Origin of the sequence: Georgenia yuyongxinii (assembly GCF_006352065.1) — a bacterium.
GTDB classification, from domain to species: Bacteria; Actinomycetota; Actinomycetes; order Actinomycetales; family Actinomycetaceae; genus Georgenia; species Georgenia yuyongxinii.
Map to the genome: position 1 here is coordinate 968,716 of NZ_CP040915.1, position 57,671 is coordinate 1,026,386.

The following is a 57,671-nucleotide window of genomic DNA, read 5'->3' on the forward strand; positions in this document are numbered from 1 at the left end:
TGGCGGCCGGGAACCGGGCGGCGACGGCGCGGGCATCCTCGCCGTCGGCGAGGGCCGTGCGGGCGGGTGCGTCAAGGTGGTCCGGCAGCAGGGTGGGCGCGGGGTCGCCGAGCAGGTTCGTGGGCATGGGGCCATCGTGCCACCGGTGTGCAGTGCGCCACGGAAGATGGCCGCCGCTGCAGGCCCCACGTAACCTGGCCAGGTGACCGCTGCTTTCGCCCCCGCCCCCCGTCCCGCCGTAGGCCCGACGGCCGGTTCCTCGCTCGCGGGGGCCTCGGCCTTCCCCGCCCCCGTCGAGTCGACCCCTGCGCTCGACGGCAAGCGGATCCTGCTGGCCGCCCCGCGCGGGTACTGCGCGGGGGTGGACCGTGCCGTCGACGCGGTGGAGAAGGCACTCGAGCTCTACGGCGCACCGGTGTACGTGCGCAAGGAGATCGTCCACAACAAGTTCGTGGTCGAGTCCCTCAGCGCTCGCGGGGCGGTATTCGTCGACGAGACGGACGAGGTGCCCGAAGGGGCCCGCGTGGTCTTCTCCGCGCACGGGGTCTCACCGGCCGTGCACGCCCAGGCCGCTGCCCGGAACCTGGCCACCATCGACGCCACCTGCCCGCTGGTGACCAAGGTGCACAAGGAGGCCGTCCGCTTCGCCAACGACGACTACGACATCCTCCTCATCGGGCACACGGGCCACGAGGAGGTCGAGGGCACCCAGGGGGAGGCCCCCGAGCACATCCAAGTGGTCAACGGCGCCGAGGACGTCGACGCCGTACAGGTGCGCGACCCGGAGAAGGTCATCTGGCTGTCGCAGACCACCCTGTCCGTGGACGAGACGATGCAGACGGTCCGGCTTCTCCGCGAGCGGTTCCCGCACCTGCAGGACCCGCCCAGCGACGACATCTGCTACGCCACGCAGAACCGACAGGTGGCGGTGAAAAAGCTAGCCCCTCATGCCGACGTCGTCATCGTGGTGGGCTCCGCGAACTCCTCGAACTCCGTGCGCCTGGTCGAGGTGGCCCTGGAGGCCGGCGCCGGGGCCGCGTACCGGGTGGACACGGCCGACGAGGTGGACCCCGCCTGGCTCGCCGGCGCGACCTCTGTGGGCCTGACCTCCGGCGCATCGGTGCCCGAGATCCTGGTGCGTGACGTCGTCGACCGGCTCAAGGCCCTGGGTTACACCGGGGTTGAGGAGATCCGCACCACGACCGAGGACATCATGTTCTCGCTGCCGAAGAACCTGCGCGCCGACCTGAAGGCGGCCGGCGAGCAGCCGGACCGCCCGCACCGGGCGCGCCGCGACCGTGCTGCCACGGCGCGACGTACCGCAGTCGCGTCGGGGAGCACCGCAGTCGCGCCGAAGGGCTAAGGCCGCCCGCATGCTGAGGCCGCGGGTGGGCTGAGGGCCGCCGACCCGTGCCGCCGCCGGTGGCTAGGCCGACCGCCCGTCCAGTTCCGCCACCGCGAGCTCGGGTGCGGTGAACGTGCGGACCTGGGCGTCGTCGGTGTCGATCGGGTCCACCGCGAGGTCCTTCGTGGCCAAGGACTCGAAGTCCCGGGCTGTGACGAGGAGTCGTTGCTCCATCGAGGCGACCGTCTTGTTGTAGTGCTGCACGCTCGAGCGCAGCGACCGGCCGAGGGCAGTGACGTGCCCGGCGACCACTCCGAGCCGCTCGTAGAGGGTGCGGCCCAGCTCCAGCAGCTCGCGAGCCTCGGTGCTGACTTGCTCGGCCGACCAGATAGAGGCCGTCGTGCGCAGCAGCGCCAGGAGTGACGCCGGCGCCGTGGGGGCCACGCCCTGCCGCAGGGCGTGCTCCAAAAGCGTGGGATCGGCCTCCAGGGCGCTGGCGAGCAGACCCTCGGACGGCACGAACATGATCACCAGCTCCGGTGAGCCCGGCAGCTGCTCGTGGTAGCGCCGCTTGGCGAGGGCGTCCACATGCGCGCGCAGCGCCCGGGCATGCGCGGCAAGCAGACGCTCACGGCGTTCGGCCTCCTCGCCGGTGGTCCGGTCGCCGATCGCACTGGCCTCCAGATACGCGTCCATCGGCACCTTGGCATCCACGGCCAGGTACTTCTTGCCCGGCAGGCGCACCACCACATCCGGACGTCCGGCGGCGGCGTCACGGCGTGAGCCGGGGCCCCCTACCGCGCCGAGCGAGCGCTGCTCGGTGAAGTCGACATGGCGCAGCATCCCCGAGGCCTCCAGGATGCGACGCAGCTCGACCTCGCCCCACTGGCCCCGCGCGGATGTCGAACGCAGCGCGGACTCGAGCTGCGACGTCGTCCGCTGCAGCTCGACGCCGGAGCGGCGGGCGTGGTGGAGCTGCTCGGTGAGCACGGTGTACTGCTCGGTGCGCTCGCGCTCGAGGAGGGCGACGTGCTCGCCGACCTGGGTAAGCATCGTCTGCACGGGAGCCAGCGCACGCAGGACGTCGTGATCGTGGCGGGCGCGCTCCTGCAGGGCGTCCACCTCCTCCGCCAGCCGCTCCGCCCGCGCCTGGGCAGCGGCGGCCCTCGCCCGCAGCTCGGCCACCTCCGCCGCGGAGCCGGCGCCGACACCGCCGCGCGTGGCCGCCCGGGCAGTGGCCACCGCGAAGCCCAGCGCCACACCGACCACCAGCCCGAGGACCACCAGCACCACCGTCGTCATCTCCATGTCCAGCACCATGCCAGCGACCACTGACATCGACCGGTACCCGACACGGAGTTCCGCGGCGCGCCGACGTGCCGGCACGGGAGAGGGCGTCCGTGGCGGGCGTGCGCGGCCACGTTCGGCGGCGGGCGCCGTGCCGCGGGCGGTGAACGTCACAACGAGCTGCGGTCTTCCGGCACGTAGACTCGGCCCACGTGGCCCTCACCATCGGAATCGCCGGACTGCCCAACGTCGGTAAGTCGACCCTGTTCAACGCCCTGACCCGGGCGACCGTGCTCGCGGCGAACTACCCGTTCGCGACGATCGAGCCCAACATTGGCGTCGTCCCGCTGCCGGACCCCCGGCTGGGGAAGCTCGCCGAGGTCTTCGGCTCCGAGCGTCTCGTGCCCGCGACCGTCTCCTTCGTGGACATCGCGGGCATCGTCAAGGGCGCGTCGGAGGGAGAGGGCCTGGGCAACCAGTTCCTCGCGAACATCCGTGAGGCCGACGCGATCTGCCAGGTCACACGAGTGTTCAACGATCCCGATGTGGTCCACGTCGAGGGCAAGGTGGACCCCAAGGACGACATCGAGACGATCTCGACCGAGCTGATCCTCGCCGACATGCAGACCCTGGAGAAGGCCCTGCCGCGGCTGGAGAAGGAGGTGCGCGGCAAGAAGGTCGACCCGGAGGTGCTCGAGACCGCCAAGGGCGCGATGAAGCTGCTCGAGGAGGGCACGCTGCTCTCCGCCGGCGCCGCGCAGGCCGGGCTCGATCCGGAGGCGCTCGCCGGCTTTCAACTCATGACGACCAAGCCGTTCATCTACGTCTTCAACACCGACGACGCCGGCCTCGCCGACGAGGCCATGCAGGCGGAGCTGCGCGAGATGGTCGCCCCCGCAGACGCGATCTTCCTCGACGCCAAGTTCGAGTCCGAGCTCGTCGAGCTCGAGCCCGACGAGGCCGCCGAGATGTTGACCGAGAGCGGGCAGGACGAGGCCGGCCTCGACAAGCTCGCTCGCGTCGGGTTCCACACCCTGGGCCTGCAGACCTACCTCACCGCCGGCCCCAAGGAGGCCCGGGCGTGGACGATCCACAAGGGCTGGACCGCCCCGCAGGCCGCCGGCGTCATCCACACCGACTTCGAGCGTGGCTTCATCAAGGCCGAGGTCATCTCCTTCGAGCACCTCGTCGAGCTCGGCTCCGTGGCGGAGGCCCGGGCGCACGGCAAGATGCGCATGGAAGGCAAGGACTACATCATGCAGGACGGCGACGTGGTGGAGTTCCGCTTCAACGTGTGAATTGGCGTGTTTGTGCAGGTCAGGGCGGTGTTGGACTCTTCCAGTCCGCACACAGTCCGCAGGAGTCTTAGCCCGACGGCTCGAGCGGGCTACTACGTAGGCAAGATCTCTGGAGCCGGTGCCTACGACTGGCACGGCTAGGCATGACCTCGGCGGCCGTGTGACGGATCCCCTCGACGTGCTGATCGCGGCAGATCCGGACGCTGTATCGCGGTCAGGCCCAACTGTGCATTGAATAGACCTCGTCACCAAGAGACGCTTCACGCATCCGCTCATCAGCACGGCCGCGAGATGGCGAGGCGCGAGCCGGCGGCCAGTGCGCGGCAGATCCACGCCTCGTTGCCGCCCTCAGTGCGGCAGGATCGTGCGACGGCACGCCGCCTGCTAGCCCACGACGGCACCGGCGCTTGCTACGCCCGGGTCGTGTCCGGGGGTTTGTCCTCCTGCGAGGGGCTGCTCACTTGGTTCGCCACGCCCGACGCGTCATCCTTCCGCCACTGGAGGCGCGGCAGCCGGTCTTCGGCGTCGTAGCGAGTGATCACCGTGTCTAGGGCCTCCCTGGCATGGGGCTGCCACGCGCGCATCTCCTCCGAGCCGCGACCGAACACGTCGACAAGTGCGCTGAGCATCTGAAGCGTGCCGCCGACCACGGCGACCGCGTTATCGGCGCTGAACGCCACGTAGTGCCAGTCGACCCCGCGGTTGAGGTCGGGCCGCTCAACCGCGGGGCGGAAGTTGGCGTCCGCGTGGACGGCCCAGCCTCGGAAGCGGAACAGGTCGCTGATCCGTCGGCGATACTCGGGCACCGCGGCCGGGCGGACCTTCAGGTGATACCGCAGTGTCTCAAAGACGATGGTGTGGCGGGAAGTGCGGCGGCCGTTCGCCCGGGGCGTGCGCCACGTTTCGCGGTGTGGATGGTCCGGCGAGCGCGCCTGCACGGAGGCGTAGAAGGCGTCGACCGCGAAGGCCGCGGCGGAGATCGTTCGCATCGACGCGCGAAGCTCTGCATCTAGGAGATCTTGGAGGCCCTGCTCGTCGGTCGGCGGAGTCGGCCCAGCCAGTGCGCCCAACTCGGCCGCGATCGCCGCCCGCACGTCGAGCACGGCGATGGCGCCATCCACGGACTCGTGCAGCCAGTGCGGCCACATCTCGACGCGCAACTCCGGCGACACGGGGTCGACCTCGACCTGCCCGTCGTCGGTCATCCGGAACCCGAGCGACCCAGGAGCAAGACGCAACTGGGCGCCGCGCGGCAACATGATGCCTGGCATGACGCCGAGACTAGGGCCACGCCGCCACGTGCACCGCGTTGCAGCAATCTTCCCGCACGGCGGTGAGCCGCACCGACGAGTGCCCTCAGCCGACGGTTGAAGCGGGCAGCGACAGCCCTCGCCTACGGCTCGGTGTGGCGGCAGGATGAGTACTGATACTCGTACCGGCCCAAGGTGACGATCACCAACGGCAAGATGCTGGCGACGGGCATGGCGAAGGCGATCCGGGTCCGGCGCCCGCCCTAGCTGGGAGTTGCGCCGCAAGGTTTAAGGGCGAGCCTGTTCCTGTGTGTGCCACGACTCCATTCGTATCCGTGTGCCCGTCCGGCGGACGTTCCAAGAGCCGATAGAGTCAGGCTAGAGGCTGATCCGGAGTCGAGAGGGGGCGCACCGTGGCGACCAACGACCAGCTAAAAGCACTGGTCAAGAGCCATGCAGACGGTGATGATCCCCAGTTCTACTCCGTCGCGATGCAGGTTGCTGCGAAGGCTGCCCGGGCGGGGCAGTCAAAGTTCGCGCAGGAGCTGCGGGACCTCGTTGACGAACTGCGCCGGCGCGGGGCTGACAAGTCCCGCATTGCGTCTGTCGTCCCGGTCGCACAGCCGCGCGGTGAGCTTGCTTCCCTGCTGTCGGTTTCCTACCCCGACGCCCATCTGGGTGACCTGGTGCTGGCCGGCGACGTTGACGACCGGCTCCGTCACGTCCTGCTTGAGCAGCGCCAGCGAGACAAGTTGGCGCGGCACGGACTCAGGCCCGCCCGGAGACTCCTCCTGATCGGGCCGCCGGGGACTGGGAAGACCTCCACGGCCCGCGTCGTCGCGGGAGAGCTCGGGCTACCGCTATTTGCGATCCGGCTCGACACGATCATCACGAAGTACATGGGTGAGACGGCAGCGAAACTGCGGCTCATCTTCGATGCGCTCGCCGAGACGCGGGGCGTGTACCTCTTCGATGAGGTCGACGCGCTCGCGGGGGACAGGGCGGCATCGAACGACGTGGGCGAGATCCGCCGTGTCCTCAACTCGTTTCTTCAGTTCCTCGAAGAGGATACGTCGCAGAGCATCATCATCGCTGCGACTAACCACCCTGCCCTCCTGGACAACGCGCTGTTCCGGCGGTTCGACACCGTCATGGAGTTCGCGCTGCCGGACGCTGACAGTGCACGGGCCGTAATCGCCAACAGTCTTGCCGGGTTCCAGATCAGCAACCTGACGTGGAAGCGTGTCTTGGCGGCCGCCGAGGGCCTGAGCCATGCGGAGATCGTCACTGCGTCGGAGAACGCCGCCAAGCGCACCGTCCTTTCGGGCCGCTCTCGGATCCTGACCGATGACCTCGTTGGAGCGCTCCGAGAGCGCCCGCGGCGGCGTAGCAAGCAAGAGTCGTTGGGTGCATAGGCGGTATGGCCGAACGCGACCGCCCACACATCGTCATCTCCGCACCGCCAGACACCGAGGGCTTCACGTTCCCCAACAGGGGAGGCGCGCAGCGGCCGGAGTTCCCCGGTAGCCGGATCCGGCATGGCCGGCGGCTGAAGCGCGAGTTCGAGGACTCTTGGAAGGAAGCGGACGAGGATGAGGGCACCTACATCACCTTCGAGTCGTTCCCGGGAATCGAGCTCGCGCTGGAGAGCCTCGACCCCCAGGCCTCCGGTGAGCAACCGGAACTGGTCGCAGTCCGCACGCGCACCGTGGACGACCAGGTCGTGCAGGAGGCCACGGTCTACATCCCGTTTGGCAAGAAGGAGTATTTCCTCAAGCGGCTCACCAAGTACTTAGAGACTGCGCAGAACGATTCGGTCAAGAACGCCAAGCTCGTGGAAGCGATCAGCTCCATCCGGCGGGCGACCATCCGAGAGCTGTGGACCGACCCGGACGAGCAGTTCCCCAGCGACCCCACCCAGCCGCACTGGTGGGAGGTATGGCTGCGCAAGCGTGACGGCCGGGAGCAGGAGCGGTTCACTGTCTTCGCCGGGAGCCACCAACTTCGGACGAGCGCGCACTTCCTCGGGTTCAACGACCGGACGGTCATCCTCCTGAACGCGACAGTTAAGCAGCTGGCACAGACGTTTGAGGCACTCGACGATATCGCCGAGCTGCGCCGCCCGCACGACGTCTCGAGCTTCGTCACTGAGCTACCCGCGGCCGAGCAGAGAGAGTGGGTCGACGACCTGCTCTCACGGCTTCAGACCGCGGGCCCGGGCTCACCGGTGGTGTGCGTCCTGGATACGGGAGTCCAGGACGGTCACCCGCTGCTTGCCGGCTCGCTGGATCCCGCTGACATTCACGTCGCGGACCCCAACTGGTCGCTGCGGCCCACGAACCCGCACGGGACGGAGATGTCCGCGCTCGCCCTGTACGGCGACCTGGCCGCCGCGGTCACGAGCCAACACCCGGTCCGGCTGGAACACCGTCTCGAGTCGGTCAAGATCTTGCCCGACCGCGGCGACAACGAGAGGGATCTGCTGGGAGCCATCACGGCTCGCGCTGTGGACCGGCCGGAGATCGAGGCGGCCGGTCGGCCGCGTGTCTTCATGCTCGCGGTGACCGCCACGCAGGGCCCGGTGACCAGCGACGTCAACGGCCGGGACGGAGCGCGCGGTGAAGCAGGCAAGCCGACCTCGTGGTCTGCCGCTCTGGACGCGCTGGCGTTTGGCCGTGCCATCGACGACAGCGACGCTCAGCTGACCTACCTGGATCGCGACGAGCCGCGCCGACCTCGCCTCTTCGTCGTGTCGGCTGGGAACATCCGCGACCTGCAGCCAGGTGATGATCACCTGGCCCGCAGCGACCTCGAGCTGGTCGAGGATCCAGCGCAGGCGTGGAATGCCCTCAGCGTCGGTGCGTATTCGCCCAGAGACGACATGGCGGGTGCGCCGTCCGAGTTTGCCGGTTGGGTGCCGGTCGCACCTCGGGGCGAGCTGGCGCCCAGCAGCCGGACTTCGGTGTCCTTCGACCGGAAGAGCTGGCCGTTCAAGCCCGAGGTCGTCGCCGACGGCGGGAACACCGCGGTCTCACCGGATCGCACGGAAGTCGACACACCACCGAACCTCGCGCTGCTGACCACCAGGATGCAGCGCATCGGGGAGGGCTACTTCACCACAACGCGCGATACGTCTGCTGCGACCGCCCAGGTCGCCGCGATAGCTGCGGACATCGCCGCGGCGTATCCGGACCTGCGTCCGGAGACCGTCCGCGCCTTGGTCGTTCACTCCGCGGAGTGGACCGAGGCGATGAGAGGGCACTTTTCCGGCGCGGCAACGAGGGCTGCCGTCGTGACGCTGTTGAGGCGATACGGCATGGGCGTCGCGGACCGGGAGCGCGCACTCCGTTCCGCTGTCGACGCGCTGACGCTGGTGGCTGAGTCCCAGTTGCGCCCCTTCGAGCACGAAGGCAGCGGCGACGGCAGGACACGGGAGATGAACCTGCACCGGCTACCGTGGCCGTCGGAGGTTCTCGAGCAACTCGGCGCCGAGGACGTGCGCCTGCGCGTCACGTTGTCCTACTTCATCGAGCCGAACCCGTCGAGCCGCGGCTGGAACGGCCGGTACGCCTACCCCTCCTTCGGGCTCCGGTTCGCAACCAAGCGTGCGGAGGAGAGCGTCGACGCATTCCGGCGCCGGATCAACGCTAGGGCGCGCGACGAGGGACACAACACCACATCGCGCGGGACAGAGAGCGGGTGGCTCCTCGGTGCGGAGCAACAGCAGGCGGCTGGGTCCATCCACACCGATATCTGGACCGGCAGCGCTGCCGACCTGGCAAGCAAGGGTGTGATCGCGGTGTACCCGGTCGCGGGATGGTGGAGGCGGCGGCCCCGGCTCGACCAGAGCGACCGTGGTGTCGACTACTCCCTCGTGCTCAGTATCGAGTCGCCCAACGTCGAGGTCGACCTGTGGACGCCGGTGATGCAACAGATCGCGACGCCGATCGAGATCGAGACCAGGTAGCACGAGCCGACGTGCCCGACCCAGCGCGCTGCACGTGCTTCGGCGCGTGGGTGGCCTCCTGATGGACAGCGCAAAGCGGAGCGCCCAGTAACTGGGCCTAGAACCGTTGGACAACGGTTGAAACCTGTTCGAGGGATGCGCCGAAAACCGTCCGGCTAAGTCGAGAATCGTTGAGATTCTGCTAATCCTGCTGGTCGGGGATGCTCGCCGACGAACCAGAAACCACTGCGCTATGGGACGGCAGACAACTCGGATCTTGGAGAGAAGGTGAGAGCTTCAAGTCCCTCAGCCTGCAGTGACTCCCGGTGAACCGGTCAACCGGTTCCGGCGCTGGGCCGCCGGCCGCCGGTCATCGGCAGATCCGCGCGTCCAGCACCCCGCGCTGGACGCGCACAGGCGGCGAACGAGGCGACGCCCGGGGCGGTACATCTGCGATCGAAGCCACTGCTCACCCGCCCGTGCTCGCCGCCAACTCGGCTGGGGGCGTGGCAGGCTCGCCGAGCGACACGGACATGATCGACTCCGCTGCCTTCCTCGTGCGGTCCTCGGCCGTGGGCCAGAGGTGGGCGTAGGTGTTGAGGGTCGTTGTCGCCTTCGAATGGCCGAGCGAGCGCTGGACGGTCACGACGTCGCATCCGGCCGCGATGAGCCCAGAGGCGTAGAAGTGCCGGAGGTCGTGGAGCTTGATCCCGAACAATCCGGCGTCGCGCAGCGTCTTGCGCCACCAGTAGGCGACAGTGTTCTGGTGTGGCGGGCCCTTCTCCTCGCCGGCGAAGAGCCAGCGATTTTTGCCTGTGGTGCCGTACTTGGCGACGTGCTTGGCGAGCACGTTGACCAGGCCGTCGGCGACGTAGACCACGCGCTCGGAGCCGTACTTCGGTGCTCGGACGTCGATCTCTCCGCCGTTGAGGCGCTGGACCTGGCGGGACACCTTGAGTGTCTTGCGTAGGACGTCCACGTCGCCGAGTTGGACTCCAGCGGCTTCGCCGAGCCGCAGGCCGGCGAACGCGCAGAGGGCGATGAATGGCTGGAACCGTTCGTCGGCCGCGGTCATGAGTCGGCCCACCTCCTCCGGGGTGGGGATCGACATGGCGACGTCCGCGCGACGTCGACGGGGGAGGCGTACGCCGTCGGTCGGGTCGGAGCCGATCACCCTGTCCTTGACGGCGGCGCGGAACACCGACCTGACGTTCACGTACCGCGTCTTGATCGTGCCGGGGGCGAGGCCGCCGGCGTTCATCTGCTTGATCCAGGCCTCGACGTCGGATCGGCGGACCTGCCTAATCGGCTTCCCCGCGAAGGGCGTCGACCCGGCCTCCAGCGACATCGCGAGCACGGTGTTGTGTGCCCAGACCTGGCGGGCCGACCACTCGCCGAAGTAGGCGGCGAACGTGATCCGTCCGGCCTGGGGATCGGCGTACGTGCCGGTGACCACGGCGGAGGTGACCTGATCCAGCCACTGCTGGGCATCGATCTTGCGATCGAAGTGCCGTGAGTGTTCCTTGCCGGCCTCGTCGCGGTACCGCGCCCGCCACTTGCCGTTCGCCCGTTTGGCGATGTTCCCCGCCATGACGATGCTCCTTCCGGGATGACTCCATGGTTCTCCGAGATCGGAGGACGAGGGGTGTCAGCGGTGGTTCTGTGGACGGCTGGCTTGCTCGGTGAGCCAGCGGATGAGGTCGGCGCGCCAGTAGCGGACGTGGCGGCCGATCTTGAAGCTGTGCGGTCCGGCGCCGAGGTGGCGCCAGTAGCGCAGGGTGCCTTCGGGGATGCGGAGGAAGGCGCAGGCCTCCTGGAGCGTGAGCATCTCGTCGCCGGGGTTCTTCATGGGGCGGTTCTCGATGGGGTTGGTCGGTGATGCGGTCATGGTCGTTGCTCCTCGGGGCTCGACCCGCCTGGGCCGCTGGCCGGTGCCTCCGGCTTCACTAGGAGGTGTGTATGGCGCACCGATCGATGATCGGGGATCATTGAGCCGTGCTGCAGGTGACGGTGATCGTGTCCGCCCGGAAGGCGGCGGGCTTGTCGCAGCGTCGTTTCGCGGAGCTGGCGAGGACCCAGCAGTCGTCGGTGTCGGAGTACGAGAAGCGCCGGAAGTCACCGACGCTCGAGGTCGTCGAGAGGTTGCTCGACGCTGCGGACGCCGAGCTCGCCGTGAAGCGGCGGGTCGACTTCGTCTACCTCAAGGACCCGGTGCTCGGGTCGTTTGCGGTGCCGAACCGGCTGTGGCAGGTCCCGGTGCCCCGGTGCTTCTCCCGCGTCCAGGTCTTCCCGTTCATGGGATACGCGGACGGCAAGGAGATCTGGGACCTTTCGGATCCCGCCGAGCGGATCGAGTATTACGAGCTGGTGCTGTGCCGAGGCCTCGACGACATGATGCTCGAGACGGTCGACGCCGCGCTCTTGGTCGAAGCTTGGCGCCACATGCACCTTCCTGATGCGGTCCGCGCGGCGTGGCAGCCGTTGATCGACGAGGCCAAGGGTGGGGCCTCCCGTGAGGATCCGCCGCTCGACCCCGCCGGGATCAACGCGCGGATGGCGGCGGAGATCGGCATCACCTGGCAACCGGGGGTCTTGGTGGGGCGGGGCCGTCCGGTCAGAGGCTGAGGCTGCGGTCGCAGGCGGCCGTGGCTGGTCGACGGCGTTGGGGGCCGTAGCGGTCGATCGCCTCGCGTGCCTGGCGGCGCGCCATCGCTGGGCCGAGGTCGGCGCGGTCGCGGCTGAAGATCTCGATCCACTGACCGCGGGCGACGTCGACATTCTCGGCGACGAGGTGAGCGACGTTGGTCTGCCGACCGCGGGTCATGGCGACGTACGCCGATGCGGCGCCGGTGTGTTCGCCGATGGCGACGTGGGCGTTCGTGACGGTGCTGCCCTGGGCGCCGTGGACGGTGGTGGCGTAGGCGAGCTCGACGAACCGTGCCGCGTAGGCCGCCGGGATCTCCCGGTCCCGCCCCCGACCGTGGAGATGCAGGCTGCCATCCTTGCCGACCCGGGTGACGGTCCACGTCTGGCGGTTCGCGACCTGCAGGGCGGGATCGTTGCGTCGGGTCGCGACGCGGTCTCCGATCCCGATCCGGTCGCCGCCGGCGGTGGTGATCTCCGTGTGCGCGCGCTCGTGGCGCCGGTGGTGCCGGATGGCCGCGTTGAGGTCGGCGACCTGTTCGCGCGTGTCGGCGATGACGAGATCGCCGCTAGCGCCGGCGTCGGCGAGGACGGCGGTGCGTTCGACGTCGGAGGCGTGAATCGCGATGTGTCCGCCGCGGCGGAGGGCGTCGAACACCCGACCGGCGTCGTCGCCCATGCGCATGCGCAGACTCAACGCTGCGTACTCGGGATCGGCGAACCGGTGCACCTTCTCCAGGGTGACGGCGGCGGTCGGGTGCGCCCACGCCGCCGCGTGGTCCAGCACCCCGCCGCGCCCGACGGCGGGGAGCTGGTGCCGGTCTCCGACGAACGCAACGCGTGCCTCGGTCTCGTCGGCGATGGTGAGCAGCGCCCCGGCGGTGTCTTGGTCGAGCATCCCGGCCTCGTCGATGAGCAGCAGGTCACCGGCCTGGAGCTGGGCGCTCGGATCGAGCGCTGGGTTCGGCTGGCGGCCCCATTGGCCGTCGGCGTCCCAGCGCCATCCGTGCTGGTGGATCAGCCAGGCGGCGGAGTGACCGTCAGCGCCGGTCTCTGCGGCTGCGACCTCGGCGGCCTTCAACGTCGGCGTCACGACCATGAGCCGATGGCCCCTGAGGGACAGCAGCCCCCGAGTGAACCGAAGCGTGGTGGTCTTTCTAGCACCCGCAGCGCCTTCGACCACCACGAGTGGTCCGTCCCCTGCCAGGGCACCGGCCACGGCGGCTTGGGTGGGGTCGATCCGGACCAGGCCGCGTCCGCCCACGCGGACCCTGCGGGCCGGCTGAGCCGCCCGGCGTGCGATCCGGGCGACGATGTCGGCCTCGACCTCGAGCACGTGCGGTGAGCTGAATGATCGGATGTGCTCGGGCACATCGGCCCGGTTGAGCAACGTGACGCACCGGCTGGCGGCCCGGGCGGTGATGTCCTCGGCGAGCTCGGCTCGCGCGGCCGGGTCGGCGAAAAGACAGGTCTGTGCGAGGAGGACCTCGGTCTTCCCGCGGATGTCCGCGGTGTTCCAGGCCGACCTCCTCGCCCCGAGGATGGTGACGACGAGGTCTGCAGCGACATCGCGGTCGATCCAACCCGGGCGTGGACCTGCCAGCGGAACGGATCTCGTGGGGTCGCGGTAGCCCAGCTCGCGCAGCTCGCCGTTCCAGCGGGCCACGAGCTCCTCACCGTCCTTCGGGACGACCTTGTCGGGGCGGGCTTCTGCCCACGCCCTCCGGTCCCACACCTCCCGCAGCCCGGGACCCGGCTCATCGCCGGGGTGCTTGCTGCGCCAGTCGGCTTCGTAGCGGTCCACGTTCCGCCGGATCTGTGCGGTGCGCGCGCTGAACGCCCCGACGTACGAGACCAGCTGGCGAATCTCGCTCGTCTCCGGATCGAGCGTCATCCCGCGCGCCGCGAGCACCGACCGGAATCGCGGGTCGGTCGCGACCGCGGCATGGCCGATGCCGTTGAGCGCCTCGATACTGTCGCGGACTCCTACGGAGTGGATACCGCGCCAGGCGCCGGCCGCGTCGACGCGGGCGTTGATCTGGAGATGAAGATGCCGGTGCGGATCACCAGCACGCGAGGTGTAGTGCCGGATGACCGCGGCCTCGATCCGCTCGACCGGTACCTGCACCTGCCGCCCACGCGGCCCGACTCGCGTCGTTGCGTGCTGGGCGACCCAGCTGACAATCTCGGCGGCGGCTTTGTCCTGGGCGGCGTCCAGCGCGGCAGAAATTTCTGGATGAAGCGCGGCGGCCAGCGACCAGGTCTTGGGTCCGTTGACGGTAACCTCGACGAACCGCAGCGCGCTCGCGTCCTTGCGGACCCAGCCCTGCGGGCGGCCGGTGTCGACGTCGATGCCGGCGACCCACTGCTCGTAGGTTTCGCCGTCCATCGAACCCGCGTGTTCGACGCTCTCCGGCGTCGCGGTGAGTCGCTCGGCGACGCCGGTTCCTTCACCGAGGTAGTAGTCGTCAGCCCGGGATCGATCGCGCTCGACGTAGGCCCGGGCGGCTTTCGCCGCGCCGCGGTAGAACTTCACCCCACCGTGCACCCGGACCACCGCCTCCGCGAACGTCCGTCGACAACCAACGGACCCCCAGAAATGCCATGTGGGCCGCCCGATCACGGGCGACCCATCTACGTCCTTCGTAGCATGCGTGCCGCTCGATGGGGAGTGCCGCTCGATGGGGAGTGCCTGAACTTGGTTGCGAAGCAATCGGTGGGAGCAGCTTTTTGGGGCCGTGGAGAGCCAACGATTTCCAGTGAGAACTAGAGATCGGGCACTGCCGCCACGCGAGAGTGGTTCCTTCACGAGCGGATCAAGGAGCATTGGACGCAGACAGGCCCCATACGTGGCTCCAATGCGGGACGCGCCGCCGGTCGGGTCTTACGGGACGCTCGACGTGTGACGGCACCTCCTGGTGGGGCGAGCCTCCGCTGGTGATTCGGCCATCGGGACAGCGGAGATGGGCGAGCATTGCCAGCGCTAGGATCGCGGCATGACCGGACGCCGCATTCTGTTTGGCGGCACGCTCGCCGGCGCTAGGCAACTGCCCTGGTCGGGCGGGCCGATCGAGCGGACAAGCTGTTGACACTTGACGGGGCGTAGGAACCGGAGATGTACGCGTGGTCGATTCGGTTCGTGCATCCTGAGCCAGTGACGACTCCGCGTGCAGGTCGGTTGGTGACCTCGCTAGATGTTCTCGATGACTTCTTCGGCGGTCTACCGGGTGCGGGCGCAGCCAAGAGCCTGACCCTTTCTCAGATCGACGAGTTGGGCGAGATGGTGAACACGACGGCCGCAAGACTGTCGAGGATGCAGCCCAGCACGGAATTGATCGGCGACTTGGTCTACCCGGGAGGCTGGCTAGGCAACGGCTGGCAGGACGAAATATTCCGGAACGAACTCAACTGCGCCCTCCTTTACGAGCCACGCTTGCTCGTGCACGACCCACTTGCTGAGTACTTCTTCTCGGACTTCAACCTGCTACCAGAGGTGGCCTTGGAAGGGCGGGGAGGGACGCAGGTCGTGGCTGGCGCCCGAATGTGGGCGAACCACGGGCGGCGAGTGCATCGAGGTGACGACGTCGAAGGGATCCGCGCCGACCTCGACTCCATTCTTGGAGTCCTGAACCTGTTTGAACCACTCATCCGAAGCGGCGTGATCGTAATGCGCAGCCAGTTCCCGATCCTCGAGAGGGAGCGGCATGCGTTGGCCGCCTCCGTACGTGCCGACCTCCGTTCCGCACCCACGGTTGCCACCGTGGCCCGTACCGAAGGGCTGCCACTCCCTCGCTGGGACAACCTGCGTGGCCTGCAAGTTACGCCGCCCGGAGGGCTCCTGGACCCTAACGACCGTGCGCAGTGGGAACCCGAGTTCTACTACCTCGCAAAGACCTTGATGTTCAGCCGCTCCGCCGCAGCTCTCTACGCCCCGGCCAGCGACAATGAGTTGGCGCTCCTGCAGACGAAGAGCGCCGAGTATCTCAAGGGGAAACGCTCGTTCGCCCCGAGCCAGCCGCTAATCCAGGAGGCGCTTCGTACGATGGCGCCGGACATGCGACTGGATCCCGTTACAGCCGTCAAGGTGCGCAGTTCGGAAGAGGCGTTCAACGCATGGCGCCAAGAATTGCGCACGTTGCAGCGCGCCAGCGTGGGCGTCGCCGACGCCGACGTCCCGCAACTCGTCAAGGACATGATGCAGCCGAAGGTCGACGAGGTGTGGAAGGCGGTCTCGAAGTCCGCCGTGTTGAGCCGGCGTGCACCCAAGAACCTCGGTCTGGCGCTCATCACGGGCATCGGTGCCCTGCCCGGTGGACTGGCCGCGGCGGCGGCTGCCGCCGCAGCGACCGGTGTCGGCGGATACTTAATGGACACGTTCGTTCGCCGCCAACTCGACGGCAGTAAGCCCGTGATCGCAGCGCTCCTGCACCAAAACTAAGCGCCAAGGTACAGGCAGGCAATTGCTTCATTGGCCCCGCGCTGGGCTCACGCACACCGGCTCACCCCGGCTGCCGTACCAAGACCGCGCGACCGCGTCGAGGATGTGGGCCTTTCAAGTGGGAGGCTCGACGCCACCGAGTTATCCGAACGGTATGGTGCAGCTCACCCTCATTTGCTGCTCCTGGCCTTTGCTTGCCTTGTCAGGTAAGACCCGCGATCGGAAAGCAAGACGAGCCCAATCGAGACCCCGAAAGACGTAAGGATTCAGAAGTGACAGACGCAGTAATCAATGATGACTACGTTCAGTCGTCCGATGCGCTTCTTGATGGTGGCTATGCGCTCATCGGTGCAGTTTATAGCCTCGTCAAGTTGCAGGGAGCGGCAACAAAGCGCGACCTCATACTCGCGGCCGCATCCCACGCACTACGCGGTGGTGATAAGACCGCAACAGAGGTCGGATCCGTCGTCAGTCAGGTTTGGCCAGGAGCGCGCACCGACCAATCGTCCGTCGACGAAGCACTCGCTGTCGGGCGGGAACTAAACCTTATGGCCCCAGTGGAGGGTCTGGACGGCGCTGTGCTTTGGCGGCTGACCGCCCTAGGCTCCGACGATGTCGACCGTCAGAGCGACTGGGTACACTTGATCAAGGACGCAGCGATCAAAGAGCTTCAGAGTCGCGCACAATCCGACAGTGGTCGGAGTGTCGATTATGAGACGGCGGAGCTGTGGCTAGAGCGAATCGTGGGCGGTCTTATCGTCGGGATCACTGCCTCGCAAGATGCATATCTGGGCCGTGTTGAGCATCTCATCACGCAACGACTCTCGCCTCGTGGTATCGATCAGAGTGTTGTGCTCGCAAAGATCGCCGCGTCAACTTCTGATCCTGACGTCGTGGCATTTCTCCAGGCTTGCGCGATAGCAGCTCTTGATCCGCTGGATCCCTTTGGTGCCGAGTTGGTCAGCCACATCACGACTGGATGTGTCTTGCATTCGTACATTGCGGGGCGGGACTCCGCAGTGGTGCTTGACAATCTGGGAACCCCGCGCGGTCAACGCGCTCTTCTTGACACACCCGTCCTCGTCGAGCTCATCGGCCCGGTTCGCGTCAACGAACCTGCTAGAACCTCCATCCGTGCGGCTGTCGCGGCTGGGTGGGAAGTAGTGGCATGCGATCACACGCTTGAGGAATTGATAGCGCTGACTGAGCGCGAGGTGCCACGCATCAGGGAGAGCCTCAGGAGAGCTCATAATCAAGGCGTGCGCGCCGAATGGTATGCATCACTGGTAGCCGACCAACTGCCGAGCTACTGCATTGAGGCGCTTCAAGACGGCACGTACTCGTTGATCGAGCAAATGATCGAGGCCGCCAAGGCGATGGTGGATACTCTCGCAGAATTGGGAGTCACAGTTCGGCCGCACTTCAACGACCAAGACGCACACTACGTCAGCCGATGCAAGGACGCACTCGAGAAAGTCCTCGAAGGCGTTGGTGTTGGCCGATCGGCTGCGGTCATTCAGCGAGACGCGGATTCCATGGCGATGGTGTGGCGCCGGCGACGTAGAGAAACACCGAAGCGCGCATGGCCTGGTGGCTGGATCATCACTCCTGACAGGCACATGGCCACAGCATTTCGCTCATTGGATCGGGCGGATTCAGTGCCACTGACGCTATCGCTACCCCAGTGGATGATGATCCTGTCGGTCACGGTGCCACCCGCCGAGGTCGTTGATCTCGCATCGGCAGCTGCACTGCAACTTGTCGAAGAAGCGATGTGGTTGCTGCCATCTCGCTTTCCGAGCGACGTCGCGATGGACCTTGCCAAGCAGATCTCTCCCGATCATGGCGGGTCGGCAACAGATCTTCGCTACGCCCAACTGACACTAGACGCGGCACTGAACGGTGACGGTGGACCGCGCTCCGCTACCTCGATGGCCGCGGAAGTGCTCGAATCCCGTAACAGCCGGCGCGATCGGCAGAATGCGCTCGCGCTAGCGCGAGCCAAACGAGCGGAGACTGACGCGGGTCGTGAGGCGGACGCGGCTCGACGGATGGCCTCTGAGCAGAAGCGCATCGCGGATGAGGCGACGAAGGAGTCCCAAACATCTATCCAGAGGATGGAGGCGCTGAGGCAGCAATTAGCATGGGCGGGCATTCGGACCAAAAGAATTGTAATCACGCTCATCTGTGTCTTCGTGGGCGTAGTGCTAGGCGTCGGAGCGTGGCTGCTCGGAGTTGGGTACGTCGCCATCCTTGGGGCGCTCGGCGGGCTCGTCGTTGTAGGCGTCGGCGGGTACAGGTGGTGCAAGTCGGCTGAGGCAAAGCTGCTTCCGCTTCTGGTTGGCGCGGGTGTGGAGGTGATCTCGCTGGCGAGTGCTCTGGTCGGACTGTTTGTTGCGAACGGAGGTTAGAAATCGGGTCGTCGCTCGTCGGATGAGGGGAGGTGTCTATTCCGACCGGGGCCTCCAAGGGCGCAACTACAGACGGCCCCCTCGGCATTCGGCTATCCGGACCTTGAATGAGACCGTGTGGGCTATGAGGGAATTACTGTTCCAGATCCTTCCCCTCCGAGTTGTGCGCTGCTCCTGAGCGGGCGGTCCCGCAATACGCACCTGTTCTTTTGGGTCCGGTGGTGCCGCGACTCTGGTTTAGGTGGCTCTCCGCTCGTCGGGGCTGTAGCTGTTGCGTTAAGTGCATCCAGCGTGGAAAGCCGAAGCTTAGTCGGGCTAATAGTTGAATCTTGCGGACCCGGGTCGCCGGGGTTGAAAGTATCGAGCCAACGCCTGAGTGGAAGTGGAGCGTATTCCCTCTCTCCATTCGAGCCGTGGTATCTGTGCGGGGTGAGTATGAGTGGTCGCCGGGTTTGCCGGCCGCGTAGGCAAGGCCTCGCGGGTGCGGCGGCGCGTTCGCGCACAAGGTCGCACTCTTACGGTTCGTCGCCCTCGTACAGAAGTAGCACCTTGTGTTGGTCGCGCTCGTGGTAGGCGCGTCTCTCCTCCATGCTCGCCGCCGCCCCCGTGGAACTCTTGCGGGGTGAGCGACAGAGATGCGATGACGGTTTGGGAACTGCTCCGGGAGTACGCCGCGACACAGTCCGGGTCCTTCACCTCGCAAGAGGCGCTCTCATGGTTCCGTCGCCACGCGCCTGACAAGGCCAACGAACGGAACATCCGCACTCACATCCGCGGAGCCTCCTGGAACGTGGGTAACCGCCCGCAGTTCTCGACCAAGGAGCCGTTCCTTACCAAGCTCGACCGAGGTCTGTTTTGGCGAGCGCGTCTCGACGAGATCGAAGGCTGGCGGGCAGATGTACCCACTCCAACAGTTGAGCCGATGCCGGCTGCCCCGGCGGAGGGGCACTTAGTGTCAGAATGGCACACGGAGGACAATACCCAGCGCCTTCTCGTCGAATGGCTCGCTGGCGAGGGGTGGACTATCGCCCGAACGGCGAATACGGCCACACGAGAGCACGGCGTGGATGTGGTTGCCGAGCGAGAGGGGCAGCGCCTCGGGGTTGAGGTGAAGGGCTACCCGTCTCGCTTCTATGTCACCGGCCGGAAGAAGGGCCAGGTGAAGACCAGCACGCCCAAGGAGCAAGCGAAGAAGTGGTACGCGCATGCGCTCGTCCCGGCAATTCGCCTTCGGACCCACGAGCCTGACTCCGTGTCGGTGATGTGCTTCCCCGACTCCCGTGTGTACCGGCCGCTGTACGCGGACACCGCTTTGTCGTTGCGCGCAGCAGGCATCGACGTCTGGTTGGTCTCGCAGGATGGTGCCGTTGAGATTCTCGGCCAGTCCTCGCTGCCGGGGGAACGGCTCGACGCGAGGGTGCAGTTCGGACTCTGAGGTCGACGCGATCGCCGCCGAGTTCGACCAGATGCGAAGGGGCTCCCCGCCTCCCGCAGTCCGCAAACAGTCCGCAAGAAGTCCGGCGGAGCCCGATGAGCACCAACGAGACTCAACGGTCCGATAGTGACGTTCGTGCAGGTCAGAGCATGTTTTCGGTGTTTTCCGACGATGGCCGAAAACTACCAGATACCTCCGGAATCGTTCCGCTTCAACGTGTGAATCGGGAGCGTTTGCCGGTGTTGGTGATGGTCTCGGGGTACTCGCGGATGACGTTCGCGCTGATGATCCCTTCCCGCCAGGGACCGGACCTGATCGCCGGGCACTGGGCGCTGCTGTCCCGGATGGGCGCGGTCCCGCGTGAGCTGGTCTGGGACAACGAGGCCGCGGTCGGTTCCTGGCGCGCCGGGAAACCGAGGCTGACCGAGGAGTTCGAGGCCTCACGGCACGCTGGGCATCGGGGTCCACCAGTGCCGGCCCCGCGACCCGGAGGCCAAGGGGCTGGTCGAGTGGGCCAACGGGTATCTGGAGACCTCGTTCCTGCCGGGCCGTAGCTTCACCGGGCCCGCGGACTTCAACGCCCAGCTGACCGACTGGCTGGTCAGGGCCAACGCCCGCCACCACCGGCGGATCGGCTGCGCCCCGCAGGCGCGGTGGGAGCCGGACCGGGCCGCGATGCTGACCCTGCTGCCGGTCGCGCCCCTGATCGGTTGGCACACCCAGGTCCGCCTGCCGCGGGACCACTACGTCCGCCTGGATTCCAACGACTACTCCGTCGACCCGGTCGCGGTCGGGCGCACGGTCACCCGTGGCGGCCGACCTGGACACCGTCACCGTCCGCCTCGGCGACCGGGTCGTCGCCCGGCACGAGCGGTGCTGGGCACGCCACCAGAGCCTGACCGACCCCGCCAACCGGGCCGCCGCCCTCGCACTGGCCGCGGCCGCCCGACGCCTCGCGGTCCCGGCCGCCGACGGTGAGGTCGAGCAGCGCGACCTGACCACCTACGACCGCCACTTCGGCCTCACCGAGGTGGCCTGATGACTACCACGAGAGACATCACCGCCGAGCTGGCCTACCTGACCCGGGTGCTGAAGGCCCCGACCCTGCGCGAAGCCGTACCCCGGCTCGCCGAACGGGCCCGGACCGAGTCCTGGACCCACGAGGAGTTCCTCGCCGCCTGCCTGCAACGCGAGGTCGCCGCCCGCGAGACCCACGGCGGCGAGGGCCGCATCCGCGCCGCCCGGTTCCCCGCCCGCAAGTCCCTCGAGGACTTCGATTTCGACCACGCCCGCGGCCTCAAACGCGACCTCATCGCCCACCTGGGCACCCTGGACTTCGTCGCCAGCAAGGACAACGTCGTCTTCCTCGGCCCGCCTGGCACCGGCAAGACCCACCTAGCCACCGGCCTGGCGATCCGCGCCTGCCAGGCCGGCCACCGCGTCCTGTTCGCCACGACTCCCAGTGGGTCGACCGCCTCGCCACCGCCCACCACGATGGCCGGCTGCAAGACGAGCTGCGTCGTCTGGGCCGCTACCCCCTCCTCGTCATCGACGAGGTCGGCTACATCCCCTTCGAGCCCGAGGCCGCGAACCTGTTCTTCCAGCTCGTCTTCAACCGCTACGAACGCGCCTCCCTGATCGTCACCTCCAACAAGCCCTTCGGTCGCTGGGGCGAGGTCTTCGGCGACGACACCGTCGCCGCCGCCATGATCGACCGCCTCGTCCACCACGCCGAGGTCGTCGCCCTCAAGGGCGACTCCTACCGGCTCAAGAACATCGACCTCGGCCGCACCCACACCGGCGCGACCGACGACTAACCAACCAAGGAGAGGGGTCCATTTTCAGCCGTCGTTGACAGTCGTCATCGGTCATCATCCGACTTGCGAAGGTCGGGCGTGAGCGCACCATGGAGGCTTGCGTGCCGGCCAGCAAGAACCCGGACCGACCACGAGGTCGGGCTGAGTCAAGGGGTCGCTCCGATGAGTTCTGTCCAGGGCATGGGTATGCACCCGCGTTGGTCGAGAGTGAGCGATTCGAGCCGCGGGCGATCCGAGCGGAGGCGGTCCCACGGGAGCTGCTGACCGCACGGTGACGGGCGCAATATCCAACATGAGAGGAAGTCATGCGAGACGTTATTCTGTACATGTCGATGTCCCTGGACGGGTTCGTCGACAGCGACCGTGAGCACCCGGGGACGGCGATCCCCGAGGGCGCGGAGTTGAAGCGGTGGAAGCTGGACCAGATCAGCGATGCCGGAGCGCATCTGATGGGCCGAGTCACCTACGAGCAAATGTCGTCCTACTGGCCGGAGTCGGAGGACCCGTACGCCGCGTCGATGAACGACATCCCGAAGGTGGTCTTCTCCACCACGCTCGGCGACGCCGAGGCGACCTGGCCGGTCACCCGGGTCGCGCGGGGTGACCTCGCGGACGAGATTGCCGCCATCAAGGCGGAACCCGGCCCGGACGTGATTGTGTGGGGTGGCGGCCGGCTGGCCGGCGCGCTCGCTGCCGCGGACCTGATCGACGAGTATCGGCTCTTCGTCCAGCCGCTGGTGCTGGGCCAAGGGCAGGCCCTGTTCGACCGGCTCCCGAACTCCCGGCACCTCGCGCTGGTCGGCGCCACGCCGTTTACTTGCGGTGTCGTCGTTCAGGTCTACCGACCGCAGCGCGGCTAAAGGGGGCAGGACCGTGGGCACGGTGCAGGCACAGGCGATCATGTCTTTGGATGGCGTGTTCCTTCCTCCGGCGCGCGGAACCGCCCACAGATGGGTCAGGAGAGCCGAAAATTCTCGAGGGGGAGGGCGGGAACAAGCTTGCTACCGCCTCGCCGGCTGAGCGCGCAATCGCAATGTCCCGATGGTAGGCCCGGAACCGAATAGGCCCGGCGGATTTTGAACTGGGCGGCACCGTTCTCGCGGTCCGCGACATGACGTGAGGAAGAACTTTGCACCTTGGCGTTCACGTCGAGGACCTGGACAGGTCGAGAGCCTTCTACGCGGCTCTGGGATACGAGGTGGTCGGCGAGGTGCCCGCCGCGCCGCTCGGGAGCCTGACGATGCTAAAGCTGCCCGGCGATGAGTTCGTGCGTATCGAGCTAGTTCAGAATCCCACCCTCGGCAGTATAGGTCCCCGTGGGCTCAGCCATCTCGTGATTCAGGTCGATGATCTGCACGCCAAGGTCGCTGACCTCGGTGCCAAGGGGGTGCAGGTAGAGGAGCCGACCTCGCCGGACGGCTCTGATGACTTCTGGACCGCCTGGCTTGACGACCCGGACGGACACCGCATCGAACTGGTGCAGTGGCCCGCCCACCATCCGGTGGGCATGACCGAGGCCGATCTGACGAGTCCGACCTCATGAATGCGCGCAGCGCCAGAGGCGTGGTCGAAGAGCTGTTGCGGCGCCGGCAGGACCGCGGCCACCCGGTCTTGGACGACCTCGTCGCCGCGGACCTGGTCAACCACGCCGCCGCGGATTTGCTCAGGGCACGGTCCAATGTCCGGTCCTCGTCACCTACCCGGCCCTGCGAGGGCGTCGCCGTCTGACCGGAGTGGCGTGCTCATCACGCACTACCCGCTGGAGCGTCCCCAGACCTTGTCGTTGGAAGCCAGTCAGATGAGCTGGAACGAGTTCACTCGGGTGGTGAGACCGCCCCGCCGACGCCGATCTCGTTCCCGTTGGCGTCACGGGAGACGTACTTCCAGACTTGACCATGCTTCTCGACATCGACCGGTTCCACACCCCGACCCGCGATCCTCGCGACTTCGGACACGGGGTCATCGACCCAGATCATGCTGACGGCGCCACCAGCGCGCTCGGCGTCTTCGATGACGTACACGTAGCGGTCCTCAGCCAACTGCCACACGGCCTCGACGTCGTTCGGGTCGAACGTCGCTTCCGCTCCGAGCAGTCGCTGGTATCACTCGACCGCGGCCCCATAGTTCGTGACTGGGAAGCCGGCGAAGATGCCCACCGCCATGACCCGCTCCTTTCGTCCATGAGACCTCGGACACACGTTGTCACATCGGCCCTCGTGGCGAGCAGGTAAACCATCGGAGAATCAAAAGCTCATCGAACGCCGACTTCTGCCACCAGGTGTGGGCCACCAACTTGTTCTCGACGTCCTCTTAGCCGCAGACAGCGGACGCCGAGCGGTCAGCGTGCGCGACGTGCTCCGCTGACGGCGTACCGCAGGGTGACCAGCTGTGATTCCTCCATCCGGTGCGCGTCGAGCAGCGTGAGTACCTGCTCCACCGGCTCGCTGAACGTCGGAACGCCCGAGCCGATGACGCCCGGCCCGATCAAGATGTGCAACTCGTCGACCAAGCCCTGCGCGAGGAGGTCGTTCCAAGTGCTCAAGCTGCCGAAGCAGACGATGTCGCGGCCGTTGCCGGCCTTCAGTTCGACGACTCGGGCGTGCGCCTCACCGCGGCGAACGACCTCGGTGGTCGAGGTCCAAGGGGCGGTGTCCGTAGCTGCGGTGCTATCGGAGACGACCACCTTGGCCAATGTGTTGTGGAGTCGCGCGATCTCGCGCTCGACATCCGGGGCGGAGGCGTCGTCGGCGAGCGGTGGCCAGTAGTTTCGTGCTTCGTGGAAGGTGGTGGCACCGAACAGCATGGTGTCGGCGGCGCGCATCCGCACCAGGTTGTAGCGGTCGAATCCCAGGTCGATGGGCATCACGAAGACGTTGCCGCCCTTGCCGGCCGCATACCCGTCGAGCGTCGAGATCACGGTAATGATCAGCTTCCTCATGGTGTGCTCCTCGGTCGGGCCGGTTGGCGGCGGACCACCGCTCGGTCAGGCGCTGTACGTGAGGATCATGCCGAGCGGCGTCTAGGTAGGCCACGTGGCGCGCGCAGATGGCGGCGATGCACGCGGATCTGCCGACGAGCCGATGGCCATGCGGCCAACGGCACGCTCCGCGTGGCCATCCCTCTGTGCGCGTCCCGCGTGACGATCCTTAGCGGGACAGCGGCTAACGGGTCACCATGCAGTCCTTCGGTGCGCCGGGAGCCGTTCGCCTTGCGGGACGGTTCTACGCGGACGACAGGGGGACCTGCGTTATTCCGCCTAGAAAGGACTACTTGCGGTTCTATCTGCGAGCCTCGCGCAGGCCCTCCGATCTCCGAACCGGTCCCGCAACTCAGTAGCCGCGAAGTGGCAGGGTCCGCAATCGCCGGTGGGTGGTCCGCTCACGGGTCAGGACAGGATGGCTGTCATGCGGATCGAGACGAGCAGTCCTGGCAGGTCGACGCCGAGCTTCGCCACATAGCGGGTCGGTGGCTCGGACGGGAAGCAACGCGCGTACTCATCGTTGAGACCGTCGAAGTCACCGGGATTGGTGAGCAGGATCCCGACCTCGACGACGTCGCGCAGGTCGGCGCCGCCGGCTCGGAGGATGGCTTGGCAGTTCGTGAGCGCCTGTCGTGTCTGATCCTGGATCGTGTCTCCGGCCAACTTGCCCGTGCTCGGATCGATTCCGACCGTGCCCGAGACGAAGATGTTTGGCCCGACCTTCACCCCTTGGCTGTACCAGGGCGAGCTTGGCGCGTTCGAGGTCGTGATGATCTGACGCGGCATGAATATGTCACCCCTTTGTCTCAGGAACAGTGCCAACCAGCAGCATCGCAGACGTCCCTACCCGCTGGACCGTGGTGACCCGTCGAACAAGACGTCAATGCGTCACCTTCGACACGGCCGCCTCATCACTACAGCGACGTTGCAAAGCGTCGCACCCATAGTCACCGACCACAGCCCATCACGATCAGGCTGCGAAGGCGATCTCCACGGTCTTTCCGCCGCGAGTGACTGTCAAAGGTAAGCACCCAGCCCGACGCCGTGTTCCATCGCGCCGCCCCACGCACCGTTGCCGATGGGGGATCGGCCTGCAGTGAGCAGGCAGGCGACGAGGTGGCTCATCGTAGAGTTTGGGGAATGTCCGAGGTCCGTGACTCCGGCACTCTGCGAGCGATGACAACTGCCGACATCGGAGACGTGCTCGACGTCCAGGAGGCGGGCGCCGTCCACGGTCTCTCAGACGTATTTCCGCAGGACGCCTACCCGTTTCCTCGCGACGACGTCGCACATCGTTGGCAACAGGAGATGGCGACGCCAGGCATCGACTGCTACGTGGTGCTGCTCGACAGCACGGTCGTGGGGTTTGCTGCGATCCGGGGCGACGAGTTCTTGCACTTCGGGATCGCCATCGAGCATTGGGGCACCGGAATCGCCCGGACCGCACACGACGCGGTGCTCAACCGAATGCGGAGCCGTGGCATTCAGCGTGCATGGCTGACTGTCTTCACCGGGAACGGGCGAGGTCGACGGTTCTACGAGAAACTCGGTTGGAGTCCCACCGGTGACCGCACCCACAGTTCATTCCCGCCTTATCCAGAGCTCCTGCGCTACGAACGTTTGGTTGAGCAGGATCGCAGCCCTCTCTAAGAGTCGAACGTCCCATGCAGCCAGCACGTCCCGGTCAGGGATCCCATGCGGGACGTCCGCCTGGCGTTACAGGCAGCGTGACTGTGGTCAGGGCAGCAGGTCCAAGTATTTTCTTCTCGCAGGCATGGCGTGGATAACCATCTCCTCGCTCACAGACCAGCACAACGGTCTCAAGCAAGCGGGCATGGGAATCGAAGCCAAACCGCAACTCGCGGTGCGGCCAGTCGTCCTCTTCGAGGGGTTCACTCCACTGGGACCAGTCGGCTGCGTTGACCGCGTCCTCGGGCGATACGCCGTGTTTGAGTGCGCTGGCACATGGACCTCACGCCGCGAAGGCAGCCAGAGCGCGGCGGACCGCCTCCGAGCGTGACACGTGCTCTCTCTGCGCCAGCCTGTCCACTGCCGCGATCTCTTCGGCAGTGAGGCGCACAGCAACGACCTGCATCGGCTCAGCACCTCGGCCGGGGCGACCGCGGCCGCGACGCTTCAATCCCTCGACGTCATAGCCGGCTTCGGCCTCGTCCGCCCACTTCTCGATCTGCTCGTCAGCGACCATGAACAAATCGTATAACGAAAATAGCCTGTCAGGTAAAGGGAACGTCGGATCACTGGCGTAAGCGTGGGGGGATTGCTGCACGGACAGGTGACATCTGAGCGGTGGTGCCGAGCAGTTGCTCCTGTCAGGCGGGGACAAGTCGACGCAGCGGAAGGACATCGACGAGGCGCATCGAGTCGCCGCAGACTGGTACGCGGGCCAACGGAAGGAGCACGGCCATGGCTGAGAAGTTCACGACGTGGGACGCCGCCAATCATCTGGAGAACCTCGGCGAGGTCGCCGAGTTCCTCGAGGCTGTGTTCGAGGAAGCCGGCGACGACCCGGCCTTCGTCGCACAGGCTCTCGCCACCATCGCCCGCTCCGGCAACGTCAGCGAGCTCGCTCGCCGCATAGGGATGAGCCGCGAGGGCCTCTACAAAGCCCTGTCGGCCGACAGCAGCCCGAGCTTCGCGACGATCATGAAGGTCGCCAAGGCGTTGGGCCTGAAACTCCACTTCGAGTCGGTCGCCTGAGTCTCATCGCCCCGTCCGGTCCGCAAACAGTCCGCAAGAAGTCCGGCGGAGGCCGATGACCGCCAATGAGACCCAACGGTCCGATAGCCAAGTTCTTGCAAATCAGACCATGTTTTCGGCGTCTACCGACGATGACCGCGACCAGCCAAAAACGGGCGGAACCGTTCCGCTTCAATGTGCGAGTCGGGAGTCACTTGTCTGTCAGCCATAATATTACGCTCGTCAGACCAAAGGGTATGGTGACTCGAAGGGCGAGTGAGCCAGTCCAGGAGGTGGAGGAACGCATGGCGCGCTACGGCAGCGAGCACAAGGAAGCCACTCGTCGGCGCATCGTCGAGACGGCCGGTCGCCGACTCAAGCGAGACGGCATCGACGGATCCGGCATCGCCACCCTGATGGCCGACGCCGGGCTCACCAACGGCGCCTTCTACGCGCACTTCGAATCCAAGGACGACCTCGTCGCGACGGTCGTCGGGGACCAGCTTGGTCGACAGGCGTCGGAGTTCAGTGAGCTGCCGGGTGGCCGCGCCGGACTCGAGATCCTCGTCGGCGAGTACTTGTCGCCTGCGCACCGGGACCACCCCGACGTCGGCTGCCCGTCGGCAGCACTGCTCGACGAGGTCGGCCGGTGCACGGAAGCGACCAAGAAGGCGTACACGGCCGGCACCAAGGCGATCCTGGATGAGATCTGCACGCGCCTGGCGCCCGAAGATCCCGAGTCGGCCAGGGGAGCGGCGCTCGCACTGTTCACGATGCTCGTGGGATCGATGCAACTCGCCCGGGCGGTGAGTGACAAGGAGCTGTCCGACGCCGTCCTCGAGGAGGGCATTCGAAGTGCCGAAGCCCTGATCCGCGCCCGGACGAAGCAGAAGTAGGCGAAGCGGTCTCCCTGCGAGACGAGCCATGCGCCCCAGGAGTTGCCATGTCGGTGTCCTGAGATGATCGTACGATCATACTTTAATCACCAAGGAGCGCACCAATGCCCGTCACCACCTCGCACCAGGACGCCGCGACCAAGACCGTGGATGTCGGCGGCAAGAGCTTCGCCTACCGGGACCTGGGGCCCCGGACCGGTACGCCGGTCATCTTCCTCAACCACCTCGCGGCGGTGCTGGACAACTGGGATCCCCGGGTCGTCGACGGCATCGCGTCGCAGCGTCGGGTGATCACCTTCGACAACCGCGGCGTCGGCGCGTCGGAGGGAAGGACGCCGAGCTCGATCGCCGAGATGGCGAAGGACGCCGTCGCCTTCATCAGGGCTCTCTGCTTCGACCGGGTCGATCTGCTCGGCTTCTCGATGGGCGGCTTCGTGGCTCAGGTCATCGCCGAAGAGCAGCCTGATCTCGTCCGCAAGATCATCCTCGCCGGCACCGGTCCCGCCGGAGGCGAAGGCATCGACAAGGTCACGTTGCTCACTTACCTGGACGTGGCCAGGGGCGCCTTGACCTGCCGCGACGCGAAGTACTACCTGTTCTTCACCGAGACGGCGAACGGCCGGTCAGCGGCCCGAGCGTTTTTGGAGCGGCTGAAGGAGCGCACGGAGAACCGCGACAAGGCGATCTCCGTCCCCTCGTTGCGGGCCCACCTCAAGGCCATTAACGGCTGGGGCGTGCAGTTGCCGAGGGATCTTTCACGCATCCAGCAGGCGGTGTTCGTCGCGAACGGCGACCACGACCGCATGGTGCCCACCCAGAACTCGGCCGACCTCGCCCGTCGACTGCCGGACGCCCGGCTCAAGATCTACCCCGACGCCGGCCACGGGGGCATCTTCCAGCACCACGCAGAGTTCGTCCCGGAAGCGCTGGACTTCCTTGCTGCCTGACACTCACCGACCCCAGGGACAGCGACCATGAAGGCATTCGTCGTCGAGAAGTACGGCAAGGACGGTCTGCGCGCCGCCAACACATCACAGCCGACCGTCGGAAGAGGCGACGTGCTGGTCCGGGTCAGCGCCGCGAGCATCAACCCGCTGGACAAGATGACCCGCAACGGCGAGTTCAAGCACCTCATCAAGCGCAAGCTGCCCTTCGTGCTCGGCCATGACCTGGCCGGCGTGGTCACCGAGGTCGGCGCCGACGTACGCGACTTCAAGGTCGGTGACGAGGTCTACGCCCGTCCTCGTGACCTCCGGATCGGCACGTTCGCCGAATTCATCGCAATCGACCAGGACGACGTCGCGCCCAAGCCGAACTCCCTCACCCTCGATGAAGCCGCCGCCGTACCGCTGGTCGCCCTGGCCGCCTGGCAGATCCTGGTCGACCGCGCAAACCTGCAGCCGGGTCAGAAGGTGCTCGTCCACGCCGGAGCAGGCGGCCTCGGCTCTACGGTCATCCAGCTCGCCAAGCACCTCGGCGCCGTCGTCGCGACCACCAGCAACACCGCCACCGCAGACCTGGTCAGGAACCTCGGGGCCGACGTCGTCGTCGACTACACCAAGCAGGACTTCACCCAGGTGCTGTCCGGCTACGACCTCGTTCTCGACTCCCTCGGGGGCCAGAACTTGGAGAAGTCCCTCACCGTGCTGAAGCCCCATGGCCTCGCCATCGGCGTAGCCGGCCCTCCAGACGCCGGGTTCGCGAAGCAACTCGGCGCGCCCGCGATTCTGGGCGTCCTCATGACCCTGCTCAGCCGCAAGATCCGCAAGCAGGCGAAGGCACTCGACGTGCGCTACGAGTTCTTGTTCATGCAGGCCAGCGGCTCACAACTGCGTGAGCTGGGTGCCCTGTACGACGCCGGCGTGCTGCGCCCGGTCATCGACAGGACATTCCCGTTCGAGCAGACAACCGAAGCCATGGCTTACGTCGAGCAGGGCCGCACCCAGGCCGGCAAGGTCGTCGTCACGATGAAATCCCTTCCTGACGTCACGCCGTCCGCGGACTGACAAATCGACAAGCCGCCCGCAGAACGGGCGGCGCGAGAGTTCGACCGCCTGCGGCGCGCTCGCAATCAGGACCGCTACGAGGCGAAGCCGGTGGGCGCCGCGGCGACCGAGAAGGCCGAGCAGGTCGCCCGGACCTCTTCGAAGCCGCCGTCGCTCGGATGGCGCCGTGAGCGCTGCGGTCCGCAAACAGTCCGCAAGAAGTCCGGCGGAGGCCGATGACGGCCAACGAGACCCAACGGTCCGATAGTCACGTTCTTGCAGGTCAGAGCACGTTTTCGTCGTCTACCGACGACGACCGCGACCAGCCAAAAACGGGCGGAATCGTTCCGCTTCAACGTTTAGTCGCGGATGACGGGTCAGGCGGACGAATGCGGCGGTCGCGCGAAGCCCGCAAAGCGTTCAATCACCCGGAGGCTTCCACCCAGCATCTCCGTCTTCTCTACGAGCATCGCGTGCGCTCTCGCGTTAATAGATCCGTAGACCTGGATCTCCCTCAGCGTGATCATGTCGCCAAGCTTGCGGAATTCCTCCCGCCCGACCTCCATGTGAAACTCCAGCGACGCGCTGTCCGGATGCACCGCGGTGACTGTCATGTGCCCTGCTTCCTCGTCGAGATGGAAGCCGTACGCGATGAGTTGAGGCTCGAGCCCTTCGATAGCGTCGACGAGGCGACGGATCCCGTCCTTAAGTTCCGCCGATCGGCCCTGATGTATGTCGGAGTGATCGACATAGACGATCAACTGCGACGAGTCCGGGCGGCGATCAGAACCCATGCCTTCACGATATGACCATAGGGCCTGCGTGTCACGGCGAGTTTCGCGGCCCGCTCACGTGAATCCGACCGCTGCGTCCGCGCGAGGGTCTTTCACAACGGAACTCGGTGGAGTTCCGCTTCACGTATAAGTCGGCGCATTTGCGCAGGTCAGAGGTGTGGCGGCTCCTAGTCCGCACAGAGTCCGCAAGAATTTCAGCCCCATGAGCTTTCGGGCTGTATCAGAGGGGCCAATCTGCTCTTAGGCGGCACGTTCCAGACTTAGACGTGGTCCTTCGGGGGGCAGTATGACGCGGCAAGCGAGTGGGTTGTGAGGGCGCCCCGCCGGTCCCCACCCGGTCCCGACGGGCATTGCAGCTCGCGCCGGGTGGAGACCCTGACTGAGTGAACGATGCTCAGTGTTTTGTCCGACGGCACCCGAATCCAGCAGAGCGCGTGGGCGCGTACTTGAGGCAGATGCCTCACGCGCGCCACCGGCTGGGGGCCGACGCTGGAGACATGACGACGACGACACCACGCCAGGCCGTGGAAGCGGTGCAAGCCCACCCGCTACTGCCCGAGGGCGACGACGAGAGATTCACCGGGTACGGCGTGATGGGGGTGCCCTTCGCCAGCGGGCACTACCTCGCGCTGCGCGACTTCGTCGCGACGTCGGTGGGGCCGGCGTACCGGGCGATCTGGCACCGCGACCCGCAGGGACGCTGGACGATCCACACGACAGGTGCGCCTGAGCTCACCTGCCCGAGATACTTCGGCTCCGTGACCGCGACCGCCCAGGTGCCCAGCATCTCGGTGTCCTGGCATGACGACCACACCCTCGACGTGACACTCGGCGACCAGCTGAGCTGGCGGATCGAGCTGCAGGCGACACCGGCGACCCGGATGATGACGACGATGGGCGGGATGCTGCCCGAAGCCGGGTGGAACAGCAGCAGCGTGCTCGCCGCGATGGGGCCGATGGCGCGCACGATGCTCGGGACCGGACGGATCCGCCTGCACGGCGCGACGCCGAACGGCCCCCTGTTCAAGGCGGCGCCGCTTCAGGTCTGGCGCCTCGCCGGCGCCGCCGCGACGTACCACGGCGAAAACCTTGGCGAACCGGGGCCGCTCGGGAGGCAGACACATCTCGGCGACTTCTGGCTTCCTCAGCGCGGAATCTTCTTCGTGGGCCGCGCACGCTTCACGCCCGCGGGTGAGCAGGTCGACCGCACGGTGGGGGCCGCAGGCACCACAATGGGGCGATGACCGCACCGGTGCTGTTGCCGCGTCGGGTCGAGGTCCTCGCAGGCCTGTCCGTGGCCATCGACCTCGGCCTGGGCCAGCCGGCCGAACACATGCTCCGGTCGGCGGTCATCGCGTGCGGGCTGGCTGACCGCCTCGCTCTCAGCCGGGAGCAGACGGCGACCGTCTACTACACGACGCTCCTCATGTGGATCGGCTGTCACGCGGACTCGCAGGAGTACGCCCGCTGGTTCGGCGACGACATCTCGGTCCGCCGCGACGCCTACCTCGTCGACTGGTCGGGACTGCCCTACGTGCGGTTCCTGCTCGGCAACGTCGCCCGGGGCGAACCGTTGGGGCAGCGGGCTCGGGTGATGGCCACGCTGATGCGCGACGCCCGCGGTCAGCTCGCGGAGCTGATGCACTCTCACTGCACCTCGGCGTCCGCGCTGGCGCGGCACATCGGCCTCGGGCCCGACGTCGAGCGGACGCTCGCCTTCACGTTCGAGCGCTACGACGGCGCGGGGCTCCCGCGCGGCGCCTCCGGTGACGACATCCCGATCGAGATGCGGGTGGCCCAGCTGGCCGACGTCGCCGAGGTGCACCACCGGATGTACGGCGTGCAGGGTGCGGTCGCGATGGCCAGGAGCCGTCGCGGCGGCCACCTCGACCCGACCGTCGTCGACGCCTTCACAGCCGATGCCGAGGCGCTCTTCCCGCCACCCCGCGAAGACCCGTGGAACCAAGCACTGTCCATCGCCCCCGACGCCGAGGCCCGGCTGGACCAGCCGTGCCTCGATGACCTGCTGACCGCCATCGGCGACTTCGTCGACCTCAAGTGCCCCTTCACTTTCGGGCACTCCCGGAATGTGGCGGCACTCGTGGAGGCGGCCGCCGTACAGCTGAGTCTGCCGAATGACGAGGTCGCCGCCGTGCGGCGCGCAGGACACCTTCACGACATCGGGCGGATCGGCGTGTCGAACCAGGTCTGGGCGAAGCCGGCCCCGCTGACCGGCGCCGAGTGGGAGCGGGTGCGGATGCACCCCTACCTCACCGACCGGGTGCTCACCGGCATCCCCGGCCTCGCGCACGTAGCCGCGATCGCCCGCGCACACCACGAGCACCTCGACGGGTCCGGATACCCGCTGGGTCTCGCCGCTGGGGCGCTCGGGCGGCCCGAGCGGCTGCTTGCGGCCGCGGTCGCCTACCAGTCAGCGCTGGAGCCACGGCCGTACCGCGACGCGCTGCCCCCTGACGCAGCCGCGCGACGGTTGAAGGACCGCGTCACCGGCGGTGCCATCGACGCGACGTGCGCTGACGCCGTCCTGGCGGTGGCAGGGCACACGCGGACGAAGGTACGCCGCGACGACACGCTCACCTCCCGCGAGACGGAGATCCTCGGCCTCGTGGCCCGCGGCCTCTCCAACCGCGACATCGCCACCCGCCTCGTCCTCAGCGAGAAGACAATCCGCAACCACGTCGAACACACCTACGCCAAGGTCGGCGCCACCAACCGGGTCGGCGCGAGCCTCTACGCGCTCCAGCACGGGCTGGTCGCGCCGAAAGAGACGGGATGAGAAGCATGTTCATCGAGACCGTGCCTGAAGAGCGCGCCGGGGGGCCCCTCGCCGCCTACTACGAGCAGCAGAGAGCTGCCTGGGGCTTCCTCCCCAACTACGCGGCGGCCTTCTCGACGCGCCCCGAGGTAGCGGTGGCCTGGAACGCGCTCAACAAGGCCGTGCGCGACGGAATGGATCGCCGCCGTTTCGAGATCGCCACGATCGGCGCGGCCCGGGCGCTGCGCTCGACGTACTGCATCGCCGCGCACTCCGCGTTCTTACGGGACGTCTGTGGCGACGAACCCACCATGGTGACGATCGCGGAGGACCCGAGCGGAGCCGCCCTGAGCGACCAGGACCGGGCGGTCTACGAGTTCGCGGCGCGGGTGGCGCAGGACGCTGCCGCCGTCGCGCAGAGCGACGTCGACCGACTGAAAGACCTCGGGCTCAGTGACGGCGATATCGCTGACGTGGTGTTCGCGGCGGCCGCCCGGTGCTTCTTCACACGCGTCCTCGACGGGCTCGGGGCGCAGCTCGACGCGGAGACGGCCTCAACCTTCGCGCCGGAGATCCTCGCCTCGATGGTGGTCGGACGGTCTCCGGCCGAGGACTAGGGGGCAGGTCCCGGGTAGTTGGTGTACCGCTGCCTCCCTCGTGCGGCGGTCAGGCGGTCCATTCTGGCGCAATGACGCGCCACCGACGGCATACGAGGACGACTACGTCGCCAAAGCCGTCGAACCACGCGTGCTGGACGCTCGGATCCGCTCGGTCCTGCGGCGCAGCACCGGCACCGGTACCGGCGCGGTCGAACGGCACGCGGACCTGGCCATCGACCGGGACTCCCTGATCGTGACCCTGTCCGGCCGCCGCCTGGACCTTTCCCCCATCGCGCTCGGGCTGCTCCTGAAGCTCTCCACCGTGCCTGGCCGGGTGTGGTCGCGGAACCAGCTGATGGAACAGGTCTGGGCTACCAGGACGCAGCCGACGCGCGGCTCGTGGACACCACGATCGGGCGGTTGCGGGCCAAACTGGGCGAGGATTCGGCCCTGCCGCGCTACATCCAGACGGTGCGCGGGTTCGGGTACCGCTTCGGGCCGGTCCATGCGATCGCGTAAGTCTGACCGCCGGGGGAGGAACCCGGGCCTGTTCCCGCGCCTGGTGGCCTCCTTCATCCTCGTGGGCTTCGGCTCGGTCGCCGCGGCCGGCGGGGCGGTGTTCCTCTCGGCACGGGACAGCGTCATGCGGATCGCGCAGGACCAGTTCCTGACGGACTTCGACGCGGCGTCCGGCCAGTTCGTTCACCGCACTACACCAGCGACCCGGCCTACCTGCACATCGGGCCCGACATCTTCCAGCAGCGGGCCCGGATCGAGCCGGTGGACGGGTCCGACAGCGGAGGGGACCTGCCGGCCGCCGAGATCCCCGAACGACTGCGAGAACGCGTGGCCGCCACGGTGGGCATTCACTACCAGCGGGCCCGGAAGGGAACACCGACCCCGCCACCGAAAGCGCCGGGCACGGCAGCCAAGCGGCCACACGTGGCGGCCACGGAACACCGCCACTTATCGCCGCGATTCACACTTTGAGAGTGTCTCGACAAAAGTGTCTCGCTACCCACCTGTTGCGAGACAACTCAAAGCCCGGTTGAACGACGCCAAGCTATCACAAAACGCCGCCACGAAGCGCTGAACTCCACGGCCGTTGGGAGCGATTTGCCCCGGGGCTTCTCGATTCGGCCCTTCTCGGGTCCTTCGTTTTGAGAACGCGCACCGCCGCCAGCGCAACCCTGCACATCTGTTCGGGGACAGACCCCGGCCCTGACGCTTTGGACCTAGACGCCGTCGGTTGCGTCCAGGCGGCCGGTCCGGACCGCGTCGGCAAAGGACTGGTAGTCCTTGTCGTTCTGGTCGGCGTAGCGCTCGGAGAAATCGGTGATGGAGCGGTCGAACTTATCGCTCTTGCCGAGATAGGCGGCGATCGCGATCGGGTCACCTGATCGGGCGTGCGCGCGTGCCAGTGTCCAGCCGCATGCGTTGGCATAGAACGTCATGCCGACCGGCTTCATCGCTTCCACGACGGCCGAGCCCTTCATGTCCCGCAGTTGGCGCCAATACAGGTACCGGTTGTCCTGCACGCCCTTGGTCCACCCCAGGAAGATGTCGCTCGCTGCCTGCATCATCCGTTGCCCCTGCACCACTCGCTCGCCCGGCTGCTTGAACCTGCTCCTCGGCAAGTGGTCCTCGAGCACCGATCGAGTGGCCTCCTTGACCTGGAGGAACAGCGGATCCTGTTGATCGCGCCCCTGGAGCAAGGCGATGAACGCCCGCGTACCGACACTGCCGACGCCCACGACCTTGCGGGCGACGTCGATGACTTCGAAGCGCTCGAGCAGGTGACGCCGGTCCTCTGGCAGCGTGGCCCGGTAGGACCGGAACTGCTCACGAATCGCGTGCTCAACCTCATCCCCAGACATCCCGTACGAATCTCCCAGGTCCCGGGCGGGAATGACGATCGGTGGCTGACTGACGATTCGGTACCTCCCGTCCGCGAGCTCGGCGAGCTTGGAGAGTGCCTGCAGGCTGTCCCGAGTGTGGGCCTTTGCGACGCTCTGTCGCGCCGTCTTTCCCATGCCGTGGGCTGCCTTCTTGAGGGCCTTGCCCTTTTGGGTTGCCACGGCCAGGTCGATGGCTTCCACCAGCTGCTGCTCGGACAGGCGGGCGTACCAGATGTCCAGGGTGCGCATTTGCGCGAACTGGGCCATCGCTTCGCGGTAGGCCCGAACCGCGGTGAGTGTTACGTCGCGTGTTTGGTCCTTGGTGAACGTGTTGCTCCGAGCTGCGATGGTGAAGCTGGCGGTCATGCGTTTGACGTCGTACTCGAAGGGCCCCGGAAGTGTCTCGTCGAAGTCGTTCAGGTCGAACAGCAGGTTTCGCTCCGGCGAGGCGAACACACCAAAGTTGGACAGGTGGGCGTCCCCGCACAGTTGGCAGTCCAGGCCGGCCCGCGGCGTGTCCTTCAGGTCGGCGGCCATGATCTTGGCCGCCCCCCGGTAGAACGTGAACGGCGAGACCAACATCCGGCCGTGACGCACCGGCACCAGGTCCTGTTCCCGGGTCTGGTTCTGTTCCTCGAGCAGTGCTACCGGATCGGACCGGTCGGAAGCGGGAACCCAGCCCGTGTGGCTGGAGATGGGCGTCTTCTCGCGGTATCCCTTGCCCTGGGATGCACGTTCCTCGACGCTCGGGTGCTTGACCTTCTTCTCCGCCATGCTCGGCGACCTCCCTTTGACGTCAGGAACCGCCACCGTCACACCGGCAGCAGTTGCCCGGGTCAGTCCCGGCTGAGCGCGCTGACCCGCCCTGGCTCCTGCTCCGTCAGCGTGGCTGCTTAGGTACATATCGAGCGAGCATCGAGGGTGCTGCGCCACTCACGGAAGCACCCATCGAGGCTCGCGCGTGGAACGTTCGGGAGTCGCCTGGCCAGGCTGTTGTCCCGTTCACCAAGCCCTGCAGCATCTCGTCCGCCTTGACTCTGCGATTGTGGCCCCGGCGCGACCAATCGTCAACGCGCTGGGTCTTCGCCGAACTCAGGGTGCTGTGCCTTCCGGATTTCGGGTCCTCCATCAGCCCGGAGGGCCCGCATGCCCGAGGGTCGGCAGCGGAAATTCTGCCCGGATCCTCCCCCTGTCCGAACGCTGATCCGCCGGCGGTTCAATGTCGCCGCTGCCTAGTCGTTGATGTTTTCCAGGAGCCGTTGGGTGGAGCGCGGGGTTCCGGCGCAGCGGGGAGGTCCGCAGTGCGGAGTCTGGGGATCCGAGGCGGACTATCCTCCCTCTGGAGCCGTTTTGACTGCTCATGTAATGGCTCCCTCCCCAGCTTTCCCCGACCGACCATGGCAACTCCCTCACCCGGGTGTTGCGACGATCCCTGGAATCCGCCCATCGGTTGGCAAGACACACTTCTGGCCGATGGTGAGGTCGCAGAAGCTTGTGAATCGCAGCGCTGTTTGGCGTGTCTTTCGCGGCGGTTAGTGGCCGATGAGCAGGGATTCCCTCGCGGCGTCGACGATCTCGGGAGTGAGGGTGTGGAGGTCGTTGACTGCCTGGACACGCTCGATCTGGGTCAGGAGGCGGTCGACGAGGCGGAAGTTGCCGGCGGTGATGCGGACGATGGTGGCTATGGCGGTCGCGTGGGCGATTCCCACGTCGTCCGTGTCGGGGTCGGCGGGGAGCCGGCGTGTGCGGACGGCGGTGAGCTCGTTGGGGGTTAATGGGTTGAATTCGTGGGCGAATCCGATGCGGCTGTAGAGCTGGGGTAGCGGGCGAGGCGCTCAGCACCCGCCGTCGGCAACCGGCCGGCGACGTCGAGCCCTCGATGGCGCGCCTACACGCGCGGCGAGGCGCACGACGACCAGATCCCGATAGGTCATTAGCCACCGAGGACGGAGCACCTAGTGCTGTTGGTGTCGGGACACTCCGGACGAAGCGTGGCGACGTGGCCGGCCGATGATCCGGTCGCGGGCGGCGGAGCTTCAGGAGGATCCGTCGATCGGGCTGACGTGGGACCAGTTGGACGCCCGGATGGGCTCTCGCTGGAAGTGACCCCGTCGTCGACTGACCTTCCATCCCAGCCTGCGCTACCGGGCAGCTTTCGAGCCGGGCTGCTGGAACAGGTCGGGAGGATCGAGCAGTGAGGACGTTCGCCATGATCCGGCCTGGATCGAGGGCGTGATCACCGAGCGCGCTGACACGTAGCAGTCCGCAAACAGTCCGCAAGAAGTCCGGCGGAGGCCGATGACCGCCGATGAGACCCAACGGTCCGATAGTCACGCTCTTGCAGGTCAGAGCATGTTTTTGTCCTCTACCGACGGTGTCCGCGACCACCCAAAAACCGGCGGAATCGGTATCGCTTCAACGTGTGAGTCGCCACGTCAGCACAGGTCAGACGGGGTGCAGGGCCACGAGCGTGGTCGCTCCTGATGGCCCGCACCGCCATCTCCTCGGACGTGGACGAGTCAGATCCTGAGGCCGCGGGTCCTATCCGAGCGGGTGTCTCGAGGCCGGTGATCACGCAGCGTCGCTGCCGCGACTTTCCTGAGCGAGGGAGCTGGCCCCACTGGTCGTCACGCTCTGAGACTGGCACGCGTTAGCGTGAGCGGTGGTGAGTGCCACCCTGCGGAGGGAGCCAAGCGGTGAGCGACGACGTGCTCGTCCTGCATTCCGGCGGCACCATCGGGATGGTCGACACCCCGGCTGGTCACGCGCCCGTGGCCGGAGCGTTGCGTCCCTACCTGGACTGGATGGTCGAACAGTCGAGGGGCGAGCTGCCTCCGATCACCTTCCTGGAGCTCGACCCGCCCATCGACTCGGCCAACGCGACTCCGGAGAACTGGTGTGCAATCGCACGCATCCTCTACGAACGCCGCCAGGACCACCGGGGCTTCGTCGTCCTGCACGGCACCGACACGATGGCCTACACCTCGTCGGCGCTATCGTTCTTGCTGCCCTCTTTCGGCAGGCCGGTCATCGTCACAGGCTCCCAGATTCCCATCATTCGCACCCGCAGCGACGGCCGACAGAACCTGATCGGGGCCCTACAGGTCGCGGCGTCCTCCGACGTCGATGAGGTCACGCTGCTCTTCGGTGAGGTCCTGCTGCGAGGGAACAGGGCCACGAAGATCGACGCCTCCGGCCTGGATGCGTTCGACTCTCCCCGGTTCCCGCCGGTGGCCGAGATCGGCATCGACATCACGGTGAACCGTGGCCTCATCCGCCCCACGGAAGGGCAGCCGAGGCTGATCGAGGGGCCCTTGGGGACCGTCGCGGCAGTGCGTCTGTTCCCGGGCTTCTCGGCGTCCATCCTCGCGAACCTGTGCCGGCCACCGCTCCAGGGCCTGATCCTCGAGGCCTACGGTGCGGGCAATGGCCCTTCCGACGACCAGGGTTTTCTGGCGGCCATCGACGCGGCGACGTCGCAGGGCATCGTCGTGGTCGTCGTCACCCAGTGCCTGCACGGATCGGTGCAGCCCGGTGCCTATGCGGCGGGATCGGCGCTGCTGCGCGCAGGCGCAGTGCCAGGATTCGACATGACGTCTGAGGCAGCCCTGACCAAGCTCGCCGTCCTGCTCGGGCAGGGCCTCGACACTGGCACCGTCGCCGAGATGATGCAGCACGACATCGCCGGCGAGCTGACCCGACAGGCCTGACCGGGGCCGGCGCCTCCGGTTCGCGCCTCACCCGCCACTTGACCTCTCGGCCGATCGGTGTCCGACGGAGATCATCGCCGTGCCTATTCATCCCGCAGGGGTGAAGCAGGCCTCGCCTCGCGGGCCGATCCTTGTCACGGATTGGTCCGACAGCACATCGCCGGTCCACGCCGGGCTAAGGAGGAAGGAGCACACGTCATGCGGGAGGTCGCGGCGATAACGGCAATCGTGGTCGGTGTCATCATGGCGATCGCCGGAATAGCGACCTGGGTGTTATCTCCACGACCTTGGAGGACCAGAGAATCACGGTCTGCGACGACGCCAACTGTGCGGCTGGCGACGACGTGAACGGCCCGATCTCGGCGTAATGCCAGGCGGACATCATCGATCATCACACCCAGAAAATCACAGGGGGAAAAACCTACGCCGAGCTCCCGCAAGACGATCCGAACCGTGCAGTCGCGATGGATTCCGCGTTTCTGCAGGCTTCGCTGTTCACCTCGGTCGTCGCCTTCGGTGTGGCTGGCATGGCGCTTGTCCTCGGCATCGTCCTGACCCTCGTCGGGTTCGCGTTACGCGCGCCCGCCCTTCCGCCACCTAGCCGGGTGCGCCGAGTGCCCCGCAGGCTCGACGCCCCGGGTCAGCGGACTTCTTCGCCGGTTGGCCGAGGCATGTCCCCCGTGGCCGCCCATGGGCTGCGGTCTCTCGCTCGGCCAGTGGAAACGCCCGCGCCTGCCCTGGGAACAGGACGCTGAGGATCCTGATGGCCGGAACGGCCCGCTGGGCGTCGGTGACGACCGCGATGCGTTCGAAGGACCACGGGTGGCGTGCACCAAGTTTGAGGTCCTCCCACACCGCTTCACCCTCGTACTCGTTGAACTCAGGGCCGAGGACGTCGACGAGGCGCACCTTGCCGTCTTCGGCATGGCTGCCTCAAGGGCAGGAATCAGGACGCTGCGGTAGTCCTCCTCCTCGACGTCATCGATCGCCTCGAACCCAAGGACGCCCGGCGGGCATGTCACTGAGAACCCGGATCATGCGATCGCTCTCCCTCCATCGCGTTCCGCCCAACGTCTGAGCCCGAGCTCAGCGGTGGCGGAACCGGAACGGGATGGGGATGCCGCCGCAGCAGCACACGCCCTGCACATCGGTGTTCGCGATCAGCGCCGCCGCCTGGTAGCACGCCCACAGCCGGGCGACGGCGGGGAGGGTGGCCCGCCACACGCCTACCGCGAGCACCGTGTCCCGGATGGCCGCCGAGCACGACTGGCCGCCGTGCGCGACGAGATGAGCGCAGGTCCACCCCTTCCGGGGGGAGAGGCGTGCCTGGTAGAAGCGGATGGCGGCGTCAGCCGCCCGCGTAGCCCCGTCCATGCCGTCACGCTACCGACCGCCGCTGGGGTCGGCGCGCTGTCGGTCCCACGTGGCAGAGTCTGACCAGCGCGGCCCGCGCGGCCGGCAAGGAGGCAACGGACATGCACGTAGCGGTTGCTCAGCTGGACGCGTCCACGGACCCGGCCGCCAACCTCGACGCCGCCACGAACCTGATCGGGCGCGCGGCGAGTGCCGGCGCGCAGCTGGTGGTGCTGCCGGAGTACTCGTCGTCGTGGGAGCCGCGCCCGTCAGCCGCGTCGCTGGCGGCCGCAGCCGTGACGCTCGACGGCCCCTTCGTCGGGGCACTCGCCCGGGCCGCCCACGAGCACAGGGTCACCGTCCTCGCCGGCCTCGTCGAGCGGAACCCGGCGGGCAAGTCCTCCAACACCGTCGTCGCCCTCAACTCGGGCGGGGAGCTGGTCGGTGCGTACCGCAAGGTGCACCTCTACGACGCCTTCGGTGACCGGGAGTCCGACCGGCTGGCAGCCCACCCGCCGGAAGCGCTCGTGCTGGACACCGGGGGTCTGCGCGTGGGCGTGATGACCTGCTACGACCTGCGATTTCCCGAGATGGCGCGTTTCCTGGTCGACGCCGGAGCCGACGTTCTCGCGGTGCCGGCGGCCTGGGTGGCCGGGCCTGGCAAGGTGGACCACTGGCTCACGCTCGCCCGAGCGCGGGCGATCGAGAACACCGTGTACGTGCTGGCGTGCGGACAGACCGGGAGGTACCGGTCCGGTCACAGTGTGATCGTCGATCCCGTCGGTGAGGTCCTCGCCGCGATGGGCGAAGAGCAGGGCGTCGCCGTCGCCGAGATCTCGCCCGAACGGATCCAGGAGGTGCGCGCGCGCAATCCCAGCCTGGTGAACCGCCGTTTCGAGGTGCGTCCGCTCTGACTCCGGGGGCCGCGACGCCCATCTGTCCCGCGGCTTCGGACCGCGACCCGTACCTGAACCGGGGCTCGACGGCGGGGCCTACCCTGGGTGACGGCCGTCACCACCCGCTCCGGAGGACACCCATGGACAAGCCCGCCACCGGCGACGTCAACCTTCTCACCGAGTCAGCGCGCGACGCCCTCGACGTTCGCCGTGTCTTCGGCGAGGCCTACGAGCGCGACGGCGTGACCGTCATCCCGGTCGCCAAGATCATGGGCGGCAGCGGCATGGGCTACGGCAGCGGCGCGATGGGCGACGCCGAGACCTCCCACCAGCACCGTCCCGGGACCGGCGAGGGGTCCGGCGGTGGAGGCGGCTTCGCAGTGCGGGCCCGGCCCGTGGGCGTGTACGTGTTGAAGGACGGGAACGTCAGCTGGCAGCCTTCGCTCGACCTCAACCGGATCATCTTCGGCGGGCAGATCCTCGGCGCCGTCGCCGTGGTCGCGCTGTCCTGGGCGCTGCGCCGTCGCCGGTTCGTCCGACGCGGCTGACGAGCGGCACAACTGCCGGTCGGCTTGCCGGATGGTGCGGAGAGCCTCTTCGGCCAGGCGTCCAGCGCAGGGCCGCCGAGCGGCGAAGGCCGCCGCCGGAGGAGCGCAATCCACCTGGAGGGTGACATGTCGCGGAGCAGACGGAGCAGCTGACATGTCGCGGAGCGCGATGACGTATCGCGAAGAAAATGACATTTCGCGGTGTGTGGCGTCTCACATAGCGGTCACGATCGCGTAACGATCCCGCCCGGCATTTCGTTCCCGGCATGACCCAGACCTATTGTTTCGGCATCCCGCGCCAGCGGCGGCCCGCGCCTCGCGCAGCGTCCGCCGAGCGCAGGGGACAGAGCGAACAGCTCACTATCAGGAGGAACATTGAAGACCACCAGGCGCATGGCTGGTGTGGCCGCATCGATCCTTGCCGGATCGCTCGTGCTGGCCGCCTGCAGCTCCGACAGCCCAGAGGACGCGGGCACCGACGGTGGAGCCACTGCCGGTGCGAGCACCGCGGTTGTCACCGTCAACGGGAACGAGCCTCAGAACCCGCTGATCCCGACCAACACCAACGAGGTCGGCGGCGGCAAGATCCTCGACCTCGTATTCGCGGGGCTCGTGTACTACGACGCCGAGGGCGCCGTGCACAACGAGGTCGCCGAGTCCATCGAGACCGAGGACAGCCAGACCTACACGATCAAGCTCAAGGACGGCTGGGAGTTCTCCGACGGCACCCCGGTGACCTCGAAGAGCTTCGTGGACGCCTGGAACCAGGGTGCGCTGCTCAGCAACGCTCACCTCTCCAGCTACTTCTTCGAGCCGATCGAGGGCTACTCCGACACGGAGGACTCCGAGCTCACCGGGCTTCAGGTCGTCGACGACCTGACCTTCACGGTCAAGCTGAAGCAGCCCGAGGCCGACTTCCCGCTGCGCCTGGGCTACTCCGCGTTCTTCCCGCTGCCCCAGGCCGCCTTCGACGACGGCGACGCCTTCGGCCAGAACCCGATCGGCAACGGCCCCTACAAGCTCTCTGGCGAGGGCGCGTGGGAGCACAACATCGGCATCGAGCTCGTGCCGAACGAGTCCTACGAGGGTGACCGCGCTGCCCAGAACGGTGGCGTGAACATCAAGTTCTACGACACCCAGGACGCCGCCTACAACGACCTGCTCTCCGGCCAGCTGGACGTCATCGACGCCATCCCCGACTCCGCCTTCGGCACCTTCGAGGACGAGCTCGGCGACCGTGCGGTGAACCAGCCCGCGGCTGTGTTCCAGTCCTTCACGATCCACCAGGAGCTGGCACACTTCGCAGGCGAGGAGGGCAAGCTGCGCCGTCAGGCGATCTCCCACGCCATCAACCGCGAGGAGATCACCAACGCGATCTTCCAGGGCACCCGCACCCCGGCCTCCGACTTCACTTCGCCCGTGATCGACGGCTGGTCCGACTCCGTGCCGGGCTCCGACGTCCTGGAGTTCGACCCCGAGCGCGCCAAGGAGCTGTGGGCCGAGGCCGACGCCATGGCGCCGTATGAGGGCACCTTCACGCTCGCCTACAACTCTGACGGTGGCCACCAGGCCTGGGTCGACGCCACGGTGAACAGCATCCGCAATACCCTCGGCATCGACGCGGAGGGCAAGCCTTACGCCCTGTTCGCCGACCTGCGCACCGACGTCACCAACAAGGTCATGGACGGCGCCTTCCGCACCGGCTGGCAGGCGGACTACCCCGCCCTGGGTAACTTCCTCGGCCCGCTCTACGGCACCGGTGCCGGCTCCAACGACGGCGAATACTCCAACCCGGAGTTCGACCAGCTGCTCGCGCAGGCTGCGGCGTCGACCTCGATCGACGAGGCGAACGCCCTGTACCTGCAGGCGCAGGAGATCCTGTTCCAGGACCTCCCGTCCATCCCGCTGTGGTACTCCAATGTCACCGGCGGGTACGGCGAGACGGTGGAGAACGTGGAGTTCGGCTGGAACAGCGTGCCGCTGATGTACGAGGTCACGAAGTCCGAGTGATCCGCGCCCGGGTGACGGCGCCCCCTCGCCGGGGCGGCTGAATCTCGGCACATGGTTGGGGGCGGGACCTCAGGTCCCGCCCCCAGTCTCTATGTGCGGTAAACACCACCTCAAGCACAACCCGGGTAGGTTCGGTGCGACGGCCGCACGGCGTATCGTCGCCACGGCGCCCGACGGCGTGCCGCCCGGCACAATCAAGAGAATTCGACGAGGAGGCGACCTGATGCTCTGGTACATCGGGCGCAGGGTCCTGCAGGTGATTCCTGTATTCCTGGGGGCCACGCTGCTGATCTATTTCATGGTGTTCGCGCTGCCGGGCGACCCCATCCAGGCGCTCGGCGGCGAGCGGGGCCTCCCGCCGGCGGTTCAGGACCAGCTGCGCGAGCGGTACAACCTGGATAAGCCGTTCTTCGTCCAGTACCTGCTCTACCTCAAGGGCATCCTCACCCTGGACTTCGGCATCACGTTCTCGGGCCGTGACGTGATGGACGTGATGAAGGAGGCCTTCCCGGTCACGTTCCAGCTCGCCGTGATGGCGCTGGTCTTCGAGGCGGTGTTCGGCGTCACGGCCGGCCTGATCGCCGGGCTGCGCAAGGGTGGCATCTTCGACGCCACGGTCCTGTTGATCAGTCTCCTCGTCATCGCGGTGCCGACCTTCGTCATCGGCTTCGTGATGCAGTTCGTCGTCGGTGTCAAGCTGGGCTGGCTGCCGACGACGGTGGGCGGTGACCCGACGTTCAAGAGCCTGTTGATGCCCGCCATCGTGCTGGGGGCGGTCTCCTTCGCGTACGTGCTGCGCCTGACGCGCACGTCCGTCTCGGAGAACGTCACCGCCGACTACGTGCGCACCGCCACCGCGAAGGGCCTGACGCGCAACCGGGTGGTCACTGTGCACGTGTTGCGCAACTCGCTGATCCCTGTCGTCACGTTCCTCGGCGCCGACCTCGGCGCCCTGATGGGCGGCGCCATCGTCACCGAGGGCATCTTCAACATCAACGGCGTCGGCGGCACGCTCTACCGGGCGATCGGCCAGGGTGAGTCCGCCACCGTCGTCTCGCTGACCACAGTTCTCGTGCTGATCTACATCGTTGCGAACCTGCTGGTCGACCTGTTGTACGCGGCCCTGGACCCGAGGATCCGTTATGCCTGACATCACTACCCCCGGCACCACCCGCGGGCCCGGCCCGGTCGCCGTGCGCCGACATCAGCAGCACTTCTTCGCCGAGCTCGACGAGACCGGCCTCGGTGCCGTCGACGCGGTCACGGACACCGGTGCCCCCTCAAGCATGTGGAGCGAGGCGTGGCAGAAGCTCCGCCCTCGCCCTCTGTTCTGGATCGCCGCCCTGATCATCGTCCTGGTGTGTGTCGTTGCGGCATTCCCGTCACTGTTCACCTCTCAGGATCCGCGCTTCTGCGAGCTGGCCAACAGCTACGCGGCGCCCAGCGCCGGCCACCCCTTCGGTTTCGACCGCCAGGGCTGCGACATCTACTCCCGGGTGATCTACGGCGCCCGACCGTCGGTGACGGTCGGAGTCCTCACCACGCTCGCCGTCCTGGTCATCGGCGCGCTGTTCGGCGCCATCGCAGGCTTCTTCGGGGGCTGGGCCGACACGATCCTCTCGCGCATCACCGACATCTTCTTCGCGATCCCGCTGGTGCTGGCCGCCATCGTGGTCATGCAGATGTTCAGCGACTCGCGCACCACGCTCACCGTCGTCGCGGTACTCGCCTCCTTCGGCTGGACCCAGATCGCCCGCATCACCCGCGGGTCGGTGCTGAGCGTGAAGAACAACGACTACGTCACCGCCGCGGAGTCGCTCGGCGTGAGCCGGTTCGGCGCGCTGGCGCGCCACATCATGCCCAACTCCGCCGCGCCGATCATTGTCTACGCCACGGTCTCGCTGGGCATCTTCATCGTCGCCGAGGCAACGCTGAGCTTCCTCGGCATCGGCCTACCGTCGTCGATCGTCTCGTGGGGCGGTGACATCTCCCAGGCACAGACCGCATTGCGCTCGAACCCCACGGTGTTGTTCTACCCCGCGGGCGCCCTGGCATTGACGGTGCTCGGCTTCATCATGATGGGCGACGCCGTGCGTGACGCCCTCGACCCGAAGGTGCGCACGCGATGACCAAGACGAACGACGTGGTCGCCCCGGTCACCGCCGGGCTCGACCCGCACGAGGCTCTGCTGGAGATCCGGGACCTCGAGGTCGCGTTCAAGTCCTCGACCGGCATGGTGCCGGCGGTGCGTGGCGCGAACCTGACGGTCTACCCCGGCCAGGCCGTGGCCATCGTGGGCGAGTCCGGGTCGGGCAAGTCCACCACCGCGCACGCGATCATCGACCTGCTGCCCGGCACCGGCCGGGTGACCGGCGGCTCGATCAAGTTCCTCGGCCGGGACATCACCAACCCCTCCCGCAAGGCGATCGAGGGTCTGCGCGGCAAGGAGATCGGCCTGGTGCCCCAGGATCCGATGTCCAACCTCAACCCGGTGTGGAAGATCGGCTCCCAGGTCAAGGAGGCGCTCACCGCCAACGGGATGGACAGGGCCGAGGCCAAGGACCGCGTCAACGAGGTCCTGTCGCAGGCGGGCCTGCCCGACGCCGAACGCCGCGCCAAGCAGTACCCGCACGAGTTCTCGGGCGGTATGCGCCAGCGTGCCCTGATCGCCATCGGCCTCGCCGCACGGCCCAAGCTGCTGATCGCCGACGAGCCCACCTCTGCCCTCGACGTCACGGTGCAGCGCCAGATCCTCGACCACCTCGAGCACCTCACCAAGGAGCTCGGGACGGCGGTCCTGTTCATCACCCACGACCTCGGCCTGGCCGCCGAGCGTGCGGAGCACCTCGTTGTCATGCACCGCGGCCGCGTCGTCGAGTCGGGGCCCGCGCGGCAGATCCTCACGGCACCGCAGCACCCATACACGCAGCGGCTCGTCGCCTCGGCGCCCTCGCTTGCGTCCCGCCGCATCCAGAGTGCCAAGGCACGCGGCGAGGAGAGCACGGAGCTGCTCGCGGACGCCGAGGCAGCTGCCGCTGCGCCGAATATCGTGGAGGTGGAGCGCCTGACCAAGGAGTTCCACCTGCGAGGTGGCGTGCCCGGGGCCGGCAAGTCGTTCAAGGCCGTCGACGACGTCTCCTTCTCCATCCCGCGAGGCTCGACCATGGCGCTGGTGGGGGAGTCGGGGTCCGGGAAGTCCACGGTCGCGAACATCATGCTCAACCTCCTCGAACCCACCGAGGGCCGCGTGGTCTTCGAGGGCACGGAGGTGGGGACCCTTGGCAAGCGCGAGCTGTTCAACTTCCGGCGGCAGGTTCAGCCGATCTTCCAGAACCCGTACGGCTCGCTGGACCCCATGTACTCGATCTTCCGCACGATCGAAGAGCCCCTGCGAGTTCATGGCGTGGGCGACAAGAAGTCCCGCGCCGCGAAGGTCGCCGAGCTGCTCGAGATGGTCGCCCTGCCGAGGTCGACCATGCGGCGCTACCCGAACGAGCTCTCCGGCGGCCAGCGGCAGCGCGTGGCCATCGCCCGCGCCCTGGCGCTGGAGCCGAAGGTCATCGTGTGCGACGAGGCGGTCTCCGCGCTCGACGTGCTCGTCCAGGCGCAGGTGCTCACGCTCCTGAACGACCTCCAGGCCGAGCTCGGCCTGACGTACCTCTTCATCACCCACGACCTCGCCGTCGTGCGCCAGATCGCCGACCGCGTCGCGGTGATGGAGAAGGGCAAGATCGTCGAGCAGGCAACCACGGACGAGGTCTTCGAGAACCCGCGGCAGGCCTACACGCGCGAGCTGCTGGCCGCCATTCCCGGCGCGAGCCTCGAGATGGAGCTCGCCGGGCCCGAGCAGCTCTGATCCGGGTCTCTCCCCGGCCCCGGCGCCACCCACCGCAACGGTGTGGGACGCCGGGGCCGCGGCATGTCCCCCGTGGTCGCCGCCCCCGCGTGCGCGCGGCGCGTCCTTCCGGACGTGGACCGGCATGTACCGTGGGCCGCGTCCTGGCGCGATCCACGAAGGCTGGCCGATGTTCCGGTACCTCGCCCGCCGGCTGGCGGGATACGCGGTGCTCCTGTTCGTCGCCGTGAGCCTGACCTACGTGCTCGCCGCCACGGCGCTCGACCCGCGCTCCCTGTACGAGCTGCGCAACCCCCCGCTCGAACCGGCCGCCATCGAGGCCTCGCTCGCGGCGTACAACCTCTCCGACGCCGTGCCCCTGGCCGAGCGGTACCGCACCTGGCTGACTGACATCGTCGCGGACTGGGACTGGGGCCGCACCCCCGCCGGCGCCAGTGTGAACGAGCAGATCGGCGGCCGGATCTGGGTCTCGCTGCGGCTCGTGACGCTCGGCTCGGTCCTGGGCACCCTCGCCGGCGTCGCGCTGGGCACCTGGTCCGCGGTGCGCCAGCACAAAGCCGGCGACCGGCTCGTGACGGTGGCCGCGCTCGTGGTCATCTCGACGCCGACGCTCGTGCTCGCCGTCGTCCTTCAGATCGTCGCCGTCCAGGTGAACCGGGCCACCGGCGTGCAGCTCTTCGAGTTCCTCGGCGAGAGCGGTGCCCACGGCGGCGGTGCGCTCGCCGCACTCGGTGACCGGCTCCAGCACCTCGTCCTGCCGACGCTCACCCTCGCCGCCGGTCAGGCGGCGTTCTTCTCCCGGGTCCAGCGCGGCCTGGTGCTCGACACGCTCGGCGCGTCCTACGTGCGAGCGGCTCGCGCCAAGGGCCTGCGCCGGTCCGTCGCGGTGCGTCGGCACGCCCTGCGCACCGCCCTGGTGCCCACCGGGACCTACTTCGCCTACACGGTGGCCACGCTGGTGCTCGGCGCCGCGTTCGTGGAGGCGGTGTACGGCTGGCACGGCATGGGGATCTACGGCGTCCGGGCGATCGCCGGCCAGGACGTCCACGCCACGGTGGCGGTGGCGGCGTTCGGCGCGACGTGCGTGCTCGCCGGTGCACTCCTCGCCGACCTGCTCACCGCTGCCCTCGACCCGCGGGTGCGGACGCGATGACGACGTCGGTGCTCGCCACCCTCCCCACCCCGGTCGGGCCGGGCGCCCGGTTCCGCCTGGTGGCCCGCCGCTTCCGGCGCGACCGGGCAGCCGTCGCCGGCATGGCGGGCCTGGCACTGCTGGTGATCCTGTCCCTCGTCGGGCCGCAGCTGGCGCCCTGGGGCTACGCGGAGATCGACTCCACGGCGTTCCTCGCGGCACCGGACGCCAGCCACTGGTGGGGTACCACCCAGGCCGGCCGCGACGTCTTCGCCCTCACGGTCGAAGGACTGCGCACCTCGCTGCTCGTCGGGCTCGGAGCGGGCCTTCTGCAGACCGTCATCGCGGCGGCCGTCGGCACGGTCGCCGCCTACCGCGGCGGGTGGCTCGACCGCGTCGCGACGTGGGTGATCGACCTGCTCCTGGTCGTGCCCTCGTTCTTCCTCGTCGCGATCCTCTCCGTGCGGGCCGGCGGGGAAGCGGGCTCCGTGGCGCTCCTCGTCCTCCTGCTCGGCGGGCTCGGCTGGATGCTCTCCGCGCGAGTGGTGCGGGCGATGACGCTGAGCCTGCGGGAGCTGGACTACGTCACCGCGGCCCGGTACATGAACGTGCCCACCCGCACGATCATCACCCGGCACATCCTGCCCAACCTGTCCTCGCTGCTCGTCGTCGACGCCACGCTGGCGGTCGCCGCGGCGGTGCTTGCCGAGACGGCACTGTCATTTTTCGGCTTCGGCGTACAGGCACCGGGCACCTCGCTGGGTACCCTCATCGCCGAGGGGCAACGCACGGCGACGACGTACCCGTGGATCTTCCTCGCCCCGGCCGGGACGCTGGTGGCGCTGCTGGTGTCCGTCAACCTTGTCGGTGACGGGCTGCGCGACGCGCTCGACCCCTCCCAGGGCGGGCGCGCATGAGCGAGCCCGTGCTCGAGCTGCGGGACCTCCACGTGCACCTGCGCGCGAGCGACGGCGAGGTGCACGCGGTCCGTGGCATCGACCTGGCCGTGCGGGAGGGCGAGGTGCTCGCCGTCGTCGGGGCGTCCGGCTCGGGCAAGTCCGCCACCGCCATGGCCGTCATGGGGCTGCTGCCCGCCAGCGCCCGGGTGAGCGGGTCGGTGCGCCTGGACGGTGCGGAGCTGCTGGGCCGGTCCGACGCGGAGCTGTCGCGGGTGCGCGGCGCGCGGATCGGCATGGTGTTCCAGGATGCGGCGCTGACACCCGTGTACCCGGTAGGGGAGCAGGTCGCCGAGGCCTTGCACGCACATCGACGACTGGGCCGCGCCGCCGCCCGGGCACGCGCCGTCGAGCTGCTCGAGCTCGTCGGGATCGACCGCCCCGCGGCACGTGCCCACGCATTCCCGCACGAGCTCTCCGGCGGGATGCGCCAGCGCGTGGCCATCGCGATCGCCATCGCCAACGATCCCGACGTCCTCGTCGCGGACGAGCCTACGAGCGCCCTCGACGTGACGGTGCAGGCCCAGATCCTCGACGTGCTCCGCACCGCCCGGGACGAGACCGGTGCCGCACTCGTGCTCATCAGCCACGACCTCGGCGTGGTCGCCGGCCTGGCCGACCGCGTCGCGGTGCTGGACGCCGGGCAGGTCGTGGAAGTGGGCGACGTCGAGACGATCTTCGCCCGGCCCGCCGCCCCGTTGACCCGGGCCCTGCTCGACGCCGTGGCGTGGCCCCGGGCGACGGCGCCGGCGTCGCCCATGGCTGCCGCGCCCCCCGCAGAGACTGCCGCTCCGCCCGACCGGGCGGAGGTGCTGCGCGTGACGGACCTGCACCGGCACTTCCCGCTTACCCGGGGGACGCTGCTGCGCCGCCGGGTCGGCACGGTCCGGGCGGTCGACGGCGTCAGCCTCACCGTCCGCGCCGGGGAGGTGCTCGCGCTGGTCGGCGAGTCCGGCAGCGGCAAGACCACCACCGTCCGGTCCGTCCTGGAGCTGACGACGCCGGAACGCGGCGCCGTCGTCGTCCTCGGCACCGACGTCGCAGGGCTCGACCGCGCCGGCCGGCGACGACTGCGCCGGGGCGTGCAGGTGGTGCTGCAGGACCCGGACGCCGCCCTGGACCCGCGCCTGCCCGTGACGGACCTCGTCGCCGAGCCGCTGCTCGCCGACGGCCGCACCGGAAGCGCCGTGAGCCGGCGGGTCGCCGAGCTGCTCGGCCTGGTCGGGCTCGACCCTGCGCTCGGTGACCGGTTCCCTCGCCACCTCTCCGGAGGGCAGCGACAGCGGGTGGCCATCGCCCGCGCGCTCGCCCTCGAGCCGCGGCTGATGGTGCTGGACGAACCCGTCTCGGCCCTCGACGCGCCGGTCCGGGCCGAGATCCTCGACCTGCTCGGCGACCTTCGCGACCGCCTGTCCCTGAGCTACCTGCTGGTCTCCCACGACCTGGCCGCCGTGCGGCGCCTGGCCGACCGGGTGGCCGTGATGCACCTGGGCCGGGTGGTCGAGTCCGGCGACGCTACCCAGGTGTTCACCCGGCCGGCGCACCCGTACACCCGGGTATTGCTGTCCGCGATGCCGGTTGCAGACCCGGTGCTCGAGCGTTCTCGGCAGCGGACCGTGCTGGTCGGGGACCTGGCCTCACCCGCGGACGCGCCGTCGGGCTGCCGATTCCGCACCCGCTGCCCGCTGTACCGCACCCTCGACCCAACCGCCCAGGAGCGGTGCCGGGACGAGGACCAGCCGCTACGCATCGTGGGAGGACAACGGGCCGGCGGGCACCGCCCACCCACGCGCCAGCCCCTCACCCACCAGGCCGCATGCCACGTGGTGACCAACACCTCGCCGCCCGCCGCGCCATGGCGCGGATGAGACGGACGCGGGCGGGGGGCGGGCAACGTGGTCGAATAGCCCCCGGACGTCGTTCCGGCTGGCCCCTCCACCAGCCGCCGGCGTCGAAGAGAGGACACGGACGGATGAGAAGGAGCACGGCGGCACTGGCCGCCGGTGCGGCGCTGGCGCTCGCCCTGGCCGGGTGCGCGGGTAGCGCGGGGCCCGACGGGACGCCGTCGCCCACGCCCAGCGCGACCGCCTCCGCGTCCGGACCCGACGTGGCCGACGTCAACGCCACGCCCCGGGAGAACCTGGCGGACGGCGGCGTCCTGCGGCAGGCCGTCGGAGCCCTGCCCACGCAGTGGAACCCGCTGCACGTCGGCGGCACGGCCGAGACCTTCACGCAGGTCCGGGGCCCGATGTCGGTGACGAACTTCGACACCGACGCCGAGGGTGTCCCCACCCCGAACCCGAACTTCGTCACAAGCGTGGAGGAGTCGAGCACCGACGGCCGCCAGGTCGTCACCCTGCACCTCAACCCCGACGCCGTGTGGAACAACGGCGAGCCGATCACGTGGGAGGACTACGCCGCCACCGTCGCCGCCTGCAACGGCCAGCAGCCGGAGTTCCAGTGCGCCACGGGGCTGTTCGCCGCTGTGGAAGAGGTGGCGCAGGGAGAGACGGAGTTCGACGTCGTCGTCGCCTTCGCCTCCCCGTTCCCGGACTGGCCGGCGCTGCTGGGCACCGTGCTGCCCGCCGCGGGCGTAGCCGACGCCGCCACCTTCAACACCGGGTGGCTCGACCACCCCGAGGACTGGTTCACCGGCCCCTTCACGCTGGCCGACCTCGACACCGACCAGCAGGTCGCCACCCTCGTCCCCAACGAGCGCTGGTGGGGCCCGGAGCCCGTGCTGGACGAGATCGAGTACCGGGCGGTGGCCCCCGAAGCGACCGCGACGGCGTTCGCGAACAACGAGATCGACGTCTTCGACATCGGCGCCGACCCCAACGCCTACCAGCTCGCCCGGCAGGTCCCCGGCGCCGAGGTGCGCCAGGCGGGCGGCGTCGACTGGCGCCAGTTCACCTTCAACTCCACCGCCGGGCACCTCACCGACCAGGCGGTGCGTCAGGCGATCGTGCGGGCGCTCGACCGCCAGGCCATCGCCGCCGCGAGCCTCGCCGGTCTGCCGGAGGACCTGCAGAGGCCCCTGAACAACCACATCTTCATGGCAGGGCAGGACGGCTACGAGGACAACGCCGGCGACTACGCCCACGACCCCGCCCGCGCCGTCACGGAGCTGGACGCCGCGGGCTGGGTCCTCGACGAGGTCACCGGCGTACGGGAGCGGAACGGTGAGCCCCTCACGGTCCGCTTCACCGTGTTCACGGGAATCCCCGCCTCGGAGACCGAGGGGCAGCTGGTCCAGGCCCAGCTGCGCGAGGTCGGCATCGACGTCCAGCTCGACCACGTGCCCGAGGCCGCGTTCAACGACACCCTCAACAACGGTGACTTCGAGATCATCGCGTTCTCCTGGTTCGGGTCCGCCTTCCCGCTGCTCGGCCTGGGCAACATCTACGGCGACCCGGCCACCACCCCGATGAACTACGCCCACCTGGCCACGCCGGGTCTGGACGAGCTCATCGGGCAGATCGCCACCGAGACCGACCACGCCACCCGCCTGGACCTCGCCGACCAGGCCGACGAGCTCATCTGGGACGCCGTGCACACCCTGCCGCTGTACCAGCGGCCCCAGCTCGTCGCCGCCGTCAGCGAGCTGGCCAACATCGGAGCCCCCGGACTGAGCACGACCAGACCGGAGGACTGGGGCTTCGTCGCCGAGTAGTTCACGGCGCCCGCCACCCCACCCACCCCGTGAGATGTCATCTTCTCCGGGAGATGTCATTCCGGCCGGTGCCGGGCGAGATGTGATCCCGGCCGCAGCCGCTCAGACCGGCACCACCAGGCTGACCACCGCCAGGGCCACGGTGACGCCCAGCGCCAGCACCTCCGGAATGTTCACCCGTGCTCGCGGCGCCGGGTCCGAGCCCGCCCGGCCGGTCTGACGTGGGCCCGCCTGGCCGGACCCATCCAGGCCCACCTGGGCGGTCCCACGCGCGCCCGTCCGGGCGAGGCGGTCTCGCCGGCCGAGCCGGTCCTCGATCACGGACCCGACGGCGGCGGCGTCACCGCTCGCCGACACCGTGCCGGAGCCGCGGAAGAGTCGGTCGGGCAGATTCTCGGCCTCCCGCAGGCTGCGAGACCGGCCGAATCCGGCCCGGGCCGGGGCGGCCCACGCCCCGAACGCGCCGGCGGCGGTGCGCAGCCGCACGCCCCAACGTGTCTCCACCGCGTCGATCGCACCCCAGGGCACGACGACGGTGCGCACCACGTTGGCGAGCGTCACGCCGTCGGGCCCGACCTCGACGAAGGGGCGCCAGAAGACCGCCCAGCCGAACGCGGCCACGGCCAGCGGCAGCGCGCCGTAGCGCACCAGCTCCCCGACCCCGCCGTTGACCGCGAACGCGACCAGCACGGCGGCGGCCACCACCCAGCAGATGACGGCATACACGCGGCTGGAGTCCGGCCGGAAGACGACGGTGGGGCCCATGGGTTCATCTTCCCCGAACGCGCCACCCGGTCCGCGCACGTGACTCCGCGCACACCCGTACAGGCAGGGGTGACCAGAATCGGCGATCCGCCGTAGAATGGCCGTTTGGCGCCGCGGTACGTGGCGCCCGGCCCGCGCGGGCAGCGACGGATGCGTCGCCCGGCCGTGAGCGGACGGCCCGCCCTCACCATGAAATGAGCTCTGCGTATGCCTGTGCGCTCCGATCTGCGAAACGTCGCCATCGTCGCCCACGTCGACCATGGCAAGACCACCCTGGTGGACGCCATGCTGTGGCAGTCCGGCGCCTTCGGCGAGCACCAGCACGTGGACGAGCGCGCCATGGACTCCGGTGACCTCGAACGCGAGAAGGGCATCACGATCCTCGCGAAGAACACCGCGGTGCACTACCGCGGTCCGGCCGCCCTGAAGGCCGGTCTCGAGGACGGCCTGACCATCAACGTCGTCGACACCCCCGGCCACGCCGACTTCGGCGGAGAGGTCGAGCGTGCCCTGAGCATGGTCGACGGCGTCGTCCTCCTCGTCGACGCCTCCGAGGGGCCACTGCCGCAGACCCGGTTCGTGCTGCGCAAGGCGCTCGCCGCCAAGCTGCCCGTCGTCCTGCTCGTGAACAAGGTCGACCGGCCCGACTCGCGCATCGACGCGGTCGTCACCGAGGCGCAGGACCTGCTCCTCGGCCTCGCCTCCGACCTCGCCGACGAGGTGCCGGACCTGGACCTGGACGCGATCCTCGACGTCCCGGTCGTCTACGCCTCGGGCAAGGCACGCCGGGCGAGCCTGAACCGGCCCGCCGACGGCACGCTGCCGGACCACGAGGATCTCGAGCCGCTCTTCGCCACGATCATCGAGAAGATCCCGGCGCCCACCTACGAGGAGGGCGCGCCGCTGCAGGCGCACGTGACCAACCTCGACGCCTCCCCGTTCCTGGGCCGGATCGCGCTGTTGCGCATCCACAACGGCGAGCTGAGGAAGGGCCAGACCGTGGCCTGGGCCCGCCACGACGGCACCATGAAGAACGTGCGGATCTCCGAGCTGCTGCGCACCGAGGCGCTGGACCGCGTGCCCACCGAGCGTGCCTTCGCCGGCGACATCGTCGCCGTCGCCGGCATCGAGGACATCACCATCGGTGAGTCGCTCGTGGACGCGGACGACCCGCGGCCCCTGCCGCTGATCCAGATCGACGACCCGGCCATCTCCATGACCATCGGGATCAACACCTCCCCGCTGGCCGGCCGCGTCAAGGGCCACAAGCTCACCGCCCGCCAGGTCAAGGACCGCCTCGACCGCGAGCTCGTCGGCAACGTCTCGCTGAAGGTGCTGCCCACCGATCGTCCCGACGCCTGGGAGGTGCAGGGCCGCGGCGAGCTGGCGCTGGCGATCCTCGTCGAGCAGATGCGCCGCGAGGGTTTCGAGCTGACCGTCGGCAAGCCGCAGGTGGTCACCAAGATCATCGACGGCAAGCGGCACGAGCCCATGGAGCGTCAGACCATCGACGTGCCTGAGGAGTACCTGGGCACCGTCACCCAGCTCATGGCCGCCCGCAAGGGCCGCATGGAGACCATGTCGAACCACGGCACCGGCTGGGTGCGCATGGAGTTCGTCGTCCCCGCCCGCGGCCTGATCGGCTTCCGCACCCGGTTCCTCACCGAGACCCGCGGCACCGGCATCGCCTCGTCGATCTCCGAGGGCTACGAGCCGTGGCAGGGCGAGATCGAGATGCGCAACACCGGCTCGATGGTCGCCGACCGTGCGGGCGCGGTGACGCCGTTCGCGATGATCAAGCTCCAGGAGCGCGGCTCGTTCTTCGTCGAGCCCACCTCCGAGGTGTACGAGGGCCAGGTCGTGGGGGAGAACCCCCGCAACGAGGACATGGACGTCAACATCACCAAGGAGAAGCAGCTCACCAACATGCGCTCCTCCACGGCGGACAACTTCGAGAGCCTCGTGCCGCCGCGCAAGCTCACCCTGGAGGAGTCCCTGGAGTTCGCCGCCGAGGACGAGTGCGTGGAGGTCACCCCCGAGGCCGTGCGTATCCGCAAGGTCATCCTCGACGCCAACGAGCGCTACAAGTCGGCCTCCCGGAACCGCCGCGCCGCCGGCTGACCCCGCCCGCTCCCGGCGAGATGTCAACTTCTCCGTGAGATGTCATCTCGCCGGGTGACCCGCCCGACCCGCCCGCGTCCCGTCACCCCGGCCAGCGCCCGCCCAACGCTGGCGAAGTGGGCGGGAGCGGCCATGATGGTGCCATGACGTCGACAC

48 protein-coding genes and 3 pseudogenes (2 of these 51 only partly in view) are annotated in these 57,671 nt (G+C 68.1%); 34 read left to right on the forward strand and 17 right to left on the reverse strand.

Going from position 1 to position 57,671, the window contains the following annotated elements:
• Positions 1-127: the beginning of a DUF3151 domain-containing protein gene (locus FE374_RS04365; RefSeq protein ID WP_139927412.1), read on the reverse strand. The gene continues 296 nt to the left of window position 1, outside the view; 127 of the gene's 423 nt are visible here — the first part of the coding sequence; its start codon is at positions 125-127; its stop codon lies beyond the left edge, outside the window.
• Positions 128-202: 75 nt separating this feature from the next.
• Between FE374_RS04365 and FE374_RS04370 the strand changes: the two genes are divergently transcribed.
• Complete coding sequence (locus tag FE374_RS04370) at positions 203-1,363, forward strand: 4-hydroxy-3-methylbut-2-enyl diphosphate reductase (RefSeq protein WP_139927413.1); 1,161 nt, start codon at positions 203-205, stop codon at positions 1,361-1,363.
• Positions 1,364-1,426: 63 nt separating this feature from the next.
• On the opposite strand, the gene FE374_RS04375 is transcribed toward FE374_RS04370, so the two are convergent.
• Positions 1,427-2,683, reverse strand: coding sequence for a DNA recombination protein RmuC (locus FE374_RS04375; protein WP_223173641.1), 1,257 nt, complete (start codon positions 2,681-2,683; stop codon positions 1,427-1,429).
• 161 nt (positions 2,684-2,844) lie between these two features.
• Between FE374_RS04375 and ychF the strand changes: the two genes are divergently transcribed.
• Positions 2,845-3,930 (forward strand): redox-regulated ATPase YchF, encoded by a 1,086-nt coding sequence (gene ychF, locus FE374_RS04380; protein ID WP_139927414.1) that lies wholly within the window; start codon positions 2,845-2,847, stop codon positions 3,928-3,930.
• Between the two features lie 410 nt (positions 3,931-4,340).
• Here the strand turns inward: ychF and FE374_RS04385 are convergent, their stop codons facing one another.
• Positions 4,341-5,201, reverse strand: a complete 861-nt coding sequence (locus FE374_RS04385) for a hypothetical protein (protein WP_139927415.1) — start codon at positions 5,199-5,201, stop codon at positions 4,341-4,343.
• 392 nt (positions 5,202-5,593) lie between these two features.
• Between FE374_RS04385 and FE374_RS04390 the strand changes: the two genes are divergently transcribed.
• On the forward strand, positions 5,594-6,595 hold the full coding sequence (locus tag FE374_RS04390) for an AAA family ATPase (RefSeq protein WP_139927416.1): 1,002 nt from the start codon (positions 5,594-5,596) through the stop codon (positions 6,593-6,595).
• Between the two features lie 5 nt (positions 6,596-6,600).
• Complete coding sequence (locus FE374_RS04395; RefSeq protein WP_139927417.1) at positions 6,601-9,147, forward strand: S8 family peptidase; 2,547 nt, start codon at positions 6,601-6,603, stop codon at positions 9,145-9,147.
• Positions 9,148-9,595: 448 nt separating this feature from the next.
• On the opposite strand, the gene FE374_RS04400 is transcribed toward FE374_RS04395, so the two are convergent.
• Complete coding sequence (locus FE374_RS04400) at positions 9,596-10,717, reverse strand: tyrosine-type recombinase/integrase (protein ID WP_139927418.1); 1,122 nt, start codon at positions 10,715-10,717, stop codon at positions 9,596-9,598.
• Between the two features lie 57 nt (positions 10,718-10,774).
• Complete coding sequence (locus FE374_RS04405) at positions 10,775-11,014, reverse strand: helix-turn-helix transcriptional regulator (RefSeq protein WP_230978450.1); 240 nt, start codon at positions 11,012-11,014, stop codon at positions 10,775-10,777.
• Between the two features lie 107 nt (positions 11,015-11,121).
• Here FE374_RS04405 and FE374_RS04410 point away from each other — a divergent pair, with 107 nt between their 5' ends.
• Positions 11,122-11,751 (forward strand): helix-turn-helix domain-containing protein, encoded by a 630-nt coding sequence (locus FE374_RS04410; protein WP_139927419.1) that lies wholly within the window; start codon positions 11,122-11,124, stop codon positions 11,749-11,751.
• Here FE374_RS04410 and mobF read toward each other — a convergent pair.
• Positions 11,741-14,305 (reverse strand): MobF family relaxase, encoded by a 2,565-nt coding sequence (gene mobF, locus FE374_RS04415; RefSeq protein ID WP_223173642.1) that lies wholly within the window; start codon positions 14,303-14,305, stop codon positions 11,741-11,743. The genes FE374_RS04410 and mobF overlap by 11 nt on opposite strands.
• A gap of 645 nt (positions 14,306-14,950) precedes the next feature.
• On the opposite strand from mobF, the gene FE374_RS04420 reads away from it, so the two are divergent.
• The 7 genes and pseudogenes from FE374_RS04420 (at position 14,951) to FE374_RS04450 (ending at position 23,413) form a co-directional block, all read left to right on the forward strand.
• Positions 14,951-16,207: a hypothetical protein gene (locus FE374_RS04420; RefSeq protein ID WP_139927421.1), complete on the forward strand. Its 1,257-nt coding sequence runs from the start codon at positions 14,951-14,953 to the stop codon at positions 16,205-16,207.
• A 272-nt stretch (positions 16,208-16,479) separates the two neighbouring features.
• Positions 16,480-18,618, forward strand: coding sequence for a hypothetical protein (locus FE374_RS04425; RefSeq protein ID WP_139927422.1), 2,139 nt, complete (start codon positions 16,480-16,482; stop codon positions 18,616-18,618).
• Between the two features lie 622 nt (positions 18,619-19,240).
• Positions 19,241-20,053, forward strand: a complete 813-nt coding sequence (locus FE374_RS04430) for a DUF7669 domain-containing protein (RefSeq protein ID WP_139927423.1) — start codon at positions 19,241-19,243, stop codon at positions 20,051-20,053.
• Between the two features lie 230 nt (positions 20,054-20,283).
• A pseudogene (locus tag FE374_RS20365) lies at positions 20,284-21,092 on the forward strand (Mu transposase domain-containing protein); the annotation flags it as partial.
• Positions 21,092-21,870 (forward strand): annotated as a pseudogene (istB, locus tag FE374_RS04440) (IS21-like element helper ATPase IstB). The pseudogenes FE374_RS20365 and istB, both read left to right, overlap by 1 nt.
• A gap of 305 nt (positions 21,871-22,175) precedes the next feature.
• Positions 22,176-22,730, forward strand: coding sequence for a dihydrofolate reductase family protein (locus FE374_RS04445; RefSeq protein ID WP_139927424.1), 555 nt, complete (start codon positions 22,176-22,178; stop codon positions 22,728-22,730).
• A gap of 269 nt (positions 22,731-22,999) precedes the next feature.
• Positions 23,000-23,413, forward strand: coding sequence for a VOC family protein (locus FE374_RS04450; protein ID WP_139927425.1), 414 nt, complete (start codon positions 23,000-23,002; stop codon positions 23,411-23,413).
• Between the two features lie 271 nt (positions 23,414-23,684).
• Here FE374_RS04450 and FE374_RS19475 read toward each other — a convergent pair whose 3' ends face one another.
• From FE374_RS19475 to FE374_RS04465, 3 genes are all read right to left on the reverse strand, one after another.
• Entirely contained in the window at positions 23,685-23,909 is a 225-nt protein-coding gene (locus FE374_RS19475) for a hypothetical protein (protein ID WP_223173643.1), read from the reverse strand.
• Between the two features lie 299 nt (positions 23,910-24,208).
• Positions 24,209-24,808: a dihydrofolate reductase family protein gene (locus FE374_RS04460; protein WP_139927426.1), complete on the reverse strand. Its 600-nt coding sequence runs from the start codon at positions 24,806-24,808 to the stop codon at positions 24,209-24,211.
• Between the two features lie 447 nt (positions 24,809-25,255).
• Positions 25,256-25,636, reverse strand: a complete 381-nt coding sequence (locus FE374_RS04465; RefSeq protein ID WP_139927427.1) for a RidA family protein — start codon at positions 25,634-25,636, stop codon at positions 25,256-25,258.
• Positions 25,637-26,026: 390 nt separating this feature from the next.
• On the opposite strand from FE374_RS04465, the gene FE374_RS04470 reads away from it, so the two are divergent.
• Positions 26,027-26,500, forward strand: coding sequence for a GNAT family N-acetyltransferase (locus tag FE374_RS04470; RefSeq protein WP_139927428.1), 474 nt, complete (start codon positions 26,027-26,029; stop codon positions 26,498-26,500).
• Positions 26,501-26,587: 87 nt separating this feature from the next.
• Here FE374_RS04470 and FE374_RS20370 read toward each other — a convergent pair.
• Positions 26,588-26,810 (reverse strand): annotated as a pseudogene (locus FE374_RS20370) (toxin); the annotation flags it as partial.
• 12 nt (positions 26,811-26,822) lie between these two features.
• Positions 26,823-27,056 (reverse strand): ribbon-helix-helix domain-containing protein, encoded by a 234-nt coding sequence (locus FE374_RS04480; RefSeq protein ID WP_139927429.1) that lies wholly within the window; start codon positions 27,054-27,056, stop codon positions 26,823-26,825.
• A gap of 218 nt (positions 27,057-27,274) precedes the next feature.
• Here FE374_RS04480 and FE374_RS04485 point away from each other — a divergent pair, with 218 nt between their 5' ends.
• The 4 genes from FE374_RS04485 to FE374_RS04500 all read left to right on the forward strand — a co-directional run bounded on the left by FE374_RS04485 (position 27,275) and on the right by FE374_RS04500 (position 30,449).
• Complete coding sequence (locus FE374_RS04485) at positions 27,275-27,568, forward strand: addiction module antidote protein (protein ID WP_139927430.1); 294 nt, start codon at positions 27,275-27,277, stop codon at positions 27,566-27,568.
• A gap of 284 nt (positions 27,569-27,852) precedes the next feature.
• On the forward strand, positions 27,853-28,443 hold the full coding sequence (locus tag FE374_RS04490) for a TetR/AcrR family transcriptional regulator (protein WP_139927431.1): 591 nt from the start codon (positions 27,853-27,855) through the stop codon (positions 28,441-28,443).
• Between the two features lie 104 nt (positions 28,444-28,547).
• Positions 28,548-29,390: an alpha/beta fold hydrolase gene (locus tag FE374_RS04495; protein ID WP_139927432.1), complete on the forward strand. Its 843-nt coding sequence runs from the start codon at positions 28,548-28,550 to the stop codon at positions 29,388-29,390.
• 27 nt (positions 29,391-29,417) lie between these two features.
• Positions 29,418-30,449, forward strand: a complete 1,032-nt coding sequence (locus tag FE374_RS04500) for an NADP-dependent oxidoreductase (RefSeq protein WP_139927433.1) — start codon at positions 29,418-29,420, stop codon at positions 30,447-30,449.
• Positions 30,450-30,805: 356 nt separating this feature from the next.
• Here FE374_RS04500 and FE374_RS04505 read toward each other — a convergent pair whose 3' ends face one another.
• Complete coding sequence (locus FE374_RS04505) at positions 30,806-31,222, reverse strand: hypothetical protein (RefSeq protein ID WP_139927434.1); 417 nt, start codon at positions 31,220-31,222, stop codon at positions 30,806-30,808.
• A gap of 383 nt (positions 31,223-31,605) precedes the next feature.
• Between FE374_RS04505 and FE374_RS04510 the strand changes: the two genes are divergently transcribed.
• The 4 genes from FE374_RS04510 to FE374_RS19720 all read left to right on the forward strand — a co-directional run bounded on the left by FE374_RS04510 (position 31,606) and on the right by FE374_RS19720 (position 35,116).
• Positions 31,606-32,466: a hypothetical protein gene (locus FE374_RS04510; protein ID WP_223173644.1), complete on the forward strand. Its 861-nt coding sequence runs from the start codon at positions 31,606-31,608 to the stop codon at positions 32,464-32,466.
• On the forward strand, positions 32,463-34,019 hold the full coding sequence (locus tag FE374_RS04515; RefSeq protein WP_139927435.1) for an HD domain-containing phosphohydrolase: 1,557 nt from the start codon (positions 32,463-32,465) through the stop codon (positions 34,017-34,019). Before FE374_RS04510 ends, FE374_RS04515 begins: the two co-directional genes overlap by 4 nt.
• A complete protein-coding gene (locus tag FE374_RS04520; RefSeq protein ID WP_230978451.1) occupies positions 34,016-34,615 on the forward strand; it encodes a carboxymuconolactone decarboxylase family protein in 600 nt (199 codons plus the stop codon). Before FE374_RS04515 ends, FE374_RS04520 begins: the two co-directional genes overlap by 4 nt.
• A 381-nt stretch (positions 34,616-34,996) precedes the next feature.
• A complete protein-coding gene (locus FE374_RS19720) occupies positions 34,997-35,116 on the forward strand; it encodes a winged helix-turn-helix domain-containing protein (RefSeq protein WP_168205594.1) in 120 nt (39 codons plus the stop codon).
• 716 nt (positions 35,117-35,832) lie between these two features.
• Here the strand turns inward: FE374_RS19720 and FE374_RS04530 are convergent.
• Both FE374_RS04530 and FE374_RS19725 read right to left on the reverse strand, forming a co-directional pair.
• The gene (locus tag FE374_RS04530) at positions 35,833-37,269 is read right to left on the reverse strand and encodes a DUF2252 domain-containing protein (protein WP_139927436.1); all 1,437 of its coding nucleotides are present in this window, start codon (positions 37,267-37,269) and stop codon (positions 35,833-35,835) included.
• 758 nt (positions 37,270-38,027) lie between these two features.
• Positions 38,028-38,204 (reverse strand): hypothetical protein, encoded by a 177-nt coding sequence (locus tag FE374_RS19725; protein ID WP_230978452.1) that lies wholly within the window; start codon positions 38,202-38,204, stop codon positions 38,028-38,030.
• 987 nt (positions 38,205-39,191) lie between these two features.
• Between FE374_RS19725 and FE374_RS04540 the strand changes: the two genes are divergently transcribed.
• Positions 39,192-40,205, forward strand: coding sequence for a type I asparaginase (locus FE374_RS04540; protein WP_139927437.1), 1,014 nt, complete (start codon positions 39,192-39,194; stop codon positions 40,203-40,205).
• A gap of 597 nt (positions 40,206-40,802) precedes the next feature.
• On the opposite strand, the gene FE374_RS20275 is transcribed toward FE374_RS04540, so the two are convergent.
• Positions 40,803-41,114: a SpoIIAA family protein gene (locus FE374_RS20275; RefSeq protein ID WP_388042901.1), complete on the reverse strand. Its 312-nt coding sequence runs from the start codon at positions 41,112-41,114 to the stop codon at positions 40,803-40,805.
• Positions 41,115-41,291: 177 nt separating this feature from the next.
• Positions 41,292-41,579 (reverse strand): membrane protein insertion efficiency factor YidD, encoded by a 288-nt coding sequence (gene yidD / locus FE374_RS04550; RefSeq protein WP_139927438.1) that lies wholly within the window; start codon positions 41,577-41,579, stop codon positions 41,292-41,294.
• Between the two features lie 101 nt (positions 41,580-41,680).
• Here yidD and FE374_RS04555 point away from each other — a divergent pair, with 101 nt between their 5' ends.
• From FE374_RS04555 to FE374_RS04600, 10 genes are all read left to right on the forward strand, one after another.
• Positions 41,681-42,472, forward strand: coding sequence for a carbon-nitrogen hydrolase family protein (locus FE374_RS04555; RefSeq protein WP_139927439.1), 792 nt, complete (start codon positions 41,681-41,683; stop codon positions 42,470-42,472).
• Positions 42,473-42,594: 122 nt separating this feature from the next.
• Positions 42,595-43,002: a spore germination protein GerW family protein gene (locus tag FE374_RS04560; protein ID WP_139927440.1), complete on the forward strand. Its 408-nt coding sequence runs from the start codon at positions 42,595-42,597 to the stop codon at positions 43,000-43,002.
• Between the two features lie 375 nt (positions 43,003-43,377).
• Entirely contained in the window at positions 43,378-45,012 is a 1,635-nt protein-coding gene (locus FE374_RS04565) for a peptide ABC transporter substrate-binding protein (protein WP_456319087.1), read from the forward strand.
• A gap of 223 nt (positions 45,013-45,235) precedes the next feature.
• Entirely contained in the window at positions 45,236-46,162 is a 927-nt protein-coding gene (locus tag FE374_RS04570) for an ABC transporter permease (protein WP_139927441.1), read from the forward strand.
• Positions 46,155-47,141 (forward strand): ABC transporter permease, encoded by a 987-nt coding sequence (locus FE374_RS04575; protein WP_139927442.1) that lies wholly within the window; start codon positions 46,155-46,157, stop codon positions 47,139-47,141. Before FE374_RS04570 ends, FE374_RS04575 begins: the two co-directional genes overlap by 8 nt.
• Positions 47,138-48,868, forward strand: coding sequence for a dipeptide ABC transporter ATP-binding protein (locus FE374_RS04580; RefSeq protein WP_139927443.1), 1,731 nt, complete (start codon positions 47,138-47,140; stop codon positions 48,866-48,868). Before FE374_RS04575 ends, FE374_RS04580 begins: the two co-directional genes overlap by 4 nt.
• A gap of 169 nt (positions 48,869-49,037) precedes the next feature.
• Positions 49,038-50,021, forward strand: a complete 984-nt coding sequence (locus FE374_RS04585; protein WP_139927444.1) for an ABC transporter permease — start codon at positions 49,038-49,040, stop codon at positions 50,019-50,021.
• Positions 50,018-50,917: an ABC transporter permease gene (locus FE374_RS04590; RefSeq protein WP_139927445.1), complete on the forward strand. Its 900-nt coding sequence runs from the start codon at positions 50,018-50,020 to the stop codon at positions 50,915-50,917. The genes FE374_RS04585 and FE374_RS04590 overlap by 4 nt, the downstream gene beginning before the upstream one ends.
• Positions 50,914-52,824, forward strand: coding sequence for a dipeptide ABC transporter ATP-binding protein (locus FE374_RS04595; RefSeq protein ID WP_139927446.1), 1,911 nt, complete (start codon positions 50,914-50,916; stop codon positions 52,822-52,824). The genes FE374_RS04590 and FE374_RS04595 overlap by 4 nt, the downstream gene beginning before the upstream one ends.
• Before the next feature lie 104 nt (positions 52,825-52,928).
• Entirely contained in the window at positions 52,929-54,629 is a 1,701-nt protein-coding gene (locus FE374_RS04600) for an ABC transporter family substrate-binding protein (protein WP_139927447.1), read from the forward strand.
• A gap of 102 nt (positions 54,630-54,731) precedes the next feature.
• Here FE374_RS04600 and FE374_RS20040 read toward each other — a convergent pair whose 3' ends face one another.
• Positions 54,732-55,394 carry a PH domain-containing protein gene (locus FE374_RS20040; protein ID WP_168205595.1) on the reverse strand — a complete coding sequence of 221 codons (663 nt, stop codon included), beginning with the start codon at positions 55,392-55,394 and terminating at the stop codon, positions 54,732-54,734.
• 207 nt (positions 55,395-55,601) lie between these two features.
• On the opposite strand from FE374_RS20040, the gene typA reads away from it, so the two are divergent.
• Together typA and FE374_RS04615 are read left to right on the forward strand one after the other, a co-directional pair.
• On the forward strand, positions 55,602-57,515 hold the full coding sequence (typA, locus tag FE374_RS04610) for a translational GTPase TypA (RefSeq protein WP_139927449.1): 1,914 nt from the start codon (positions 55,602-55,604) through the stop codon (positions 57,513-57,515).
• A 143-nt stretch (positions 57,516-57,658) separates the two neighbouring features.
• Positions 57,659-57,671, forward strand: the start of a protein-coding gene (locus FE374_RS04615; protein WP_139927450.1) for a PIG-L family deacetylase. Its footprint extends 1,166 nt past the window's final position; only the first 13 of its 1,179 coding nucleotides appear in the window; it begins with the start codon at positions 57,659-57,661; its stop codon lies beyond the right edge, outside the window.

Excerpts from the sequence above, each read along its gene's own strand:
- FE374_RS04375 (WP_223173641.1), bottom strand. The coding sequence starts at position 2,683 with ATGTCAGTGGTCGCTGGCATGGTGCTGGACATGGAGATGACGACGGTG.
- FE374_RS04385 (WP_139927415.1), bottom strand. The coding sequence starts at position 5,201 with ATGCCAGGCATCATGTTGCCGCGCGGCGCCCAGTTGCGTCTTGCTCCT.
- FE374_RS04395 (WP_139927417.1), top strand. The coding sequence starts at position 6,601 with ATGGCCGAACGCGACCGCCCACACATCGTCATCTCCGCACCGCCAGAC.
- FE374_RS04400 (WP_139927418.1), bottom strand. The coding sequence starts at position 10,717 with ATGGCGGGGAACATCGCCAAACGGGCGAACGGCAAGTGGCGGGCGCGG.
- FE374_RS04405 (WP_230978450.1), bottom strand. The coding sequence starts at position 11,014 with ATGACCGCATCACCGACCAACCCCATCGAGAACCGCCCCATGAAGAAC.
- FE374_RS04445 (WP_139927424.1), top strand. The coding sequence starts at position 22,176 with ATGCGAGACGTTATTCTGTACATGTCGATGTCCCTGGACGGGTTCGTC.
- FE374_RS04460 (WP_139927426.1), bottom strand. The coding sequence starts at position 24,808 with ATGAGGAAGCTGATCATTACCGTGATCTCGACGCTCGACGGGTATGCG.
- FE374_RS04465 (WP_139927427.1), bottom strand. The coding sequence starts at position 25,636 with ATGCCGCGTCAGATCATCACGACCTCGAACGCGCCAAGCTCGCCCTGG.
- FE374_RS04470 (WP_139927428.1), top strand. The coding sequence starts at position 26,027 with ATGACAACTGCCGACATCGGAGACGTGCTCGACGTCCAGGAGGCGGGC.
- FE374_RS04480 (WP_139927429.1), bottom strand. The coding sequence starts at position 27,056 with ATGGTCGCTGACGAGCAGATCGAGAAGTGGGCGGACGAGGCCGAAGCC.
- FE374_RS04485 (WP_139927430.1), top strand. The coding sequence starts at position 27,275 with ATGGCTGAGAAGTTCACGACGTGGGACGCCGCCAATCATCTGGAGAAC.
- FE374_RS04490 (WP_139927431.1), top strand. The coding sequence starts at position 27,853 with ATGGCGCGCTACGGCAGCGAGCACAAGGAAGCCACTCGTCGGCGCATC.
- FE374_RS04495 (WP_139927432.1), top strand. The coding sequence starts at position 28,548 with ATGCCCGTCACCACCTCGCACCAGGACGCCGCGACCAAGACCGTGGAT.
- FE374_RS04500 (WP_139927433.1), top strand. The coding sequence starts at position 29,418 with ATGAAGGCATTCGTCGTCGAGAAGTACGGCAAGGACGGTCTGCGCGCC.
- FE374_RS04505 (WP_139927434.1), bottom strand. The coding sequence starts at position 31,222 with ATGGGTTCTGATCGCCGCCCGGACTCGTCGCAGTTGATCGTCTATGTC.
- FE374_RS04515 (WP_139927435.1), top strand. The coding sequence starts at position 32,463 with ATGACCGCACCGGTGCTGTTGCCGCGTCGGGTCGAGGTCCTCGCAGGC.
- FE374_RS04520 (WP_230978451.1), top strand. The coding sequence starts at position 34,016 with ATGAGAAGCATGTTCATCGAGACCGTGCCTGAAGAGCGCGCCGGGGGG.
- FE374_RS04530 (WP_139927436.1), bottom strand. The coding sequence starts at position 37,269 with ATGGCGGAGAAGAAGGTCAAGCACCCGAGCGTCGAGGAACGTGCATCC.
- yidD (WP_139927438.1), bottom strand. The coding sequence starts at position 41,579 with ATGGACGGGGCTACGCGGGCGGCTGACGCCGCCATCCGCTTCTACCAG.
- FE374_RS04555 (WP_139927439.1), top strand. The coding sequence starts at position 41,681 with ATGCACGTAGCGGTTGCTCAGCTGGACGCGTCCACGGACCCGGCCGCC.
- FE374_RS04560 (WP_139927440.1), top strand. The coding sequence starts at position 42,595 with ATGGACAAGCCCGCCACCGGCGACGTCAACCTTCTCACCGAGTCAGCG.
- FE374_RS04570 (WP_139927441.1), top strand. The coding sequence starts at position 45,236 with ATGCTCTGGTACATCGGGCGCAGGGTCCTGCAGGTGATTCCTGTATTC.
- FE374_RS04575 (WP_139927442.1), top strand. The coding sequence starts at position 46,155 with ATGCCTGACATCACTACCCCCGGCACCACCCGCGGGCCCGGCCCGGTC.
- FE374_RS04580 (WP_139927443.1), top strand. The coding sequence starts at position 47,138 with ATGACCAAGACGAACGACGTGGTCGCCCCGGTCACCGCCGGGCTCGAC.
- FE374_RS04585 (WP_139927444.1), top strand. The coding sequence starts at position 49,038 with ATGTTCCGGTACCTCGCCCGCCGGCTGGCGGGATACGCGGTGCTCCTG.
- FE374_RS04590 (WP_139927445.1), top strand. The coding sequence starts at position 50,018 with ATGACGACGTCGGTGCTCGCCACCCTCCCCACCCCGGTCGGGCCGGGC.
- FE374_RS04595 (WP_139927446.1), top strand. The coding sequence starts at position 50,914 with ATGAGCGAGCCCGTGCTCGAGCTGCGGGACCTCCACGTGCACCTGCGC.
- FE374_RS04600 (WP_139927447.1), top strand. The coding sequence starts at position 52,929 with ATGAGAAGGAGCACGGCGGCACTGGCCGCCGGTGCGGCGCTGGCGCTC.
- FE374_RS20040 (WP_168205595.1), bottom strand. The coding sequence starts at position 55,394 with ATGGGCCCCACCGTCGTCTTCCGGCCGGACTCCAGCCGCGTGTATGCC.
- typA (WP_139927449.1), top strand. The coding sequence starts at position 55,602 with ATGCCTGTGCGCTCCGATCTGCGAAACGTCGCCATCGTCGCCCACGTC.